Source organism: Bordetella genomosp. 10, from assembly GCF_002261225.1.
Lineage (GTDB): Bacteria > Pseudomonadota > Gammaproteobacteria > Burkholderiales > Burkholderiaceae_B > Bordetella_C.
The window spans coordinates 1659644-1716595 of record NZ_NEVM01000005.1; the positions used below are offsets into that span (position 1 = coordinate 1659644).

General features: G+C 66.3%; 56 protein-coding genes and 1 pseudogene (2 of these 57 only partly in view). 25 read left to right on the plus strand and 32 right to left on the minus strand.

From position 1 onward, the window contains the following. From CAL29_RS23500 to CAL29_RS23520, 5 genes are all read left to right on the plus strand, one after another. A protein-coding gene (locus tag CAL29_RS23500; protein WP_094856866.1) for an ABC transporter permease crosses the window boundary here: on the plus strand, positions 1-161 show its 3' end. Its footprint begins 703 nt before the window's first position; 161 of the gene's 864 nt are visible here — the last part of the coding sequence; its start codon lies beyond the left edge, outside the window; the stop codon is at positions 159-161. A 1-nt stretch (position 162) separates the two neighbouring features. Then, positions 163-1149 (plus strand): ABC transporter ATP-binding protein, encoded by a 987-nt coding sequence (locus tag CAL29_RS23505; protein ID WP_094855369.1) that lies wholly within the window; start codon positions 163-165, stop codon positions 1147-1149. Beyond that, entirely contained in the window at positions 1146-2150 is a 1005-nt protein-coding gene (locus CAL29_RS23510; RefSeq protein ID WP_094855370.1) for an ABC transporter ATP-binding protein, read from the plus strand. The genes CAL29_RS23505 and CAL29_RS23510 overlap by 4 nt, the downstream gene beginning before the upstream one ends. Then, positions 2147-3085, plus strand: a complete 939-nt coding sequence (locus CAL29_RS23515) for an N-carbamoyl-D-amino-acid hydrolase (RefSeq protein WP_256977693.1) — start codon at positions 2147-2149, stop codon at positions 3083-3085. Before CAL29_RS23510 ends, CAL29_RS23515 begins: the two co-directional genes overlap by 4 nt. 97 nt (positions 3086-3182) lie before the next feature. Further along, a complete protein-coding gene (locus CAL29_RS23520; RefSeq protein WP_094855371.1) occupies positions 3183-4658 on the plus strand; it encodes an N-acyl-D-amino-acid deacylase family protein in 1476 nt (491 codons plus the stop codon). A gap of 353 nt (positions 4659-5011) precedes the next feature. Here CAL29_RS23520 and hisI read toward each other — a convergent pair whose 3' ends face one another. The 14 genes and pseudogenes from hisI to zigA all read right to left on the minus strand — a co-directional run bounded on the left by hisI (position 5012) and on the right by zigA (position 17615). Continuing rightward, positions 5012-5551, minus strand: a complete 540-nt coding sequence (gene hisI, locus CAL29_RS23530; protein WP_094855372.1) for a phosphoribosyl-AMP cyclohydrolase — start codon at positions 5549-5551, stop codon at positions 5012-5014. Between the two features lie 103 nt (positions 5552-5654). After that, positions 5655-7049 carry a dihydroorotase gene (locus tag CAL29_RS23535; protein WP_094855373.1) on the minus strand — a complete coding sequence of 465 codons (1395 nt, stop codon included), beginning with the start codon at positions 7047-7049 and terminating at the stop codon, positions 5655-5657. Then, entirely contained in the window at positions 7027-8679 is a 1653-nt protein-coding gene (locus CAL29_RS23540) for a SagB/ThcOx family dehydrogenase (protein WP_094855374.1), read from the minus strand. Before CAL29_RS23540 ends, CAL29_RS23535 begins: the two co-directional genes overlap by 23 nt. Next, positions 8676-10589 (minus strand): threonine--tRNA ligase, encoded by a 1914-nt coding sequence (gene thrS, locus CAL29_RS23545; RefSeq protein WP_094855375.1) that lies wholly within the window; start codon positions 10587-10589, stop codon positions 8676-8678. Before thrS ends, CAL29_RS23540 begins: the two co-directional genes overlap by 4 nt. Then, positions 10586-11317: a PIG-L deacetylase family protein gene (locus CAL29_RS23550; protein WP_094855376.1), complete on the minus strand. Its 732-nt coding sequence runs from the start codon at positions 11315-11317 to the stop codon at positions 10586-10588. Before CAL29_RS23550 ends, thrS begins: the two co-directional genes overlap by 4 nt. A 44-nt stretch (positions 11318-11361) precedes the next feature. After that, a complete protein-coding gene (locus CAL29_RS23555) occupies positions 11362-11922 on the minus strand; it encodes a gamma carbonic anhydrase family protein (protein WP_094855377.1) in 561 nt (186 codons plus the stop codon). After that, positions 11919-12518, minus strand: coding sequence for an arsenic resistance protein (locus CAL29_RS23560; RefSeq protein WP_094855378.1), 600 nt, complete (start codon positions 12516-12518; stop codon positions 11919-11921). Before CAL29_RS23560 ends, CAL29_RS23555 begins: the two co-directional genes overlap by 4 nt. After that, positions 12518-12664: a type B 50S ribosomal protein L36 gene (gene ykgO / locus CAL29_RS23565; protein WP_094855379.1), complete on the minus strand. Its 147-nt coding sequence runs from the start codon at positions 12662-12664 to the stop codon at positions 12518-12520. Before ykgO ends, CAL29_RS23560 begins: the two co-directional genes overlap by 1 nt. A gap of 40 nt (positions 12665-12704) precedes the next feature. After that, on the minus strand, positions 12705-13310 hold the full coding sequence (locus tag CAL29_RS23570) for a 6-pyruvoyl trahydropterin synthase family protein (protein WP_094855380.1): 606 nt from the start codon (positions 13308-13310) through the stop codon (positions 12705-12707). After that, positions 13304-13549, minus strand: a complete 246-nt coding sequence (gene yidD, locus CAL29_RS23575; protein WP_094855381.1) for a membrane protein insertion efficiency factor YidD — start codon at positions 13547-13549, stop codon at positions 13304-13306. Before yidD ends, CAL29_RS23570 begins: the two co-directional genes overlap by 7 nt. Then, complete coding sequence (gene cysS / locus CAL29_RS23580) at positions 13546-14961, minus strand: cysteine--tRNA ligase (RefSeq protein WP_094855382.1); 1416 nt, start codon at positions 14959-14961, stop codon at positions 13546-13548. The genes yidD and cysS overlap by 4 nt, the downstream gene beginning before the upstream one ends. Beyond that, positions 14958-15422, minus strand: a complete 465-nt coding sequence (locus CAL29_RS23585; protein ID WP_094855383.1) for a GTP-binding protein — start codon at positions 15420-15422, stop codon at positions 14958-14960. The genes cysS and CAL29_RS23585 overlap by 4 nt, the downstream gene beginning before the upstream one ends. After that, positions 15419-16333: a GTP cyclohydrolase FolE2 gene (gene folE2, locus CAL29_RS23590; RefSeq protein ID WP_094855384.1), complete on the minus strand. Its 915-nt coding sequence runs from the start codon at positions 16331-16333 to the stop codon at positions 15419-15421. Before folE2 ends, CAL29_RS23585 begins: the two co-directional genes overlap by 4 nt. A gap of 69 nt (positions 16334-16402) precedes the next feature. Continuing rightward, a pseudogene (zigA, locus tag CAL29_RS23595) lies at positions 16403-17615 on the minus strand (zinc metallochaperone GTPase ZigA). Between the two features lie 704 nt (positions 17616-18319). On the opposite strand from zigA, the gene CAL29_RS23605 reads away from it, so the two are divergent. From CAL29_RS23605 to CAL29_RS23615, 3 genes are read left to right on the plus strand one after another with little or no spacing between them, the layout of a single operon-like run. Next, on the plus strand, positions 18320-19072 hold the full coding sequence (locus CAL29_RS23605) for a metal ABC transporter ATP-binding protein (RefSeq protein WP_094855386.1): 753 nt from the start codon (positions 18320-18322) through the stop codon (positions 19070-19072). Further along, positions 19069-19941 carry a metal ABC transporter permease gene (locus CAL29_RS23610; protein WP_094855387.1) on the plus strand — a complete coding sequence of 291 codons (873 nt, stop codon included), beginning with the start codon at positions 19069-19071 and terminating at the stop codon, positions 19939-19941. Before CAL29_RS23605 ends, CAL29_RS23610 begins: the two co-directional genes overlap by 4 nt. Positions 19942-19958: 17 nt before the next feature. Next, positions 19959-20855, plus strand: a complete 897-nt coding sequence (locus CAL29_RS23615) for a metal ABC transporter solute-binding protein, Zn/Mn family (protein ID WP_094856868.1) — start codon at positions 19959-19961, stop codon at positions 20853-20855. Positions 20856-20877: 22 nt separating this feature from the next. On the opposite strand, the gene mntR is transcribed toward CAL29_RS23615, so the two are convergent. After that, complete coding sequence (gene mntR / locus CAL29_RS23620; RefSeq protein WP_179284154.1) at positions 20878-21339, minus strand: manganese-binding transcriptional regulator MntR; 462 nt, start codon at positions 21337-21339, stop codon at positions 20878-20880. A 159-nt stretch (positions 21340-21498) separates the two neighbouring features. On the opposite strand from mntR, the gene CAL29_RS23625 reads away from it, so the two are divergent. The 5 genes from CAL29_RS23625 (at position 21499) to CAL29_RS23645 (ending at position 27774) form a co-directional block, all read left to right on the plus strand. Beyond that, positions 21499-22845, plus strand: coding sequence for an Nramp family divalent metal transporter (locus CAL29_RS23625; RefSeq protein WP_218831890.1), 1347 nt, complete (start codon positions 21499-21501; stop codon positions 22843-22845). Positions 22846-23392: 547 nt separating this feature from the next. Beyond that, a complete protein-coding gene (locus CAL29_RS23630) occupies positions 23393-25492 on the plus strand; it encodes a TonB-dependent receptor (protein WP_179284155.1) in 2100 nt (699 codons plus the stop codon). Positions 25493-25558: 66 nt separating this feature from the next. Continuing rightward, positions 25559-25831: a hypothetical protein gene (locus CAL29_RS23635; protein ID WP_094855391.1), complete on the plus strand. Its 273-nt coding sequence runs from the start codon at positions 25559-25561 to the stop codon at positions 25829-25831. Further along, positions 25812-26123, plus strand: coding sequence for a hypothetical protein (locus CAL29_RS23640; RefSeq protein WP_094855392.1), 312 nt, complete (start codon positions 25812-25814; stop codon positions 26121-26123). Before CAL29_RS23635 ends, CAL29_RS23640 begins: the two co-directional genes overlap by 20 nt. Before the next feature lie 13 nt (positions 26124-26136). Beyond that, positions 26137-27774, plus strand: coding sequence for a PepSY-associated TM helix domain-containing protein (locus tag CAL29_RS23645; RefSeq protein WP_094855393.1), 1638 nt, complete (start codon positions 26137-26139; stop codon positions 27772-27774). A gap of 107 nt (positions 27775-27881) precedes the next feature. On the opposite strand, the gene CAL29_RS32310 is transcribed toward CAL29_RS23645, so the two are convergent. The 15 genes from CAL29_RS32310 to CAL29_RS23705 all read right to left on the minus strand — a co-directional run bounded on the left by CAL29_RS32310 (position 27882) and on the right by CAL29_RS23705 (position 42494). Continuing rightward, on the minus strand, positions 27882-28211 hold the full coding sequence (locus CAL29_RS32310) for a DUF6587 family protein (RefSeq protein ID WP_373559805.1): 330 nt from the start codon (positions 28209-28211) through the stop codon (positions 27882-27884). Continuing rightward, positions 28208-30037 (minus strand): ferrous iron transporter B, encoded by a 1830-nt coding sequence (feoB, locus tag CAL29_RS23650; protein WP_094855394.1) that lies wholly within the window; start codon positions 30035-30037, stop codon positions 28208-28210. Before feoB ends, CAL29_RS32310 begins: the two co-directional genes overlap by 4 nt. Further along, the gene (locus CAL29_RS23655) at positions 30030-30275 is read right to left on the minus strand and encodes a FeoA family protein (protein WP_094855395.1); all 246 of its coding nucleotides are present in this window, start codon (positions 30273-30275) and stop codon (positions 30030-30032) included. The genes feoB and CAL29_RS23655 overlap by 8 nt, the downstream gene beginning before the upstream one ends. Positions 30276-30480: 205 nt before the next feature. Further along, complete coding sequence (locus CAL29_RS23660; RefSeq protein ID WP_094855396.1) at positions 30481-30999, minus strand: copper chaperone PCu(A)C; 519 nt, start codon at positions 30997-30999, stop codon at positions 30481-30483. A gap of 92 nt (positions 31000-31091) precedes the next feature. Beyond that, positions 31092-33173 carry a TonB-dependent copper receptor gene (locus CAL29_RS23665; RefSeq protein ID WP_094855397.1) on the minus strand — a complete coding sequence of 694 codons (2082 nt, stop codon included), beginning with the start codon at positions 33171-33173 and terminating at the stop codon, positions 31092-31094. 122 nt (positions 33174-33295) lie between these two features. Further along, positions 33296-33730, minus strand: a complete 435-nt coding sequence (locus tag CAL29_RS31400; protein ID WP_143277732.1) for a hypothetical protein — start codon at positions 33728-33730, stop codon at positions 33296-33298. Between the two features lie 96 nt (positions 33731-33826). Then, a complete protein-coding gene (locus CAL29_RS31405) occupies positions 33827-33946 on the minus strand; it encodes a DUF2474 family protein (RefSeq protein WP_179284156.1) in 120 nt (39 codons plus the stop codon). Beyond that, positions 33946-34950, minus strand: coding sequence for a cytochrome d ubiquinol oxidase subunit II (cydB, locus tag CAL29_RS23670; RefSeq protein WP_094855398.1), 1005 nt, complete (start codon positions 34948-34950; stop codon positions 33946-33948). The genes CAL29_RS31405 and cydB overlap by 1 nt, the downstream gene beginning before the upstream one ends. Before the next feature lie 24 nt (positions 34951-34974). After that, positions 34975-36381, minus strand: coding sequence for a cytochrome ubiquinol oxidase subunit I (locus CAL29_RS23675; protein ID WP_218831933.1), 1407 nt, complete (start codon positions 36379-36381; stop codon positions 34975-34977). A 239-nt stretch (positions 36382-36620) separates the two neighbouring features. Next, the gene (locus CAL29_RS23680; RefSeq protein ID WP_256977694.1) at positions 36621-37865 is read right to left on the minus strand and encodes an MFS transporter; all 1245 of its coding nucleotides are present in this window, start codon (positions 37863-37865) and stop codon (positions 36621-36623) included. Positions 37866-37961: 96 nt separating this feature from the next. Then, positions 37962-38867, minus strand: coding sequence for a LysR family transcriptional regulator (locus CAL29_RS23685; protein WP_094855400.1), 906 nt, complete (start codon positions 38865-38867; stop codon positions 37962-37964). Between the two features lie 16 nt (positions 38868-38883). Then, positions 38884-39777, minus strand: a complete 894-nt coding sequence (locus CAL29_RS23690; RefSeq protein ID WP_094855401.1) for a LysR family transcriptional regulator — start codon at positions 39775-39777, stop codon at positions 38884-38886. A gap of 77 nt (positions 39778-39854) precedes the next feature. Continuing rightward, positions 39855-40622, minus strand: coding sequence for a glucose 1-dehydrogenase (locus CAL29_RS23695; protein WP_094855402.1), 768 nt, complete (start codon positions 40620-40622; stop codon positions 39855-39857). Positions 40623-40724: 102 nt separating this feature from the next. After that, positions 40725-41405, minus strand: a complete 681-nt coding sequence (locus tag CAL29_RS23700; protein ID WP_373559833.1) for a carboxymuconolactone decarboxylase family protein — start codon at positions 41403-41405, stop codon at positions 40725-40727. 327 nt (positions 41406-41732) lie between these two features. Next, a complete protein-coding gene (locus CAL29_RS23705; protein WP_256977695.1) occupies positions 41733-42494 on the minus strand; it encodes an SDR family NAD(P)-dependent oxidoreductase in 762 nt (253 codons plus the stop codon). A 494-nt stretch (positions 42495-42988) separates the two neighbouring features. Here CAL29_RS23705 and CAL29_RS23710 point away from each other — a divergent pair, with 494 nt between their 5' ends. The 6 genes from CAL29_RS23710 to CAL29_RS23735 all read left to right on the plus strand — a co-directional run bounded on the left by CAL29_RS23710 (position 42989) and on the right by CAL29_RS23735 (position 49605). Beyond that, on the plus strand, positions 42989-43747 hold the full coding sequence (locus CAL29_RS23710; protein ID WP_094855405.1) for a COG4705 family protein: 759 nt from the start codon (positions 42989-42991) through the stop codon (positions 43745-43747). A 15-nt stretch (positions 43748-43762) separates the two neighbouring features. Continuing rightward, on the plus strand, positions 43763-44428 hold the full coding sequence (locus tag CAL29_RS23715; protein ID WP_094855406.1) for a response regulator transcription factor: 666 nt from the start codon (positions 43763-43765) through the stop codon (positions 44426-44428). Beyond that, on the plus strand, positions 44404-45771 hold the full coding sequence (locus CAL29_RS23720) for an ATP-binding protein (RefSeq protein ID WP_094855407.1): 1368 nt from the start codon (positions 44404-44406) through the stop codon (positions 45769-45771). Before CAL29_RS23715 ends, CAL29_RS23720 begins: the two co-directional genes overlap by 25 nt. A 210-nt stretch (positions 45772-45981) precedes the next feature. Next, on the plus strand, positions 45982-46530 hold the full coding sequence (locus CAL29_RS23725; protein ID WP_256977696.1) for a sorbitol dehydrogenase family protein: 549 nt from the start codon (positions 45982-45984) through the stop codon (positions 46528-46530). Between the two features lie 4 nt (positions 46531-46534). Next, the gene (locus tag CAL29_RS23730; protein ID WP_094855409.1) at positions 46535-48190 is read left to right on the plus strand and encodes a GMC family oxidoreductase; all 1656 of its coding nucleotides are present in this window, start codon (positions 46535-46537) and stop codon (positions 48188-48190) included. Beyond that, positions 48187-49605, plus strand: a complete 1419-nt coding sequence (locus tag CAL29_RS23735) for a cytochrome c (protein WP_218831891.1) — start codon at positions 48187-48189, stop codon at positions 49603-49605. Before CAL29_RS23730 ends, CAL29_RS23735 begins: the two co-directional genes overlap by 4 nt. Positions 49606-49629: 24 nt before the next feature. Here the strand turns inward: CAL29_RS23735 and CAL29_RS23740 are convergent, their stop codons facing one another. Continuing rightward, positions 49630-50598, minus strand: coding sequence for a Bug family tripartite tricarboxylate transporter substrate binding protein (locus CAL29_RS23740; protein ID WP_179284157.1), 969 nt, complete (start codon positions 50596-50598; stop codon positions 49630-49632). 26 nt (positions 50599-50624) lie between these two features. Next, positions 50625-51590, minus strand: a complete 966-nt coding sequence (locus CAL29_RS23745; protein WP_256977697.1) for a Bug family tripartite tricarboxylate transporter substrate binding protein — start codon at positions 51588-51590, stop codon at positions 50625-50627. 216 nt (positions 51591-51806) lie between these two features. On the opposite strand from CAL29_RS23745, the gene CAL29_RS23750 reads away from it, so the two are divergent. The 6 genes from CAL29_RS23750 to CAL29_RS23775 form a co-directional block, all read left to right on the plus strand. Then, positions 51807-52571 carry a FadR/GntR family transcriptional regulator gene (locus tag CAL29_RS23750; protein ID WP_094855411.1) on the plus strand — a complete coding sequence of 255 codons (765 nt, stop codon included), beginning with the start codon at positions 51807-51809 and terminating at the stop codon, positions 52569-52571. A gap of 147 nt (positions 52572-52718) precedes the next feature. Next, positions 52719-53642 (plus strand): L-threonate dehydrogenase, encoded by a 924-nt coding sequence (gene ltnD, locus CAL29_RS23755; protein ID WP_094855412.1) that lies wholly within the window; start codon positions 52719-52721, stop codon positions 53640-53642. Continuing rightward, positions 53639-54913: a 3-oxo-tetronate kinase gene (gene otnK, locus CAL29_RS23760; RefSeq protein ID WP_094855413.1), complete on the plus strand. Its 1275-nt coding sequence runs from the start codon at positions 53639-53641 to the stop codon at positions 54911-54913. The genes ltnD and otnK overlap by 4 nt, the downstream gene beginning before the upstream one ends. Positions 54914-54921: 8 nt before the next feature. Beyond that, the gene (locus CAL29_RS23765; protein ID WP_094856872.1) at positions 54922-55602 is read left to right on the plus strand and encodes a class II aldolase/adducin family protein; all 681 of its coding nucleotides are present in this window, start codon (positions 54922-54924) and stop codon (positions 55600-55602) included. Positions 55603-55616: 14 nt separating this feature from the next. Further along, on the plus strand, positions 55617-56414 hold the full coding sequence (gene otnI, locus CAL29_RS23770; protein ID WP_094856873.1) for a 2-oxo-tetronate isomerase: 798 nt from the start codon (positions 55617-55619) through the stop codon (positions 56412-56414). A 143-nt stretch (positions 56415-56557) separates the two neighbouring features. Next, positions 56558-56952: the 5' portion of a zinc-binding metallopeptidase family protein gene (locus CAL29_RS23775; RefSeq protein ID WP_094855414.1), read on the plus strand. It continues 775 nt past the right edge of the window; the window shows 395 of its 1170 coding nt (coding positions 1-395); its start codon is at positions 56558-56560; its stop codon lies off the right edge, out of view.

Here is a 56952-nt window from a genome sequence, read left to right on the forward strand (position 1 = left end):
CCTGGGGCAACATCATGGCCGACGGCCGCATGCTCTGGCAGGCCAAGTTCTACATCATCGCCTTTCCGGCGGCCTTCCTCTCCTTGACCGTGCTGGCCGTGAACCTGCTGGGCGATGGCCTGCGCGACGCGCTGGATCCCCGGCTGAACAAGGAGAAATGACGTGGCCCTGCTGGAAGTCGACGACCTGCAAGTGCATTTCCGCGGCCGCGACGGCGTCAACCGCGCGGTCGACGGCCTGTCGTTCCATGTGGAGCAAGGCGAGACGCTGGCCATCGTCGGCGAATCGGGCTGCGGCAAATCGGTGACGTCGATGTCGATCCTGCGCCTGCTGCCCAGGCGCAGCGGACGCATCGCCGGCAGCATACGCTACGGCGGCAAGGACTTGCTGAGCGCCAGCGACCGCGAGTTGCGGCGCATACGCGGCAACGAGATCTCGATGATCTTCCAGGAGCCCATGACCAGCCTCAATCCGGTGCTGACCATAGGCCGCCAGATCGGCGAGACCTTGCGCCTGCACCAAGGCATGGACCGGCAGGCCGCGCGCGCCCGCGCGGTGGAGATGCTGGCGCGGGTCGGCATCCCGGAGCCGGCGCGGCGCGTGGGCGAATATCCGCACCAGCTTTCAGGCGGAATGCGGCAGCGCGTGATGATCGCCATCGCGCTGGCGTGCAAGCCCATGCTGCTGATCGCCGACGAGCCCACCACGGCGCTGGACGTGACGATACAGGCCCAGATCCTGGGCCTGATGCACGACCTCAAGCAGGACACCGGCACGTCCATCATCCTGATCACCCATGACCTGGGCGTGGTTGCCGAAAGCGCGCAGCGCGTCATGGTCATGTATGCGGGACGCAAGGTCGAGGAGGCGCCCGTGCGCGATCTGTTCGCCCACCCGCTGCATCCGTACACCCGCGGCCTGCTGGGCGCCGTCCCCCGGCTGGGCTCGTCCCTGCGGGGCGAGGCCACGCGGCTGGCCGAAATTCCCGGGCAGGTGCCCAGCTTGCGCCAGCCCATCGTCGGCTGTGCTTTCGCGGGGCGCTGTCCGCAAGCCGTCGACGTGTGCAGGCGGATCGCGCCCGCCATGGAAGCCAAGCGTCCCGGGCACGTCGCCGCCTGCCATATGCAGCCCAGCGAGGTGGCATCGTGAATCGGCCCCTGCTGGAAGTGAACGACCTGGTCAAGCATTACCCCGTCCGCGCCGGCTGGTTCGGGCGCCAGCGGCAGGTCGTGCATGCCGTGGACGGCGTGTCGTTCCAGATCGCGCGCGGCGAAACCCTGGCGCTGGTGGGCGAATCGGGATGCGGCAAGTCCACCGTGGGCCGTTGCGTGCTGCGCCTGACGCCGGTGACGGCGGGCCAGGTGGTGCTGGACGGCTTGCGCATCGACGACATGACCGACGCCACGCTATTGCCGCAACGCCGGCGCCTGCAGGTGGTGTTCCAGGACCCGTTCTCCAGCCTCAATCCGCGCATGCGCGTGCGCGACATCCTGGCCGAACCGATACGGAATTTCGGCCTGGCGGCCGATGCCGGCGCATTACGCGCCATGCTGGAAAGCCTGATGGACCGGGTGGGCCTGCCCGCCGAGGGACTGGACCGCTTCCCGCACGAGTTCTCCGGCGGGCAGCGCCAGCGCATCGGCATCGCCAAGGCGCTGGCGGCTCAACCCGAGCTGATCGTCTGCGACGAAGCGGTGTCGGCGCTGGACGTGTCGGTCAAGGCGCAGATCGTCAACCTTCTGCAGGACCTGCAGAAGGAATTGAAACTGGCGCTGCTGTTCATCAGCCACGACCTGGCCATCGTCGAACACATGACGCATCGGGTCATCGTCATGTACCTGGGCACCATCGTCGAGGTGGCTACCAAGACGCAATTGTTCGGCAATGCCCTGCACCCCTATACGCGCGCCCTGCTGTCGGCGGTGCCCGATCCCGACCCCGAGCGAACCACCCGGCGGATCGTGCTGCACGGGGATATTCCCAGCCCCATCGACCCGCCTTCCGGCTGCCGCTTTCACACGCGCTGTCCGCAGGCGCAGGCGCTTTGCCGCCAGGCGGCGCCCCCATTGAAGCAATACGCCCCCGGCCACCAGGCCGCATGCCACTTCATCGATGCGGCGGCCGATTCCCTCACCGGAGAAACCGCATGACCTCAGCGCGCAAGATGGGCCTGGCAGTGGCCCAGATGGGACCCGTGAATTCCACCGATTCCCGCGCCGGCACCCTCAAGCGCCTGCTGGACATGCTGCGCGAGGCCAAGGGCCGGGGCGCGGAACTGGCGGTCTTTCCGGAACTGGCCTTCACCACTTTCTTCCCGCGCTACTGGATGGACCAGTCCGAGGCGGTCGCCAGGTATTTCGAGGCGGCGATGCCCAATCCCGACGTTCAGCCCTTGTTCGACGAGGCGAGGAAACTGGGCATCGGTTTTCATATCGGTTATGCCGAGGCCACGCCGGACGGGCATTTCTTCAACACGGCCATCCTGGTCGACAAGCACGCCCATATCGTCGGCAAGTACCGCAAGGTGCATCTCCCGGGCCATGCCGATCACCGGCCCAGCTATCCCTTCCAGCATCTGGAAAAGAAATACTTCGAAGTAGGCGACCTGGGTTTCAAGACCTGGGACTTCCTGAATACACGGGTCGGCATGTGCATCTGCAACGACCGCCGCTGGCCCGAGACCTATCGCGTGATGGGGCTGCAAGGCGCCGAGCTGGTCATGCTCGGCTACAACACGCCTTCGCGCAACAACAGTTATCACGAGGCGCCGCATCTGCCGGATTTCCACCATTTGCTGAGCATCCAGGCCGGTGCCTACCAGAACGCGATGTGGGTGGCGGCGGCCGGCAAGGTAGGATACGAAGACGGCATACACATGATAGGCGGATCGGCCATCGTGGCGCCCGACGGCGAAATCGTCGCCAAGGCGGCCGGCGACACCGACGACGAGGTGATTTTCTTCAACGTCGATTTCGCCCGCTGCGACGGGCCGCGGGAATACATGTTCAACTTCGCCAAGCATCGCCGCACCGAGCATTACGGACTGATCGTCGAACAAACGGGCATGGCGGAAAGAATCGCCTGACCCCGCAAGCGATCCCGAAAACGACCCCGCAAGCGCGGCCGGCGTTTTCGGCCGGTAGCCGGACAAGGCCCATGGCGAGACACAGCAGGAGCAAGGCATGGAATTCGATATCGTGATCAAGGGCGCCAAGGTGGTCGACGGCCTGGGCGGCCCGCCGGTGGCCGCCGACATTGCCATCCTCGGCGAACGCATCGCGCGGATCGGCGACGGCGCGCAATGGACGGCCCGCGAAACCATCGATGCGGGGGGCAAGGTGGCGGCGCCCGGCTTCATCGACTGCCACACCCACGACGACCGCCTGCTGCTGAGCAGCCCGCTGATGCGCCCCAAGGTGAGCCAGGGGGTTACGACCGTCATCACCGGCAACTGCGGCATCAGCCTGGCGCCGGTCAGCGTGGCGGGCGATGCCATCGTTCCTCCGCTGAACCTGATCGCCAAGCAGCGCGGCGACCTGTTCGGCACCATGCGCGAGTATGCGGCGGCGCTGGCCGACAGTCCCGCCGCCGTCAACAGCGCGGCGCTGGTGGGGCATTCCAGCCTGCGCGTCTCCGCCATGGACCGGCTCGACCGCCCGGCCGACAAGGCCGAAATCGCCGCCATGCGCCGGGCGCTGGATATTGCCCTGGGCCACGGCGCCATCGGGCTGTCCACGGGCTTGTACTACCCGACCGCGGTGCACTCCAGCACCGAGGAAGTCATCGGCGTGGCCGCGCCGCTGGCCCGCTGGAACGGCGTGTACACCACGCACCTGCGCGACGAAGGCGACCACATCTGCGACGCGATGGAGGAGGCCTTCACCATCGGCCGCGCCGCCGACGTGCCGGCCATTCTTTCGCACCACAAGGTCATGGGCAAGCACAACCATGGCCGCTCGACCGAAACGCTGGCGCTATACGACAAGGCTCGCAGGAACCAGCCGCTGGGCATGGATCTCTATCCCTATGCGGCGTCTTCGACCGTGCTGGATACGCGGCGGCTGGCCGACAGCGACAAGGTGCTGATCACCTGGTCGGAGGCGCGCCCCGACGTGCAAGGCCAGGACCTGTTCGAGCTGGCCGGGCGCGAGGGCAAGGATCCGGTCGTATTGGCCGGGGAACTGCAACCGGCGGGCGCGATCTATTTTTCGATGGACGAAGGCGACGTCAAGCGCATCATGGCCTACGACCAGGTGATGATAGGTTCCGACGGGCTGCCGCACGACACCTCGCCGCACCCCCGGCTATGGGGGGCGTTTTCGCGGGTGCTGGGCAAGTATTCGCGCGAGCAGCATGTGCTGGGCATGGAAGAGGCGGTGCGCCGGATGACCAGCCTGACCGCCGCAAAGTTCGGCTTGAAGGACCGCGGCGTGCTGAAGGCCGGCTGCTTCGCCGATATCGTGATGTTCGATCCGGAGACGGTGGCCGATGCCGCAACCTTCCTGAGTCCGTTGCAGCCTTCGGTGGGGATCGCGTGCGTGATGGTCAACGGCGCCGTGGTCGAAAGCGACGGCGTGCCGACCGGGGCGCGGCCGGGACGTTTCCTGGGCAACGAAGACCGCGGCGCGCCCGGCCTGGACGTGCCGGCCTGGGCGTAGCAAGTAACCGGCAGCCCTGCGAACTGATGGGCTTGCGCACGGGTAGGAAATGGACGACGGCGATATGCTGGTCTCCCGATCGATACCGCTCATGGCTTGACCAGCCGGAACGGAAGTCAGTCTGGTACTGGATCGGCAGCGCCCCTTTCAGTTCTTCTGCCCGCTTGATCGACGCCTAGGCAATGTCAACGCCAAGCGCCTTTCGAAAGGGGCGTATTGCATGGAGGTGACGAAGAAATCCACCCTGGTTGCACCCAAAGTCCAACACCGTCTTCGTCGATAGGTCATGCTCAGGCGTCAAGGCAATCATGTGCCGCCAGAGTCCGTGGACGCCAACGCGGGAGGCGGCAAGTTCACAGGATGGTGGGATTCGGCGCGTCGCCGTACACCAGCTTCGGGTCGAAGATTTTTTCCGATTCCGTGAAAAGAAGCGAATCGCCTTGCGTACGCGCCCGCCCGATCGGCACGCTGCGGTAGAAGCAGGAGCGATAGCCGACGTGGCAACTTGCGGCAGAGCCGGCGACCCGTACACGCAGCCAGACGGCATCCTGGTCATCGTCGATGCGAAGTTCTTCGACCGTCTGCACCAGACCGCTGGTGGCGCCTTTGTGCCACACGACCTGACGCGATCGACTCCAGTAATGGGCCTCGCCAGTCTGGATGGTTCTACGCAACGCCTCTTCATTCATATAGCCCAGCATCAGCACCTCGCCAAGCTCGGCATCGGTCGTCACGCAAGGAATCAGGCCGTCGCGGTCGAATTTTGGCGCCAGTTCGTCGCCTTCCTCGATCTGCTCGATCGATGTTCTCGGCGAAAATCGGGGAAGCGGCAATACGGTGCCTATGCGCGTCGCATCAACACCGGGTTGAACGGTTTCGTCTTGGGTGTTCATCCTGCTGTCCTTGTTGTCATTTCCACATGCTGCCGGCGATCGCGGTCAGACTTCGTATAGTGTCCGTACATCGCCGGCCGGTAGGCGGCGCTGCTCGGTGGTTTCAAAAATCTACAGGATTCGCCGTCGCCTCCAGGAACTCAATAGGTTGCCCCACGGGCTCGCCGATGAGCGCGGCATCTTTCGCCACCACATGGCCCCGGACCACGGTGGCCATGGGCCACCCCGTGACGCTCTTTCCGTGATAGGGCGTCCAGGCCGCGACACTCGCCATCCAACGGTTGGTAATCTCCCGCCGGGCACGGAGGTCCACCAGCGTCAGGTCCGCGTCATAGCCGACGGCAATGCGGCCCTTGCCGGCGAGGCCGAAGAGACGGGCCGGTCCGGCACTCGTCAGGTCCACCAACCGTTCCAGGGTCAGGCGGCCCGCGTGGACGTGGTCCAACATGATGGGCAACAGCGTCTGTACGCCCGTCATGCCGCTGGGCGAGGTCGGATAGGGTTGCTGCTTTTCGTCGAGCGTATGCGGCGCATGGTCACTGCCCAGGACATCCACGATGCCGTCACGGATCGCCCGCCACAGCGCATCCTGATGATGCTGCTCGCGCACGGGCGGGTTCATCTGTGCCAACGTGCCCAGCCGTTCATAGCATTCCGGCGCCGCAAGGGTCAGGTGGTGAGGCGTGACCTCGACGCTGACACGGCGCTTGTGGTGGGCCAGGAAAGCCATTTCCTCTGCGGTGGACACGTGCAAGACGTGCAGCCTGCGGCCGGCCTCGGCAGCCAGGCCGACGATCCGCTGTGTCGCCGTCAGCGCGCTGGTGACATCGCGCCAGACAGGATGGTCGCGCACGTCGCCGCTAGCCTGGGCCAGCGCCTTGCGCTCGCGCAAGCGCGCCTCGTCCTCGGCATGCACCGCCATGCGCCGCGTGCCATGGCGCACGATACGCCGCAGCACGTCCTCGTCGTCGGCCAACAGGTCGCCGAAAGAACTGCCCATGAACACCTTGACGCCGGCGCAGCCCGGCAGGCGCTCCAACTCGGCCAACTGCTCCGCGTTCACCGCCGATCCGCCCATGTAGAAGGCATAGTCGCACCAGGCGCGCCCGTGCGCGCGGTCCAGCTTGGCTTGCAGGTCCGCCGCGGTCAAGGTCAGCGGATTGGTGTTGGGCATCTCGAAGACGGCCGTCACCCCGCCCAACACCGCGCCGCGGGTGCCGGTTTCCAGGTTTTCCTTGTGTGTCAGCCCCGGCTCGCGGAAATGCACCTGGCTGTCGATCACCCCAGGCAGCACATGCAGGCCCAGGGCATGGAGGGTGGTCCGTGCCGTCCAGCCCGTCGCATCCAGGGCCACGATCTTGCCGCCCAGGCAAACAATGTCGCAGGGGGTATAGCCGCTGGGCGTCACCACGGTACCGCCCGTCACGCACAGGTCTGCGTGCCGGCGTGCCAGCCGGCGCGCAATGTCCCGATCATCATTCACGATGCGCTCCTTCATAGGCGGGCTCGGTCTGGATGCGCGAATCGTGCCTGGCCCCTCCGACCGTGAAGCCATAGAGGCTCTGGAACGTCATTCCCGATAGTCCGAATGCATCGTGAATCACATCATCAAAAAAACAACCTATTCCCGTGCCGCGCAACCCCACTGCCTCCGCCTCCAAATAAAGCACTTGTCCCACCATGCCGGCCTCCCAGAAGAGGCGCCGGTAGCTCCACGGGCCTTCTTGTTGCAGCGTGCGCTCGAAGTCGGCCAACATGGCAACCGAGAACACACCGTTGGCCGCAATGGCCTGGTGGCAGTTGCTGCCGGCGGCGAATCGCCGCGTATCGCCCACGCCGAGCCGGACCAGCCGTGCGTTACCCGGAAGGCCCGCGATCGGCTCCCATTCCGAGAATCCGGTCAACGCCTCGCGCAGCCGCGATTCCTGGCCGGGCTCGCGGACCAGCAGGTAGATGCCGCGCTCCAGGCCGATGACCCGGTGGACCAGAAAAACAGGGTGAATGGCGCTTGCCCACGGCCACGCAGCCCACGGCGTGGCCGTCGCCGGCAGCAGCCGCGCCAGGAGTCGTCCAAAGTCACCTTTGAGCAGACCGGCCTGACCGTCCATCTCGACGGCACTGCGCCGGGTACGGAACAGCCGGCGTGCCGCCAAGCCCGGGCGGCTTCCCACCACGGCGGCGCGCCGCGTCGTCGGCGCCGCGGCGACCAGACTGCCTGCCTGCCGTTCCCGCCGCGTCGCGGCAGCAACCCGGTCGATTTCCGGCCATGGCCGGTGGCTCGGGCTCAGGCGATTGGGCACGCCTTTGAACGGCGGGCGGTCGCGTGCCGTGGTCCACGCGCAGGGGGGCACCCACGCCGCCGCCACGTCGGGGGCCGCGGCCTGCGGCGACGCGGCCAACAAGACGTCCGGATGCTCCCCGTCTTCGCCCACCTGGGCCGAGATACCCGCGAGCAGCGCGATGTCATCGTCGCTGACGGCAGACAGCGGCCGGACGTGCCAGCCCAGCGCCGCGGCGGCATAGGACAGCTGCGCGATCGCATGTCCCACGTCGTGCTGGCAATAGCGGTAGGCGCGCTCACCGTACTTCCAGGCTTCCCGCCAGTGGATGGACGTGAGCGCGACCAGGAAGGTAGACGGGGGCAACGCCGCCATCGCGCCGTCCCACTGGCTCGTCTTCCAGACGGTGCGCCGTTCCAATGCGTGATCGAGCGGTCGATAGTGGTATAGCGCCGGGGCCTGACCGAGGCCGTCGATCGCGGGCAGCAACAGGTGCGCTTCGGTCGGATGCAGGTTGCCACTGGAAGGATTGCAGCGCACGGCCCAGCGATCGCCGCCTGCGACCTTCCAGGCCGAGATGGCCAGAGCGTCGTAGAGAAGTTGCGAGACCAGGTTGAACGACAGCTCGGCGGGGTCAACCGCACCCGCGGCCACTGTGTCGAAATCCGGGCCATCGGCTGCCGGCTCCGGCCGTGCAAGCGCGACCTGTTCCGCGCCCTCATAAGTACGAAAGGGATCGGGCTGCGTGGCCCAATCCAGCCCATCGGGCCCGGGCGCGTAAGCGTCCAGCCGGTGTTTCGTGCGGGCGTGGAAGGCCAGGACGGTTTCGAGGCGATTTTCGGCCTTCATGCGCGGACCTGCTGATCGGGCGGCCGCGCGGCCTCTTGCAGGCGCTGCGCGGCCTCGGCCAGTACCATCGTGCCGAGGTCTTCGCCGGCGCGGCTGCGCAGCGCCACCGTGCTACCCTCGGCTTCCTTGGCCCCGACCACGAGCAGATACGGCACCCGCTGCAGGGTGTGCTCGCGGATCTTGTAGCCGATTTTCTCGTTGCGCACGTCGGCGGCGCTTCGGACGCCGGCCCGGCGCAATGCGTCGGACACACCCCGGGCATAATCGGCGTGGGACTCGGTAATGGACAGCACGGTTGCCTGTATCGGCGCGAGCCAGGCCGGCAGATGGCCGGCATGGTGCTCCAGAAGTATGCCGATGAAACGCTCCAACGAGCCGAACAAGGCGCGATGCAGCATGACGGGACGCCTGCGCTGGCCATCCTCGGCCACGTAGTCGATATCGAACCGCTCGGGCAGGTTCATGTCCACCTGTAGCGTGCCGCACTGCCAATCGCGGCCGATGGCATCGCGCAGCACGAATTCGAGCTTCGGGCCGTAGAATGCCCCTTCCCCCGGATTGACCGCATAGGACAAGCCCAGGCCATCGAGCGCCTGTACCAGCGCATGCTCCAGGCGGTCCCAGGTGGCGTCGTCGCCCATCCGGTGCTCGGGCCGGGTCGAGAGCTTGATCGCCACGTCCTCGAAGCCGAACTGGCGGTAGATGTCCAGCACCAACGCGACCACGTCCCGGCACTCGGCGTCCATCTGCTCAGGCGTGCAGAAGATGTGCGCGTCATCCTGGGTGAAATGGCGCACCCGCATCAGGCCGTGCAGCGCGCCCGAGGGCTCGTAGCGGTGCACCTTGCCGAACTCGGCCATGCGGATAGGCAGGTCGCGGTAGCTGCGCAGCCCGTGCTTGAAGAGCGAGACGCCACCCGGGCAATTCATGGGCTTGAGCGCGAAGACCCGTTCATCCTCGGTGGTCGTGGTGAACATGTGCTCGCGATAGTTGGCCCAGTGCCCCGAGCGCTCCCACAGGCTGCGGTCCATGACGTCGGGCGTATTGACCTCGACGTAGCCGGCCGCTTCCTGGCGGCGGCGCATGTAGTCGACCAGCACCCGAAAGACCGTCCAGCCCTTGGGGTGCCAGAAGACGGCGCCGGGGGCATCTTCCTGGAAATGGAACAGGTCCAGTTCCCGGCCCAGGCGGCGATGGTCGCGTCTTTCCGCCTCCTCCAGGCGGGTCAGGTAGGCGTCCAACGCCTCGCGGCTCGCCCAGGCCGTGCCGTAGATGCGCTGCAACTGCTCGTTCCTGGCGTCGCCTCGCCAATAGGCGCCGGCCAGCTTGGTCAGCTTGAAGTGCTTCAGAAAGCGCGTATTGGGCACGTGCGGGCCGCGGCACATGTCCACGTATTCCTCGTGGAAATACAGGCCCAGCGTCGCCTCGTCGGGCATGTCCTCGATCAGCCGCAGCTTGTAGGCCTCGCCGCGCGCCTGGAAGACGTGGATGGCTTCCTCACGCGGCACCAGCCGCTTGATGACCGGATAGTGCTTGGCAATCAGCACGCGCATACGCGCCTCTATCGCCGCCAGATCTTCTTGCGTAAACGGCCGCTCGAACGCGATGTCGTAGTAAAAGCCATCCTCGATCACCGGGCCGATGACCATCTCGGCCGTCGGATAAAGCTGCTTGACGGCATGTCCCACCAGATGCGCGCACGAGTGCCGAATGACGGCCAGGCCATCCGGGCTGTCGGCCGCCACGGGCTGGACGTCGGCGTGTGGATCAACCGGGTCGGACAGATCCCGCAAGATGCCATCGACACGCGCCGCCACGGCAGTCCTCAACTGTTCGGGCGCCGCAGCCTTGAGAACCTGGAGGGCCGTGGCCACAGGCACCGCCGCAGGACTTTCCGTCATTGCGCTCATAGCGTCTCCACGACCTCGGGGGTCAGGCGCATATACCCCTCGGCGTACTCGATGTTGCGCGAGGCGGTGATGCCGATGTTGCGCTTGGCCTGCACCCCGCGCTGCAAGGCCATGCGCGTGTAGTATTCCCACAGGTGTTCCTGGCCGGCCATGCATTCGATGGCACGGCGCTTGACCTCCCACACGTCGGTGATGTCGAGGAAGGTGTTGGGCATCCACTCGCACTGTTCGGTCTGGTGCGGCTCGAAGGCATAGACGGGTGGTGCGCCGAGGATCTTCTGGCCGGGATTGTGCCCTTCGGCCTGGGCCGTGACCCGTGCCTCCTGGGTCAGGTGCATGGCCAGGGGATGGTCGAAGTTGTAGGGATCTTTCACCGAATGGCTCAACACGAAGGCCGGCTGCAGTTCGCGGTAGAGGTCGACCAGCCGGAACAGCGTGTCGTCGGTGACCCGCATCGGGTAATCGCCGATGTCCCAGAATTCGACCTCCGCACCGAGAATGTCGGCCGCACGCTGGGCTTCGTCGCGGCGGGCGATCTTGACCTGCTCCAGCGTCATACCGGGGCGGCGCCAGAGCTTGGCGGATTCGCCACGCTCGCCAAACGACAGACAGACGATCTTGACCTGCCAGCCCTGGCGGGCGTGATAGGCGATGGCACCGCCCGCACGCCACACGAAATCGGCCGAATGGGCGCTCACGACGAGCGCCGTCTTGTTCTTGGAGGTCATGCTGCGGGTTCCCCTTGCGGAATCGGATGTTGCATAGCGGTTATTCAAAGCTCGTTCTGGATGGCCTTGTAGCCCTGCACGAGGCCATTGTTCGTGCGCGCCACGTCCTCGGAGAATTCACTGGCGTCGGCCGTGATCCGCGGCAGCGTAGCGAGGTCCGTGGCCGCACCGATGCGTTCGGTCGAAGGTACGTAGAAGCCGGAGGGCAGATGGCAGCCATCGACCACGGCGTTGTAGCGGACCACGCAGCCGTCTTCGACCGTACAGTTGAAGAGCACGCTGTTAAAACCAATGAAAACGCCGTCGCCGACCTGGCAGGGCCCGTGGACAATGGCGCGGTGCGCGATCGACGTGCGCTGGCCGATCGTCACGGGCGAACCAGACTTGGCGTGGATGACTACGCCGTCCTGGATGTTGGAATGCGCGCCGATGACGATGGGCGAGAGTTCGCCATCGCCATCGGTTTCATCGGCCCGAATGACGGCATACGGCCCGATGAAGACGTTTTCCTCGACCACGACCTTGCCGCACAGGATCGCGGTCGGGTCCACGAAGGCACTGGGATGAATGCGCGGCAGGTCGCCGCGGGGGTTCTTGCGGATCATGAATGTTCAACAGAGGGTTGTAGGGACAAGGTGGCGCGCTGCCGTTGGCTGAGCAATACCCGTTGCAGCACCGTCAGGTGCGGAAACTCCACCAACATGCCGATGACCAGCGCAGCATAGACCAGCGGCTGGCCGGGCAGCGCGGCCATCGTCACCGCCAGCATCAATGGTGCATTCCGGGCCGCGATGTTCATGGTGAGCAGCGCGTGCTCGGGATAGCCCAGCAGCAGCTGCGCCACCATGTTGATGGGAATCAGCGCCGTGCCCAGGGCAGCGTTGCCGCGCGCCAGCCGCGTAAAGCCCAGAAACCAGTCCGTGCATGGCGACATGAAATAGATCATGAGGCCGATCATGAAGAGGGGCTGCGTCGCCAACAACGCCGAGGCGATGCCATAGCCGATGGCGGGCACGAACAGGTAATTGGCGAGCAGAATCAGCCCGATCACGCGCACACCGCCGCGCAACTGCGCGACGGCCTCGAAGCGGACACCGAAGAACAGCACGCCGAACCGCAGCCCGGGCACCTTCTGCAGCGCCAGCGCCATGCCGATCCCGGCGGCGCCCGCGCCCACGACAGCCACATCCAGTCGATGCATTACGACTTCCTGCTCTTGGCGCCACCCTGTCGGGCCTTGAAGCGCGGATTCGACTTGCAGATCACGTAGATACGGCCACGCCGGCGCACGACCTGGCAGTCACGGTGGCGCGTCTTGGCGTCTTTGAGCGAGGAGAGAACTTTCATGGGGGCTCCTTTCGAGCAAGAAATAGTCAACAGGAGGCGTTCATGTGATTGCGGCGTCCGATATCGATTCATGGGATGCAGGCGCCCGCAATTTTCCCAACTTGAGCCGCTCGAACAGGTCAGGGTCGCCCCACTCCCGGCTGATGGCGGCCGAGAATGTGATATCCCGCAAGTCGATGGTGCCCATGTACGGATTCTCGACGTCTTCGCGGAAACACTGCGCGTAGCCGGTCTCGGTCTCGTGCACGATGACCGAATGCAGCCCCACGTCTGCTTCCCCATTGGCCATGTCCGTCTGCGCCAGCACGGCGTCCACCAGCCGGAAGATCACCCGCGAAAACTGTTCGGCGCTGGGCGATACCGGAAGGACGATCCATCGTTCGGAATGCTGCTGCATGGCGGCTACATAGGCGGGATCGTCCTCGGACCAGAGGGTGACGGCGTGATCGAAAGCGTCGATCAGGTCGCGCGCGCCACGCTTGAGCAGGCCAAAGTCATAGACCATCTGGCCACGATCCAGTGCGTGCGCTTCGAGCAGAAGCTCGACCTTGTAGGAATGTCCGTGGACCGAATGGGAACAACGCCGCGTGCTGCAACCCCGCACGATATGGGCGTTCTCGAACTTGAACAGCTTGCGAATCAGCATGTGCGCCTCCTCGCATCGGAAGCAGGCGGAACGGGGTCATAACCGCCGGGATGCCAGGGATGGCAGCGACCGATCCGGCGCAAACCTAACCACACCCCGCAAAGGACACCATGCTGCTGCACGGCCTCGATGGCGTACTGGGAGCACGATGGCGAGAATCGGCAATTCCTGCCCAGCCAGGGGCTGAGCCCGAGCTGGTATGCGCGAATCAGCAAGATGACCATGCGAGCAAGGCTCATAACGTCGCCTCCGCGCCCACACGCCAGGCCGTCCCTTGCGCCGTGTCCTCCAGGACGATGCCCGCGTCCTCCAGGGTGCGCCGCAAGGCGTCGGCGCGCGCATAGTCCCGTTGGGTACGCGCTTGCGCACGTTCCGCGATCAAGCGCTCTACCCATACCGCGTCGATGATGTCGGAAGCTGGACTGGCATGAAATCCCTGCAGCGCCGCCACCATCTGCGCGGCATCCTGCTGCACCAGGCCCAGCAATGCGCCGGAAGCCAGAAATTGAGCCTTCGCGTACATGCGTGCGCCGTTGGACTGCGCGCGATCCAGCTCCGCGGCTAACTGGTGAAGACGGGCCAGCGCCGCGGGCGTATTCAGGTCATTGGCCAAGGCCGCCACCACGCCCTCGTCAGGCCCGATGCCCTGGGCTACCTCCGATTGGGCGACTCGGTCCAGGGCACGGTAGAAGCGGTGCAGCGTGCGGCAAGCCTGTGCCAGCCGGTCGTCGGTCCAGTCCAGGGGGTGGCGGTAGTGCGTGGAGAGCAGCGCCAGGCGTATCGCTTCCCCGGGCGCGAGCTTCAATAGATCGCGCACCAGCAGCACGTTGCCCAGCGACTTGGACATCTTCTGCCCGTCGACCGTCACGAAGCTGTTGTGGACCCAGGTTCTGCAATACACCGTGCCGTGCGCGCAGGAGCCCTGGGCGATCTCGTTTTCGTGATGCGGAAAGATCAGATCCTGGCCTCCCCCGTGAATATCCACCGTCTGGCCCAGGTGCTGGCCGATCATGGCCGAACACTCAATGTGCCAGCCGGGCCGCCCGCGCCCCCACGGGCTATCCCAGCCGGGCAGCTCGGGCGTCGACGGCTTCCAGAGGACGAAGTCCAGCGGGTTACGCTTATAGGGCGCCACCTCGACACGCGCCCCGGCCAGCATGTCCTGCGGCCGGCGCCCGGACAGGCGGCCATATTCGGGGAAGGACGACACATCGAACAGGACGTGCCCCTGGGCTTCGTAGGCGTGCCCGCGGGCGATCAGGGTCCGGATCAGGGCAATGATGGCCGGGACGTGTTCCGTCACCCGGGGTTCAAGGTCCGGCGGCAGGACGCCCAGGGCCTGCATGTCCTCGTGATAGGCGTCGATGTAGCGCGCCGTGATCGTGCCGATCGGCACACCAGATGCCGCCGCTGCCGCATTGATCTTGTCGTCGACGTCGGTGAAGTTGCGCGCGTACACCACGCGGGGGTAGACATGGCGCAGCAAGCGCGCCAACACGTCGAAGACCACGGCGGGACGGGCGTTGCCGAGGTGAGCGTAGTTATAGACCGTCGGGCCGCAGACATACATCGTGACCCGGTCTGGCTGTTCCGGCTGCAACGCTTCCTTTGCGTGGGCCAGGGTGTTGTAAAGGCGGATTTCCGTGTTCATCCCACCGCCTCCCACGCCTTGGGTAGCGCATGGCTGAACGCCCGGAACGAATCCTCGATCACGTCTCGCCCCACATCCCGAGTGATGAATACCAAGCGGGAACGTTTGTCATCGCTGGGCCAGGCGGGCAGCGTGACCGGCGGATGGAAAATATGCTGGACGCCGTGAATGACGACGGGCCGGTCACTGCCCTCGATATTCAAAATACCTTTGACGCGCAGGATGTCGGCGCCCACGAAGCTCATCGACACCTCCAACCACGCCGCAAACACCTCCTCCGGGATGGGAACATCCACGGAAAAGCAGAATGCGCGGATGTGGTCATCATGGCGATTGACGTCATGGTGATGGGGCAGTTCCGGCTGCTGCACCAGATGGTTCAGCACCGTGGTCTTGCCGCTGCCCAGAAATCCCGTCAGCAGCGTGACCGGAATCAGTTCGACAGGGGTGCTCATACTCATAGGGCCTCGCTTGCCGGGTTTTCGGCCCAGGCGGCAGCGTCATGCGGATGCAGGCTCTCCAGATGCCGCACGTGCACGCGCGGCTGATCGAAGCGGCCGCGCAGCGCTGCCTGAATGCGGCGCGCGGCATCCTCGACGAACATCAGGTTGCCGCCATTGAGCGCGGCGAAGGCCTGCTCGTCGGCACGCTTGACCGCGGTCTGCACGGGGGTACTCAGCGCTTGCTCGATGCAGTCGATCAGGGGAAGCAACCCCAGGTTTGGCGCAACAGGTGCCACGCAGACCGTCACGCAGGCCTGGCTGCGCTGGCTGTGGGGCGTGGCGAGCGTGGCATTCTGGCGCAACCAGGCAGCCACCGTGGCTGGCGCCAAGCGGTCCCGACCCGAAAAAGTGTCAAGAAAGGCCTGCTCCACCAATTGCCGCGACAAGGCCGCCGAACATGGGCACGTCGAGGAATATGCCACGGTGACCTGGGCTTCGAGCGCGTAATGCCCCTGCCGCAAGGTCGCGCGGATCTCCACCGGATATGCCTTCCACCCGGCCAGGTCCTCCGATACGAGGGCCGGCCGGCGTACCAGCAGGTCGAAAGACAGGGTCAGCCGTGCGCTGCGGCTCTCGCAATCGTGGTGACTCACCACCATCGCGCGCAGCACCTCGTGAATCGAGACCGGCGTGAGGTCGGTCCGATCGGCCAAACCATCCAGCAGGCGGTATAGGCGGGACATGTGAATGCCCTTGACGTGCGGCGCGGGCAGGTCCACCTGTACGTCGGCGCGTGCGTGCAGCGCGCGCCGGTAGCCGGGCTCGGCCACCGTGACAGGCAGATCGATACCCTGCATCCCGACCCATTCCAGGGCGCTCAGGCTGGGCGAAAGCTCGGTGGTCGAAACGTCGGGTAGAACGGTATCCACATTGATGCTCGGAATCGTGTTGGAGGGGCAGCCCCCAACTCGGTCCGGAGTCCGGGGAATGCCGCGGTATCAAGGCCAGTTCGGGAAGGGGTTGTGCCAGGTCTTCCAGACCAGCGGCCCTTTGGCCATCTCTTCGTCGTTAAGCAGACAGGCATCGAAGCGCGCGCGCAGCGTCGCTTCGTCCATGTCCATGCCGATCAGGACGAGCTCTTGGCGGGCGTCGCCTACACCATCGACCCAATTCTTGCGTATCATCGCCACGTATTCGGGATCTTCCGGCCAGCGCTCGGGAGGCATCGCTGCCCACCAATAACCTGCCGCGCCATGACGGGCCACCGCGCCCGCTTGCGACCAGGATCCCGCCATCTCGGGATGGCTCGCCAGCCAGAAATAGCCCTTGGAACGCACCACGCCTGGCCACTCGCTCTCGACGAACGAAAAAAACCGCTCCGGATGAAAGGGCCGCCGGGCTTTGTAGACAAAACTCCGGATACCGTATTCCTCGGTTTCAGGCGTGTGCTGACCGCGCAGCTCACGCAACCATCCTGGCGCCTTCGACGCGGCGTCGAAATCGAAGAGGCCCGTATCCAGCACACGGTCCAGCGGCACTTTCCCAAACTCGGCCACTTCAACTCGCGCCCGAGGATTGAGCTTGTGTAGAACGGCCATTAACCGTTCACGCTCCTCGTCGTTGATGAGATCGACCTTGTTCAGCACGATGACATCGCAGAACTCGATCTGGTCGATCAGCAAGTCCACCACCGTCCGTTCATCTTCCTCACCCAGCGATTCGCCGCGCTCTTGCAGGCTGTCACGGGAACTGTAGTCACGCAGGAAGTAAGGCGTCGACCACGGTCACCATGGTGTCCAGACGAGCGACTTCGCCCAGGCTCTGGCCATCCTCGCCTTCAAAGGTGAAGGTCTCGGCCACAGGCAGCGGTTCGGAGATACCGGTTGATTCGATGACGAGCTGGTCGAACTTGCCTTCCTTGGCGAGGCGGTTCACTTCGATCAGAAGATCCTCGCGCAATGTGCAACAGATGCAGCCGTTGCTCATCTCCACGAGCTTCTCGTCCGTGCGGGACAACTCGGCCCCACCCTCGCGGACAAGCGCCGCGTCGATGTTGACCTCCGACATGTCATTCACGATGACAGCAACGCGACGGCCCTCACGGTTGTTGAGAATGTGATTGAGCAGTGTCGTTTTCCCGGCACCCAGAAAACCCGACAAGACAGTGACGGGCAACTGTTGGCCAGCCAAGTGAGATGAGCCTGCGTCCATGGTCGTTTAAGCCTTCAATAAGACAGATGAGAGTGTTAAGTTCCAGAAATGGTTGAGCACGCCGCACACAGCCCCAGAACTTCAATAGCGGCCTTGTCGGCCGAGAAGTTCACGCGACCAAGCCAATCCCCCACACAAGTTCCCAGCGTGTCATCTACGAGGACGTCGACATGACCGCATGAACGACAGATAGCGAGGGCGCAACAACCCAGGCCGAGTGAAGTGTTTTCGCACCAAACGTAGGCCTTGAGGGTCTCCACCCGGCGTACAAGCCCCCGCGACATCAGCTTATCGAGCGCACGGTAGATTTGAGGAGGTCCGCCCACAGGGACGCACTCAAGCAGCGCATAAGCGGTGAGCGGGCGGCGCGCCTGTCGCAACGCATCCAGGATGCTTTCTTGGGTTACCGTCAGCGGCTTGACGCGATCCGTAGGTGACTGAGTTCGCATTTCACTATGTTATGTTATAACATAACGATTAGTTTAACCACCTCAGCCGCAAGATTCAAACTACGCAATCCGCAATCTCGCAGATCAGGATATGTTTCGGTACTCTCGCACATCAGCGCGCGCGCAGCCCGCGGCAAGCGGGCATCGTGTTTTCCAACGCGTCGCTATCGCCAGGGGAGCGCTGTATCGCCTGTCCTGGGTGGCCCTTATCCTCCTGGCGCTGTGGCTCGCCATTGCCTGGGCGATAGACGTGCCATGAATGAATACGCCATTCGCTTCTCCGACGTGACGTTGAGCTATGACCGGCATCCCGCCGTGCATCACTTGTCGGGCACTTTCGCGCGCGGCAGCCTGACCGCCATCGTGGGACCCAATGGGGCCGGCAAAACCACCCTGCTGAAATCCCTGATCGGGGAAGGCGGGCAAGTAGAAGGAGAAATCGACTACGGGTCGCTGACGCCGGAAGATTTTGGGTATTTACCCCAGGTGACAAGCATCGAACGGCAATTTCCCTTGAGCGTCGCCGATGTCGTCATCATGGGTGCATGGCGCCGCATCGGGCCATTTCGCGGCGTCACGGCCGAAACGGCCAGGCAGGCCGAGCGGGCGCTGGCCGCTGTCGGGCTGGCGGGATTCGAGCGCCGCCGTGTCGGGTCGCTTTCCGGCGGACAGATGCAGCGCGTTCTTTTTGCCAGACTGTTGCTTCAGGACGCGCGGGTTGTGCTGCTGGACGAACCCTTCACGGCCATCGATGACGCGACAACGCGCGATCTGCTGGACATTGTGCGGCAGTGGCATCGCGACGGCCGGACGGTCATCGCCGTGCTGCATGACTTCGACCAGGTGCGCGCGTACTTTCCCGAGACCTTGCTGATTTCGCGCCGCGTCATCGCATGGGGAAAAACCATGGACGTAATGACCGAGGACAATTTGCAGCGGGCCCGCGGCTTGTCCGAGGCCTGGCAGAACGGCGCGCGCGTCTGCGAGGAATCGGAGGCGCAAGCGTGAGCCTCTATGCCATTGCGATTCAGCCCTTCCTGGAATATGGGTTCATGCGCCGGGCGCTGGTGGCGTCTCTCTCGCTCGGCCTGAGCGCGGGCCCCGTCGGTGTGGTGCTCATGTTGCGCAGGATGAGCCTTGTCGGCGATGCGATGAGCCATGCCGTATTGCCCGGCGCGGCGATAGGCTTCCTTGTTTCCGGAGGATTATCGCTGTTCTCCATGGGGGTGGGCGGCGTAATCGCGGGGCTGAGCGTCGCAATGCTATCCGGCGCGGTGAGCCGTACGACGGTATTGAAAGAGGATGCCAGCTTCGCGACCTTCTATCTCGCCTCATTGGCGCTGGGCGTATTGATCGTGTCGTTACGCGGCTCGAACATCGACCTGCTGCACGTCTTGTTCGGCACGATCCTGTCCGTGGACAGGGATGCCATCCTCATGGTGGGAGGCATCACATCCTTCACGCTGATCGCGTTGGCGCTGATCTATCGGCCGCTGGCCGCCGAGTGCTTCGACCCGGCATTCCTGCGTTCGGTAAAGGGACACGGCGCACTGTATCACCTGACGTTCCTGTTTCTCCTGGTCATCAATCTTGTCGCGGGATTCCAGACGCTGGGAACGCTCATGGCCGTTGGGATGATGATGCTCCCCGCGGCGGTCGCCCAACTTTGGGGAAGAACGCTGTTCACCATGGCGGCGATTGCGGCGTTCGTCGCGATTCTGTCCGGTTATCTGGGATTGTTGTTGTCTTACCGCCTGGAGTTCGCGTCTGGACCCACGATTATTCTCGTGGCCAGCGCGATCTATGTCTTGTCGCTGCTGGCGGCGCCTTCGGGCCTGCTGATGCGACGGTTCAATCGCCCGCACTTGTCGGGCTGATGAAAAGCGAGGTCTGCATGCGTTCCAAGCCATTCTTTCGTGTCGCGCTCGGCTGCGCCGTTCTCCTGCTGGCCGGCATGCAAGCGGCCGCGGCCAGAACCATCGATGTCGTAGCCAGTTTCACGGTACTGGCCGATGTGGTGAAGAATGTCGGCGGCGACCACGTCGCCGTCAAGAGCCTGGTGCCGCCCAATGGCGATCCGCACGAGTTCGAGCCATCTCCCACCGACGCCAAGGCCATCCGCGAAGCGGCGGTAACCTTTGTCAGCGGAGAAGGCCTGGAGACATGGTTCCAGCGGCTCGCCAAGGCGTCAGGCGCCAAAACACAACCCGTCGTCGTCTCCGAGGGCATCAAGACGCATACCATGGAAGAGGACGGCAAGGTAGTCACGGACCCTCATGTCTGGAACAGCATTCCCAACGTGCTGATCTGGGTGAGCAACATCGAAGCCGCATTGGCCAAGGCCGATCCGGACGATGCGGCGGCATTCAGGAAAAACGCCGCGGCGTATCGTGAGCGGCTTGGCGCGCTGGATCAGACGATCCGCGCAAAATTCGCCAGCATTCCCGCCGGGCAGCGCAAGGTGCTGACCAGTCACGACGCGTTCGGTTATTACGGCAAGGAATACGGCGTGCAATTCCTGGCGCCTCAAGGACTCTCCACCGAAACGGAAGCGTCCGCGGCGGATGTCGCAAAACTTATCGACCAGATCAAGGCAGAACAGGTACGCGTCTATTTCATCGAGAATTCGAATGATCCTCGCCTGGTCAAACAGATCGCCCAAGCCACTGGAGCGCAGCCTGGCGGGGAGCTCTATCCGGAGGCATTGTCGGCTGCCGCCGGCCCGGCGCCGACTTATGAGCGCTTGATGCAATTCAATACGGAACAGATCGTCAAAGCCATCACGAAATGATCGCCGGGCCTCCCGCCTCCATTCAACAGGACTCGCTCGCGCGCAAGAACCGGCGGAACGCGGCCAGGGTCTCGTCGCTCACATGGTGTTCGATCCCTTCGGCATCCCGATGGGCGACATCCGGGGCGACGCCGACGGCAACCAGGAATGCCTCGCATACCTGATGCCGCTCCTTGCTCGCCTTGGCCATGGCAACACCCGCCTCCGTCAGGGAAACACCCCGGTAGAGCCTCTGCTCGACCAGGCCCAGGGTGCGCAGGCGCTTCAGCATCTTGGCGACGGTGGGCTGCGCCACATCCAGGCGCGCCGCGATGTCGACCTGGCGCGCCTCGCCGGCATCCTCGATGAGATCGTGAATCAGCTCCACGTAGTCCTCGGCGAGCTCCAGCCGATGGGCCTGCCGGACCTGCCGGAATCCCTGCGCATGCAGGGAAGCATCGACAAGCGGGGAGGCGGTCCCGGGGGGTTTGGGGGCTGTTGCCATAAGCAATCTTTGCATCCGTCGTTACCGCCTTGGAGGAGAGGCGGGTCCGCGGGATTGTAGCGTGTAGCCGTCGATTTATAGATATTGCTATATGACATAGCACTGGCTATATTATTCAATGCCCTCCGGCGTTCACGCGATCCAATTGACGAGGTATTCATGAGCACCCCTCCCGCCGACTGCAACGGGCCGGCACAAGCGGCAGACATGGCCATCCGCCCCAGTCTCGGGGCGATGAACGCCAGCGTGCGTCTCCCGGTCGGCGGCGCATGGTGGCGGCGGCTGCTCGCCTTTCTGGGGCCGGGCTACATGGTGTCGGTGGGCTATATGGATCCCGGCAACTGGGCCACCGACCTGGCCGGCGGATCGCGCTTCGGCTATCTCCTGCTGTCGGTGATTCTCCTGTCCAATCTCATGGCCATCCTGCTGCAGGCGCTTGCCGCGCGCCTGGGCATCGCCACCGGCATGGACCTGGCCCAGGCCTGCCGCGCACGCTATCCCAGAGCGATCAACCTGACGCTCTGGGCCTTGTGCGAGGTCGCCATCATTGCCTGCGACCTGGCCGAGGTCATCGGCACCGCCATTGCGCTGAACCTGCTGTTCGGCATTCCCCTGACGCTGGGCGCCATCCTGACGGCGCTGGACGTCTTCGTGGTGCTGCTGCTCATGCAGCGCGGATTCCGCTGGCTGGAGGCCTTCGTCATCGCGCTCCTGCTGATCATTTTCATCTGCTTCGGCGTCCAGATCGTACTGGCGCAGCCTGACATGAAGGAGCTATTGAGCGGGTTCATCCCCCAAGCCCGCATCGTGACCGACCCCGTAGCGCTGTACATCGCTATCGGCATCATCGGGGCCACGGTCATGCCGCACAATCTCTATCTCCACTCCTCCATCGTGCAGACGCGGGACTATCCGCGCACGGAAGCGGGACGGCGCGAGGGATTGCGGTGGGCCGTCACGGACAGCACGCTAGCGCTCATGCTGGCGCTGTTCGTCAACGCCGCCATCCTGATCACGGCGGCGGCCGTCTTCCATAAGGGGGGCCATACCGAAGTCGAGGAAATCGAGCAGGCCTATCATCTGCTGTCGCCCATGCTCGGCGTGGGCATCGCGTCGCTGCTGTTCGCGATCGCGTTGCTGGCGTCCGGCGTGAACTCCACCGTGACGGCCACCTTGGCGGGCCAGATCGTCATGGAGGGATTTCTCAACCTGCGCATCCCGGACTGGGCGCGGCGGCTGCTCACGCGCGGCGTGGCCATCGTCCCCGTCATCGTCGTGACCAGCCTGTATGGCGAAAGCGGCACCGCCAAACTGCTTGTCTTCAGCCAGGTCGTGCTATCCATGCAACTGCCTTTCGCGGTGATTCCGCTGGTGCGCTTCGTCTCGGACCGGAAGTTGATGGGGCCGTTCGCCACCGGGCGGAAAGTAACGATAGCCGCCTGGACGATTGCGGCGGTGATCGTCGTGCTCAACGCCAAACTGCTGATCGACGTCATCGCGGGATAAGCGCCGCGGCTCTTTCCCCAATCGGCGGCACATCCCGTCGGGCGCAGTGGCAAGCGCGCCCTGACGCTCGGCCCTGTCCGCGTTGCAAGAATGCAAGGTTCCACAATTCATTAATTGAAATGCAAATCATTTTTATTTATCATTCTCAGGCTGGTGTCAGTTAGCTGACCTCGCGCCGGACAAAGATCGGGCCGAGGCCATGCGGCCGGCAGCCGTCGACACCGTGCGACCGGGCATCACAAGACCCGGCGCCGCGCTCGTCGTCATGGCTCATTGCCATTCCGACCGAAGAGTTGCCTTTCCCCTCGCGAGAAGCGGGAAAGGCGCCGGGAAGTCCGATCGGCACATGGGCCAGTGAAAAATCACTCCGGGAAAGAGGAAACCTGTCATGTCCATATCCGGCATGCGCCGCGCTCGCGCGGCGCGCCCGTCCACGCGCCGCCGCTCCCCCGCGGGCGCCCCTTCTACGCGTGCATCCGGGAAAATACCTCCGCTGCCAGCGGCGTTGCGTCTGGCCTGCCATGCCGTGGTCGCCGGCGGCGTATCGATGACGGCCGCCCAGGCCCAGACAACCGAAGAGCAGTTCGACCGGCGCAATACCGTCGTCATGCCCGCCGTGAGCGTCACCGGCGAAGCCGCGCTCAACGAGCTTCCAGGCACCTATGCGGGCGGCCAGGTCGCGCGAGGCGCGCGGCTGGGCATCCTGGGGAATCTGGACGTGATGGATACCCCTTTCAACGTGACCAGCTACACCAGCGAACTGATCGAGAACCAGCAGGCCCGGACATTGGCCGACGTGCTCGCCAACGACCCTTCCGTGCGCTTCACCACGTCGAGCGGGCATGCCTATGAAAACTTCCGGATACGGGGTTTCGACGTCAACCAGAATGACCTGGCGCTCAACGGCATGTATGGCCTGCTGCCGGTCGGCCACACGCCGCTGGAGATGTTCGAGCGCGTGGAAGTGTTGAAGGGACCCAACGCCTTGTTTTCCGGCATGGCGCCCAGCGGCGCCGTGGGCGGCACCATCAACCTCGTACCCAAACGCGCCGGTGAAGACCCGCTGAGCCGCGTGTCGGTTGGTTATCAATCCGATAGCCAGTTCGGCACCCGCTTCGATCTGGCGCGCCGCTTCGGCGCGGGCAAGTCGCTGGGACTCCGCATCAACGGCGCGTTCAGCGACGGCGACACGGACCTCGATGGCCAATCGAAGAAACGCGAGTTTCTATCGGCGGCGTTCGATTACCGCGCTGGCGGCCTGACAGCGTCCATCGACACCTATTACAGCAAGGAATCGTACAGGGGCGGCACCCCGGCCATGTTCTGGATGGCCACCACCGACATCCCGCACGCCCCCGACCCTTCGGTGAACCAGTTTCCCGCCGCGCGTGGCGAACTGGAGAGCAAGGCCATCGTCGGACGCGCCGGATATGTCTTCAATTCCCATGTATCCGCCTTCGCGGGTATCGGCGTGCGCGACCACGATTACAAGGGATTCGTGAACGGCTCGCATGTGCGCAGCATCAACGCCAATGGCGACAGCTCCAACTCGGTGACCACCGCGCAACGCGGCTATGAGGACAACGTTTCGGCCGAGGCCGGCCTGCGCTTCAATTTCGATACGGCCGGCGTGCGCCACGACGTCGTGCTGCAGGCGTCACGCCTGGATAGCGACTCCGGCTCGGCGAGCGCGACGTCGTCCTTCAGGACCAATATCTACGACCCGGTCTACCATGCAATGCCGGCTGTTCCGGGGCATGCCCCCAAGACCGCCGAGAATACCCTTTCCAGCCTGGCGCTGGTGGATACGATGTCCTTCCTGGACGACAAACTGAGATTGACGCTGGGCGCGCGGCACCAGCGGGTGGAAACCAGGAACTACGGCGCGACCGGCGCCGTCACCAGTTCCTACGACAAGAGCGCGTTGACGCCGGCCGTGGGCATCGTGATCAAGCCCTGGGGACCGGACATCTCGCTCTATGCCAACTATGTGCAGGGATTGAGCAAGGGAGACAGCGTTTCCATGCCGACCTACGCCTTCAACCGCACCTTTTCGCCCTACAAGACCGAGCAGAAGGAAATCGGCGTGAAATGGGATGCCGGCGTCGTCACCAACACGCTTAGTCTCTTCGAGATAACCAAGCCCACGTTGATCATGACCAACGGCAACGAGCCGTCGGACGGCGGGGAAAAACGCATGCGCGGAATCGAATGGAACTCGTTCGGCGAACTCTCGCGCGGCATACGCGTTCTGGGCGGCGCGACGTACACGCAAGGCGTACAAACCAAGACCGCCAATGGCGCCTATGATGGCAACCGGGCAGTGGGCGCGCCGCGCTGGCAAGCCAATCTGGGCGTGGAATGGGATCCGATATGGGTGCCCGGCGTTACGTTGAGCAGCCGGATTACGGCGAACTCCAGCCAGTATCTCGATGTGGCGAATACGCAGAAGATCCCCGGGTGGGCGACGCTTGACCTGGGCGCCCGTTACGCGGCCAAGCTGTTCGGCCGCAATACCGTTCTGCGCCTGAACGTCGACAACGTATTCGACCGGCACTATTACTCCGGGTCGTTCAGCGACACCACGCCGATCGCCACGCTCGGGCTCGGCCGCACGGTAATGGCCTCGGTCACCGTTGATTTCTGATGCCGTCGGCGCCGGGGAACGCCGCCGCGCCCGGCGGCGGCGCCCCGGCGGGAGAATTTACGCCAAATGGGACTTTTCACACTTGCCGGCCTGGCCGCGACCGTCGCGGGCTGTTCATGCATTTACCTGGCGTCGGAGAACCAGCGCTGGCGTGCCCAGCCGCTTCCGCGCACGCCGGGACGTGTTGCGGGCGTCCTGTTGCTGGCGATCGCCTGGCAGGCGCTCGCGCGAGACGCCCAGGGGATAACCGCGACCTTCGTGCTCGTCACAGCCGCGATGCTGGCATTCGCCGTTCTGCCATACCTGGGAGCGATCCGCCATGCGCGAAGAAAGCCCTGAACCCGTGCGCCGCAAGCCCGCGCCGATCCGGCGCGACTGGGTCTCCAAGACGCTGGCGGGAACGTTGCTGGGCTTGACTCTCGCGATGGCCGCGAGCGGCATTTATTCGCAATTTGCCGCGAACACGCCCTTGCCCATCCGGGGGCAACTGATGATGTGGATGGTGCCGCCGATCTGGCTGGGCACGCTCTCGGGGGTGTATTTCTTCACCAGCGGCGCGCGTGCCTGGCTATGGCTGGGCAGCGCCAATGCCGCCGCCTTCTGCGCGTGGCTATTGCTGCGCATGACATAGCTTCGTCCGAGACATGAGAACGGATTACGTACGCATCTACAAATCGGTTCATACCTGGACCGGAATCGTCAGCGGCATGGCGCTATTCATTGCCTTCTATGCCGGCGCGCTTACCGTGTTCAAGGAACCGCTTACGCGCTGGGCAACGCCGCCGGCCGCGGCGGACGTCGCCCCCCTGGAGACCGCCCACGACCTGATCGTCAAGACCCTGGCCATTGCGCCCGAGGCGGCCAAGGGCTTCGCCATCCACTTGCAGGATGAAGAGCACGTGCTCGCGCGCATGGCATGGGACGTGCGGGCCCCGGACGCCGACGACCACGACGACTCGGGGACCCGCCACTTCGGAGCCGCGCTGGACGCAACCGGCGCGCCACGCGTGCGGGAAATAGAACCCTCGCCGCTGGCCGGCTTCATCGATGTCCTGCACCGGGTCGTGGGCCTGCCGGCCGACTCCGACCCGAATCGCTGGCTGATGGGCGTGATCGCCGCGCTCTACACCGTCGCGCTGGTATCGGGCGTCGTTGTGCTTCTACCCTCCCTGGTCAAGGACTTCTTCGCCTTGAGAATCGGCAAGAACCTGAAGCGCATGTGGCTGGACGCGCACAATGTCGTGGGTATCGTAAGCCTGCCTTTCCATATCGTCATGGCGCTGACGGCGGTGGTGTTCGCTTATCACGACCAGATCTATGCCATACAGGACAAGCTCGTCCACCAGGGGAAGTGGAGCCAGGCGTTCCAGCGGCAGCCGGCCGGCGCCTCGGACGCGCCGCGGCGCGATCCCGCGGCCATGCTGACGCCGGCGCAGTTGCTGCAGGCGGCCCATGCGGTGGCGCCGGATCTGGAACCGACGATGTTGCAGTACCAGGGGGTCACCGGGCCGCGCGCGGTGGTCCGTGTATGGGGCAAGGATACGGCGGCGGTGTCACCCCGCGCCATGGGCGGCTTCGCGGCCTTCGATCCCTATAGCGGCAAGCTCCTGAACACGGATTATCTGCCGGGACGCCAAAACACCCCTAACCTCTTCATCAGCAGCTTCTTCGCCTTGCATATGGCCTCTTTCGGCGGCGTTGAGGTGGCGTGGCTGTATTTTCTTCTTGGCATGGCGGGCGCCTGGCTGTTCTACAGCGGCAATCTGCTATGGATAGAAAGCCGCCGCCGCAGGGCCGCCCGCAATCAGGTCGAGGCCCCGGCGCAACGCCTGGACACCCGCCTGATGGCCGCGGCCACCGTGGGAGTCTGCCTGGGCAGCGTCTGCGGCATTTCCCTGACCATCGCCGCCGGCAAATGGCTATACGGTTCCGTGCAGGACCTGGCGTTCTGGCATCAACTGATTTACTACGCCATCTTCTTCGGATGCGTGGCGTGGGCCTTCGGACGCGGCGCGGCCGCCGCCTCGGTGCATCTGCTGTGGCTGGCCTGCGCGCTGACGCTGTGCATTCCGCTGACGACGTTGCTCGGCTGGTGGATGCCTGGCGCGGGACCCTGGACGGATACGTCGACGGCGGCCTTGGGCGTCGATGCCACGGCGCTCGCGGGCGCGCTGTGCTTCGCCTGGATGGCGCGCATTGCGCAACGCCGGATCGAGCGAGCGCCGGGCGACACCGTCTGGTCCCTCCATCCACGGGCAGCCGGAGGACAACGGCGCCCATAACGGAATCGATGCTTGTTTCGCTGTCCTCGGCACCGGTTAAGCGTGCCTGCATGGGCCCGCCTGCGCTGATACGGAATATGCGATTCCAGGCTAGACCGACACAGACCTTATCGTTGCGCGGCGCCGCGCCTTTTCCGCTCATGGAAGACGACCGGCCTGGCATCGTCCGGCGCTGGCGTGGCCGCGGAGCCGCAACTGCCGCAAGTCCCGCAACCGTCGCCGCAATTGCCCGTCGCTTGCCGGGGCCTCAGCCAGATCCCGAAACGGCGCACGGCCCCGGGGCGCCCGGGCCGGCTCAATGCCGTTGCGACGCGAGCCTGCATGCGCGTGCTCAGATGGGGCGCCAGCTTGCGCAAGACCTTTATTGCGCTGGCCAGCACGATAAGGGCCAGCACGACGTACTGCCAGGACGCGGAGGCATGACCGGCAAGGCTCATGTCAGCCACCTCGCCACATGGTAGGTGACGAAAGCCGCGACGTAAGCCACCACGAACATGTAGCCAAAGGAAATCCAGACATTGCGCCACGAGCCCGTTTCGCGGCGGATCACGGCCAGGGTGGACATGCACTGGGGCGCGAAGGCGAACCACGCCATCAGGGACAACGCGCTGGCCACCGAGAAATTCGCCGCCAGCGTCGTGGCCAGGCCGGCGGTCTGATCGCCGGCCACGCTGTAGACGGTGGCCAGGGCGGCGACCGCCGTTTCGCGCGCGGCGAAAGCAGGAATGAGCGACAGGCTGATCTGCCAGTTGAAGCCGAGCGGGGCGAAGATGGGTTGCAGGAAGCGTCCCAGGTAGCCGGCGAAGCTGTACTCGATCGCCGGCCCCGTGGCGCCCGCGGGCGGCCCGGGAAAAGCCGAGATGAACCACATGAGCACCGTCAGCGCGAGGATGACGCCGGTCAGGCGTTTCAGGAAGATCCAGCCGCGCTCCCACAGCCCGATCGCCAGGTTGCTCGGCTTGGGCAGCCGGTAGGAAGGCAGCTCCATCAGCAACGCATGCTCGCGCCGGTCGCGCCGCAGGCGCTTGGCCGCATACGCCACCGCCGCCGCGCCGGCAATGCCCGCCGCATAGAGCGCGAACAGCACCAGCCCCTGCAGGTTGAAGCCGCCCAGGATCCGGCGCTCCGGCACGAAAGCGCCGATGAGCAAGGCGTAGACCGGCAACCGCGCCGAGCAGGTCATCAGCGGCGCGACCAGGATGGTGACCAGCCGGTCGCGCGGATCCGGAATGCTGCGCGAGCCGATGATGCTGGGGATGGCGCAGGCGAAGCTGGACAACAGCGGGATGAAGGCGCGGCCCGTCAAGCCCACCGACACCATCACCCGGTCCAGCAGGAAGGCCGCGCGCGGCAGGTAGCCGGACTCCTCCAGCACCAGGATGAAAAAGAACAGCACCAGGATTTCCGGGAGAAAACCCAAGACGGTGCCGAGGCCGCTGAAAATGCCGTCGACCAGCAACTCCTTCAACGGCCCGTCCGGCAAGGAAGCCGTGGCGGTCTGGCCCAGCCAATCGAAGCCGTCGCCGATCATGTCGGTAACCGGCTTGCCGCCCGCGTACACGGCCTGGAAGACGAGGAACATGACGGCAGCCAGGATCAACAGGCCGAACACCGGGTGCAGGGCCCATCGGTCCAGGGTATCGTCCAGCGTCGAGGTCGCCCGGGGCATGCGGACCGTAGCCGCGAGCAGCGCGCGGACTTCGGCGTGCGGGTCCGTTAGCCCGCCTTCGCCACGCGGGGACGCCGCGGGCGGCGGCGCATCGAGGCGCTCGATCAAGGCGCGCGCGCCGTTGCGCCGCACCGCGACCGTCTCCACCACGGGCACGCCCAGGCGGGCCTGCAGCGCCGGGACGTCGATGGCAATGCCGCGGGCGCGCGCGGCGTCCATCATGTTCAGCGTCAGTACCATCGGCAGGCCCAGCCGCCGGACTTCCAGGAACAGGCGCAAATGCAGGCGCAGGTTGGTCGCGTCGGCCACGAAGACGATGAGATCCGGCCGCGCCTCGCCGGGGTAGCGCCCGGCCAGCACGTTGTGGGTGATCTGCTCGTCGGGACTGGCGGCATCGAAGCTGTAGGTGCCCGGCAGGTCCAGCACCCGCGTCAACCGCCCGGCGGGCGTGGTGAAGCGCCCTTCCTTGCGCTCTACCGTCACGCCGGCGTAATTGGCCACCTTCTGCCGTCCGCCTGTCAGCAAGTTGAACAGGGCCGTCTTGCCGCAATTGGGATTGCCGACCAGGGCGATGCGCAGGGCGGTGTCAGCCATGGACCACCTCACGCACGGCCACGCGGGCGGCCTCCGTGCGCCGCAATGCGAAGCGCGTGGAACCGATGACGATCAAAAGGGGATCGGCGCCCACCGGCCCGAATGCCGCCACGCGCACGGCCTCGCCTTCAACGAAGCCCAGGTCGGCCAGGCGCTGGCCGATGGCGTCTTGCTTACCTTGGTGAACGATGTGATCCACGATGGCGGAGGCGCCCTTGGGCAGATCGGACAGAAACATGGGTTGAGAATGCGGCATGGCGAAAGGAATAGGAATCTTTCTGATTCGATAGTGCGACGGAATTTCGGTTCCGTACAGAATTGTTACCGTGAACGCGGAACCGAAGGCGCGTAGGCGCCGACGCAGCCCTGACCAACGGCGGCATCGGCCCAGGGTTCGATCGGGCGCCACGGGAACTCCCGCAGCCACCCGCGCCTTGTCGACGTCAGGGCTTGGTAGCGTTCGCCGGCCTCACGCTGCATTGCACATTCAGGCTTTGCCCGCCCTTGAACAGCAGCGATATGGGCAGGACGTCCCCCACTTTGACTGTCTTCGCTGGTTTTTCAAGCATGATGTGATAGCCGCCCGGCGAAAACCGGCGCTGCTGGCCCGGCGCGATGTCGAGGCCCTGCACCATGGCCATCGTCGAGCGATTCTGCTTATCGGTCGTGGTCTGGTGCAGCATTGCCATGCCATAGGCGTCGGCGTGTATGCCGGTCAAGGTCACCGTCCGCGCACCGCCATTCCTGATCGTCAGGTACCCGCCGGCGGGCAGGCCAGCGGGCAGCAAGCGGATCCAGCAATCGCTGGCCGTGACGCCGGCCGGCGGCGTGGCTTCCGCTGCCGGCTGCATCGCGATACCGTGGCCGGAACCCTGCTGCATTCCCGCCATATCGGCGGCATGCGCAAGGGGCAGCACGGCGATGGAGAGCAGCGCGGCGGATACGAGTGTCTTCATCTTCATGGTGGAACTCCTCTATCGAAAGTGCCGCCGCCAGCGCCAGGCGCGGACCTCGCGGCGGCGGCGGCTTCATGCGCTTGCGCGCGGTGGGGAAATCAATACCTCACACTGATCCGGGCCCAGACGGTGCGCCCCGGCTCGTTGACAGCGGTCGTGCCGGAATACCCGAAACCCGCATCCCCCGCGAGATTCAAATGCTCGCTGTAGGCCTTGTTCAGCACATTGTCGACGCCCAGGGTCAGCTTGACCTTCTTGTTGAAGGCATAGCCGCCATTGAGCGACAAGACGCCGAATCCGGCGCTCGGGCCGAAGTCCTTGCCCACGACGTTGCCCTCGTTCAACGCATACCGCTTCTGCGGCGCGACCAGGCGCCAGAGCACGCCGGCCGACCAGGTGCCGTCGTCGTAGGCGGCCGACAGGCGCGCCTCCAGCGGCGGGATCTGCGGCAGTGGCCTGCCGTCGCTGCTGTTCCTGGCCCAGGCGTAGGCCAACGTGGCGCCCGTGGTCCATCCCGGCGCCAGCTTGTAGCTGGTCCCGAACTCGCCGCCGAAGGTATAGGCGTCCACGTTCACGGCCTGGGAGGTGTCGCCCATCATCCCGCCCGACGAGTACTTGAACAGGATGAAGTCCTTCACGTAGCCGGCGTAACCCGAGAACCAGGCATCCAGCTTCCCGGTCTTGTATTGCGCGCCGAAATCCAACTGAGTCGTCTTCTCGGGCTTGACGCCCCTGAATGCGTTGACGGATCCGTCAGGACCGCTACCCGGCGAGAACAACTCCCAATAATCCGGGAAGCGCTCCACATGCCCCAGCCCGACATACCAGGTCGCGGGCAACGCGGCGAGATCCTGTTCGTAGCGGAGGAAACCGCTGGGCAGCGTATCCGTGCGGCGGTCCCCCTGCGTCGGATTGGGCATGGCCATCATCGATCCGTCGTCGGCACGGAAATCCTTCGCGCGCGCCCAATCGACGCGCGCGCCGCCGATGACGCGCTGACGCTCCGCCGCGTGCCAGGTGAGCTCGCCAAACAGGCCCGTGTCGTCCATGGTCGCATCCTTGATCCAGGGATAGTTGCGATACGAGTCCGTATCGGTGCCGTCCCGGGAGCGATGGCGGCTGGACTGGAAATCCAGGCCCGAGACCAGGCTGACCTGCTCTCCCAGATTCCACGTCGTCGCGAAGCGGCCGCCCCATGTCGCGCGATCGACGTCCGCGGCCATGGCCATCGGCATGCTGCTCATGGGGTCGGGCGCACGCAGCGTGAAGTTGTCCATCACGTGGTCGACGTGGTTGTAGTAGATCTGGGCTTCGATCTTGTCCAGCGCGGTACCTATATTCTTCTTCTCGAATCGCAAGCCGACGCTTTCCCGCTTGAATTGCGAGCCGTCCATGCTGCGCCCGGCGTAGCGCGCCTCGCCGTCGCCCGCGCCCGCGGTCAGCTCGAGCAGCGTATTCGCGTCGGGGGTAAAGCCGACGGCCACGTCGGTATTCCATTTGTCCCAGCGCGACGGCACTCGATCGCCATTGCCGTCCTTGTAGTCCTGGGAATGCGAGTGGTTGGCGGTCACGCGGACATAGAACTTCTCATTGCCCGCCGTGAGGTCGGCGGCCTGATCATTCCGGCCGAAGGATCCCGCGGTCAGGCTTCCGTCGAAACGAACACCGGGTTCGGTAAAACGAGGCGTATCGCGGTCGAACTTGATCGTGCCCGCGGACGAGCCTGGGCCCCAGATCACAGTTTCCGGCCCCTTGATGACGGTCAACCTGTCGAAGTTCTCCGGGGAGATGTACGAAGACGGCGCATCCATGCGGTACGGGCAGGCGCCAGGCATGGACGTGCCATTGGTCAATACATTTAGCCGCGAGCCGAACATGCCGCGGAGCACGGGATCGCCATTGGTCCCGCCGTTGCGGATGGCCGAAAACCCGGGAATGGTCTTCAAGTAATCGGTGCCATCGCTTGCCGGTAAGGGCTGGCGCGGCAGCTTCGGGTCCGTGACGAACGTAAGCGGCGAACTCGGCTCCACCGCGGTCACGACGACGGGATCCATCGTCCGCACACTGTCGTCCGGGCTTTGGGCGGAGGGTGCCGATTGGGACTGGGCGAGGCAGGGATATACGCTGGCCAGCGCGAGATAGACGCAGGCCAACGGCAATGTCGTTTGGTTTTTTTTCATGGGAGTTCAGGGCGCGCGTGCATACGCCGCAAAGCTTGCGGCAACGCACGGACGCGATCGCAATGCAGGACGCCCGTCCTGCCGGCGTGCCGGATGGACGGATTCGATAAGGAGCGGGAATATCAGGCCGCGGGGGGCCCGCGCGGCCGTCCTGGCGATCGCGCAAGCAGATCGCTGGGCAGTGTCTCGGCGATAGGCTGCGCCCGGAATGGCGGGACAGGAAGAGGCGGCAGGGCCCAGGCGAGCAGATACAAGCCCGGCAATACCGGGGCGCCGAGCATCGCGCATCCTGGCGCGCAGCAATGCGGCAACATGCCGGCGTGGGGGTTGGCGGAGCTGGCCCTACTACTCGGCGACGACTCCGCATCCAGCGTCACCACACGGGGACCGCTGGCAGTGCAGACGATGATGGTCGAGCCGGAGCCGGACGATGCGATCGTCACGGATCCCAGCGCCGATGCGGCGGCCCAGGCATGAAAGGCGAGCAGGAACGCCGCGACGAACGCGAAGCGTGATCCATATCGGCTTTCGATAAGCGCCATCGTCCGTTCTTCCATGAAGAATGCGCGGATAGTAGCATGGCCATTTCATGATGTATTGGCCCTTCCTGCCGCTCGTCCGGCGCAACACTCGGGAAATCGAGGTCTGACAGATCAGAGCCTGACGGCCCCCAGCATCAGCAGCTTGAACGCCAGCGCCAGGATGCCGGCGGCGGCCACGCCGCCCATCCAGAGCACGATCATCCATGCAAGGCCACGGACACGCGACGGCATCAGTGATAGCCTCCGCCGGCGGCGACCTTGCCGCGGAAGACCCAATAGGACAACGCGGTATAGGCCAGGATGACGGGCAGGACGATGGCAACGCCCACCAGCGCGAAGGCCTGGCTGGAGCGCGGCGACGATGCCTGCCATATGTCCATGGCGCCCGGCAGGATATAGGGAAAGATGCTCAGCATCAGGCCGCTGAAGCCGAGGAAGACGATGGCCACCGCATACGCGAAGGGCTGGCGATCGCGCCGCTGCCGAACCGCGCGGAAGATGCCCCAGACCGCCAGCGCCAGCAATACCGGGACGGGAAGGAAGTACGGCAGGTTCGCGCCGTCGAACCAGCGCGCGGCCACGTGCGGTTGCGTGGCCATCGTCCACAGGCTGACGATGCCGATGGCAAGGAGCAACAGCAGCGCCAGCGGACGCATGACGGCGTAGAGCTTGCGCTGCAACTCGCCTTCGGTCTTGCCCAGCAGCCAGCCGCATCCCAGGCAGGCATAGGTTATGCACAGGCCGAGGCCGCAGAACAGGCTGAAGGGCGAAAGCCATTCCATGCCGTTGCCCGCGTACCGGCCTCCGTTCATCGGAATGCCTTGCAGCAAGGTTCCCAGCACCATCCCCTGGCAGAAAGTGGCCACCGCGGAGCCGCCCATGAAAGCGATGTCCCACGCATGGCGCGTGCGATGCGCCTTGGCGCGCAGCTCGAAGGCGGCGCCGCGGAAAATCAGTCCGCACAGCATCACGATGAGCGGCACGTAGGTCGCGGAAAGCAGTCCGCCATAGACGGCCGGAAAGGCGGCGTACAGCCCTGCCCCGCCCAGCACCATCCAGGTCTCGTTGCCGTCCCACACGGGCGCGACGCTGTTCATCATGAGCTGCCTGTCCTGCTCGGCGGGCAGCAGCGGATACAGCAGGCCGATGCCGAGGTCGAAGCCATCGAGGACGACGTAGATGAATACGCCGAGCGCGATGATGACGGCCCAGGTCGTGGACAAATCGATATTCATGGCTTCCATTTCCAGATAACGCGATCAACCTTCGGCGACGGGCCGAATGGCGGCGGCCAGCGTATCGTGCGCCAGGGCGGGGGGATACGCGGATCCCTGCCCGGTCTGGGGCGCAACCGGCTGCGGGCCCTTGGCGAGCAGCTTCAACAGGTAGTAGATGCCGCCGCCGAACACGACGAAATACACGACGACGAACAGGAGCAGGGAGGCGCCGAGCTGCTGGACGCCGACGGGACCGATGCCCTGGGCGGTGCGCATCAGCCCGTACACCACCCACGGTTGGCGGCCGACCTCGGTGGTCACCCACCCCGCCAGCAAGGCGATGAGCCCGGACGGTCCCATGGCCACGGCGAAGCGCAGGAACCAGCGCGACTCATACAGGCGCTGCCGGCGGCGCAGCAGCGCGCCGCCCACGCCGAGCAGCAGCATCAGCGTGCCCAGGCCGGCCATGATGCGGAAACTCCAGAAGACGATGGTGGAATCGGGCCTGTCCTCCGGCGCGAACGACTTGAGCCCCGCGATCTTGCCGTCCCAGCTATGGGTCAGGATCAGGCTGCCCAGGTGGGGGACTTCCAGCGCATATTTGGTGCGTTCCTGCGCCATGTCCGGAATGCCGAAGACGTTCAAGGGCGTGCCGTTCTCATGGGTTTCCCACAGTCCCTCGATGGCCGCGATCTTGGCGGGCTGGTGTTGGAGCGTATTCAGGCCATGGGCGTCGCCGACGACGATCTGCAGCGGCGCCAGCACCAGGATCAGCCAGAGCGACATCGAGAATGCCCGGCGCACCGCCTCGCGACTACCCTTGCGCAGCAGATGCCAGGCCGAGCCGGCGCAGACGATCAGCGCCGCGACCAGGAAAGCGGCGAGCCCCATGTGCGCCAGCCGGTAAGGGAAGGAAGGGTTGAAGACGATCTGCCACCAATCTTCCGGCACGATGCGTCCCGCCTCGATGCGCACGCCTTGCGGGGTCTGCATCCAGCTATTGGACGACAGTATCCAGAACATCGAAATGAGGGTGCCGACCGCGACCATCAGCGTGGCGCCAAAGTGCGCCTTGGGGCCCACACGTTGCCAGCCGAAGAGCATGATGCCCAGGAACCCGGCCTCCAGGAAAAACGCCGTGAGGACTTCATAGGTCAACAGCGGTCCCGTCACCGCGCCGGCGAAATCGGCGAAGCCGGACCAGTTCGTGCCGAACTGATAGCTCATCACCACGCCGGACACCACGCCCAGGCCGAACGACAAGGCGAAGACCTTGGACCAGAAGAAGTACATCTCCTTGTAGACCTCGCGCCGGGTCTTCAGCCATGCGGCTTCCAGCACGGCGAGGAAGCTCGCGAGGCCGATGCTGATGGCGGGGAAAACGATATGGAACGAGACGGTGAACGCGAACTGGAAACGCGCCAGGTCGAGGGCGGAAGGCGAGAACATCATGACATCCGAAAGGAATGAAGGCACTCGCGCGGCCTGACTACAACGATCGAAAACCGCTTCGAGGCATGTCGAAATTCTATGCTGCCTTGCACAAGACCAGCCATTGGACAAATTGTCCCAAACACATTTCAGCGTGGTCGACATTGACGATGCGCAAGCTTCGTCGCGCCGATCGGGTGTCGAAGCGGCGTGCATGACGCCCTGCGATGATCGGCGATATCGCGGCGCCCGTCACTTCATGCCGTGGCCGGGCTCGCGTCCTGGCCGAGGACGTCGATAGACCGCAGCCGCGATGGCGCGGAGAAGGCGATGATTCCCAACTGGATCGCAAAGCCGATGGCCACGCCGATCAGGCAGCTCGCGACGCCAAACCTGGCGCTCAGCCAGGCTCCCAGTACCGCGCCCAACGGCCGCGCGCCGAAGGTGGCGGTCATGATGACGGACGACACCCGGGCAACGAGCCCGCCGGGCGTGACGATCTGCCGCAGCGAGGTGGTGGAGATGGTCCAGACGATGGGCCCGAAGCCGAAGAGGAAGAAGGACGCGAAGACGATGGCGCGTTGCGGCGAGAATAGCGTGCCGGCCATCATAAGCGCCGCCATGGCCGCGCACGCCGGCCCCAGCAGGATCTGCCGGCCGAAGCCCAGGCGACGGGAGACAACGGGATACAGGAATGCGCCCGCGACCATGCCGAATCCGTACGTGCCGAGCGCCGCCCCGACTTCGGCCGCGCTGAACTGCAAGCGGTTGATCGCGTAGTACGCGAAGATGGCCAGCAGCAGGTACCAGGAGGTGTTGAACACGAAGGCCGTGGCGACGATGGGGCGCAGGTAGCGGTTGCGCGCGATGAAGCGAATGCCCTCGGACAACTCTTGCAGAAGATGCCGGTTGGAAGGCGGCTGTCGCGTTTCGTCCGGCAGCTTCGCCAGGCACCAGACACTGGCGATGGAAAGCACGAACGCGGCCAGGAAGGCGAATATCCCCGAGGCCCAGCCGGCCAGGATGCCGCCGACCGACGGGCCGGCGGTGAACGCAATGCTCCGGGCGATTTCCAGCCTGCGGTTGGCTGTCAGCAGCTTGTCCGTCTCGACCATCGTAGCGACCAGCGCGGGCGCCGCGACGCTGTAGACGACGGTTCCCGTGGCGATCGCGAAGCCCAGGCCGGCCAGGCCATACAGCCCCAGGACATGGGCGTGGAACGAAGCGAATAGCAGGAAGAGCGCCGCCGCGCGGATCAGTTCGGTCGCGATCATGAGCTGCTTGCACCGGCACCGGTCGGCCAGCAGCCCCGCCGGAATCGACAGCAGCAGGAAAGGAAGCGTATTGATGGCCTGCAGCGCGGCCGACTGCTCCGCGGAAACGCCCATGGCGACGACGGCGAGAATGGGGATGGCCGCGATCGCCATCTGCTCGCTGAACTGGGCCGCCAGGTTGGAGTTGGAGAGATGGCGGATGGTGATGTCCGGATTATTGCCAGGCACTTTTGCTTCCCGATTCGATCTGAACTGCTGGCGCGAGTCTAGGCCTGGCTCGGCCGCTGATATATCCGGATCTTGCTCTCCAATCTTCGCGGCCCCTCAGCCGCCGCGCGTTCGCCGATAGCGCAGCGCTTCCACGATCAGCGACAGCGCCGGCGAGGATAGGCGGCGGCTGGCGTAGAAGATGTGCAGGCCGGGAAAGGTGGGACACCAGTCCTTGAGGACGGAACGCAGGCGTCCGGCTTCGATGTGAGGTTGCGCCAGCTCCTCCGGCATGTACGCCAGGCCGAAACCGGCCAGGGCCGCGTCGAGCACGGGGTAGATGCAGTTGAAGGTCCATGGCCCGTCGACCCGCACCTGCAGGTTGCGCTTGCCCTTCCTCAGCTCCCACGCATACACCCCGCCCCGGATCGAGAAACGCATGTTGATGCAGTCATGCCGGGTCAGGTCCGCCGGCGTCTTCGGCACAGGACGCTTTTCCAGGTAGGACGGCGCGCCGACGATGGCCATGCGTATGTCCGGGGATATCCGGATGGCGGTCATGTCCCGGGCGATCTGGTCGCCGAAGCGCACGCCCGCGTCATAGCGCTCGGCCACGATGTCGGCCAGGCCGGGATCGATCGCGATCTCGATCTTCACGTCCGGGTATTCGGGCTGGAGCTTCGACAGCTTGGGCCACAGCACCGTCCTGGCGGCGAAGTCCGAGGTCGTGATGCGGACCGTGCCGGCGGGCTTGTCGCGCAGTTCGCCGAACGCGGCCAATTCTTCCTGGATCGCGTCGAAGCGGGAGGCGACGCTCTGGATCAGCCGCTCGCCGGCCTCCGTCGGCGCGACGCTGCGCGTCGTGCGCGTCAGCAGGCGCAACCCCAGCCGCGATTCCAGGCCGCGTATGGCATGGCTCAGGGCCGATTGCGAAACGCCGAGCTGGGCCGCGGCGCGGGTGAAGCTGCGCTCGCGCGCCACGGCGAGAAACGCGTGGATGTCCCGGAGGTTTTCGCCTGACATGGGTGTGCTCGGATCCCTAGGAGGTGTGGCGCAGCGCATCGACCAGCAAGGTCATGGCCCGGGAGGGTTGCCGGCGATTCGGGTAGTAGAGGTGGAAGCCGGACCACGTCGGGCACCAGTCTTCCAGGACCGATACCAGATGCCCCTTCGCGATGAGAGGACGAACCAGGTCTTCCGGCAGGTAGGCCAGTCCGAAGCCCGCCTTGGCCGCCTCGAAAATGTCGTATGCGTTGTTGAAGGCGAGCGGACCGTCCACGCGCGCGTTCAACGATCTCTTGCCCCTGGCGAACTCCCACTCGTAAAGGCTGCCATGGGTCGTCGTGCGCAGGTTGATGCAGGCATGCGCCATCAGGTCGCGCGGCGTCCTGGGGACGTCTCGTCCCGCGAAATAGGACCTGGCGCCCACCACCATGATGCGGATGTCGGGACCGATCCGCACCGAGATCATGTCCTGCGCCAGCTCCTGGCCGAAACGCACGCCCGCGTCGTAGCCGAGCGCCACGATGTCCACGCTCGCATATTCGTTGATCAGTTCGATCTTGATGTCCGGGTACCTGGGCAGGAACTTCGCCAGCTTCGGCCAGAGCGTGCTCCGGATGGCGTAGTCGATGGCCGTGATCCGTATGGTGCCCATCGGCTCGTCGCGCAACTCGCCCAGCGCCTGGACGCCCTCCTCGATGCCATCGAACTCGGGCGCGAGGCGATCCAGCAGGCGCTGCCCCGCTTCGGTAGGCGACACGCCGCGCGTGCTGCGCATGAGCAGGCGCACGCCGAGCCTTTCCTCCAGCTCGCGGATGGTGTAGCTCAGCGCCGGCTGGGATACGCGCAACCGCGCCGCCGCCCGCGTGAAGCTGCGGGCTCGCGCAACGGCGATGAAGGCGTAGAGGTCGCTGAAGTTGTCTCGCGGCATCGATGAGCGGTTTTTATGTGGCTGCGCGAATTTTAGCGACCCTGGGACGGGCAACTGTCCGCCCACCGTTCCGGAAATCAGTGCGCCGTGAAGCCGCCGTCGACCGGCAGGCCGACGCCGACCACGAAGCTCGCGCCGGGGCTGCACAGCCACAGCACGGCGGCGGCCACTTCATCGGCGTGTCCCAGGCGGCCGATGGACTGCTCCTTCAGGATCGCCTGCATCGCGTCCGCCTGGCCCTTGAGCATGTCCTGCACCATGGGGGTGTCGATGGTGCCGGGGCAGACGGCGTTGACGCGGATGCCGCGGGGCGCATACTCCACGCCTGCGCTCTTGGTCATGCCCAGCACGGCGTGCTTCGTGCCGTGATAGGCCGCGCGCTGGGGAAGCCCGACCAGGCCGCCCAGCGATGAGTTGTTGACGATGGCGCCCGCGCCCTGGGCTCGCATCACGCGCAGCTCGTGCTTCATGCAGGCCCACACGCCGAACTGGTTGACCGCGACCACGCGCTGGAAGTTCTCGACCGGCTCCTCGGCCGCGTCGCTCGGCGGCACCTGGATGCCGGCGTTGTTGAAGGCCATGTCGAGCCGGCCGTATTCGGCAACAGCCCGATCGACCGCGGCCGCGACCTGCGCTTCGTCGGTGACGTCGCAGGCCACGCCGATGGCGATGCCGCCTTCATCGACGATCTTCCGCGCCTCCCTGGCCGCAAGCTCGCCGTCGAGATCGGCCAGCATCACGGAGGCGCCGCTTTGCGCGAAGGCCCGGGCAGCGGCCAGGCCCATCCCCATCGCGGCGCCGGTGACGAAGGCGACCTGGCCCTTGAAGTCATAAATCGGATTCATGTTTTATCTTTCCTGATCGTTGGGGAACGATGTCCACGGCTTTAGTCGGAATAGGCGCCAGGCATCAGGACCGTCGGGGGCGGCGTCCCTTGCCGTGAATTCCTACTTCTTGCCGGACAGGCTTGCCACCTGCTGCGCCAGCGCCTCGCGCGCACGGGCAGCCATGTCCGCGTCCACGCGGTCGGCCAATACCTGGGTGAGCTGGCGCAACTGGCCTTCGGTGAGGCCCACGTTCATGCTGATGCGCATGTGCGCGAGCAACTGCGGCTCCGCGCCGGGCAGCGCCGAGATCATGCTCACGGTGGCCAGCTCGCGGCTTTGCCAATCCAGGTTGTCGCGCTCGAAGATATCGCCGAACAGGTGCGCCCGCAGGTACTCGTTGGCGGTCGGCGCGAAGTCGAACAAGGGACCGGCCACCGGGCCGCCCGACAGCTTGGTCTGGTTGGCAGTTCCGGCCGCCATCAGCGCGTCACCCTTCGGGATCGGCCGGCTGGGCGCGTTGCCGGGAGCGTCCTGAATGCCGCGCTGCTTGCGCGCTTCCACCACCTTCATCAGCTCGCCGAGGGCATTGAGGCTGCGCGGAAAACCCGCGTAGGCATAGAGCTGGATCAGGACTTCCTTGGCGTCGCTCACCGTCAGCCCGGCATCCAGCCCCTGGTTCAGCGCGGCGTTCAGCCTGGCGATGTCGCCCGCGGCGGCAAAAGCCGCGACAGGCACGATGGCCTGCTGGCGGGCGTCGAGGGCTTCGGAAGCGCTGGACGCCGTCGTTTGGGATTGGGTCATGGGCTCGGTTTCCTTTTCGTTGGCCGCGTCCCCGGGTGCGGGGGCCAGGCTCAGCGCCACGGCCAGCGCGCCGGTGCGAAGCGGGGTGTAGCGGGTCTTGGCGGGCGTTGTATTGCTCATCGGTAAATGCCGGGCGCGGCCCTCAGGCGAAACCTGAATGTTCGTCAAAGAACAGCCGATTGAGTAGATGGCGAATCGTTAAAGCCGATATAAGGCGCGCTCATGAATCCGATGCGGCGCACGGCGATGCCGCCCGGCACGGCAACGCCGGGGGCTTTGAAGAAGCGGGGCCGGAATTCTTTTATGCAGGCGAGGCCATGGAAGCCGTCACGCCAGCTTCGTCCCGGTGGCGCGCGCGAGTTCGGCCAGGAGCCGGTCCTGGAACCGGATATCGTTGACCGCCGGATGCGGATCCTGGCGCCGCTGGTGATGCCAATATCCGCCGCTGGTCAGCGCTTCGGGATCGTTGCTGGTGGCCAGCCATTCCTGCGTCAGGTGGCCCAGCCGCAGGTCATCGGGGGCGCTCGGGCCGCCCATCCTGGTCGGCACCCAGCCCGGATCGACGGCGTTGCTGTACACGTCGGGCCACAGCCGCGCGACGGCCACGGCCAGCGTGGTGACGAAGAGCTTGCTGTCCGAATAGCTGCCGGTGGACGTATGGCCCGTCCAATCCATGCCGGAAAGACTGGCCTTGCCGCTCTTGTGCATGCTGCTGCTCAGGTAGATCAGGCGTTGGGGACGCTGGATCAGCGCGGTGAGCAGGTAGGGGGCGACGACGTTGACCACCAGCAGCGATGGCCCCGAAATCACGCCCGCGTTGTGGATGACGGCATCCATCCGGCCCAGGGCATTAACCTGGCTGGCAAGGTCACGGATCTGCGCGACGTCCCCGAGGTCGCCGATGGTGGCCGTGGCGCCCCGGTCCACCAATTCCTGCACGGCCGGCATGCGGGCCCGGGAACGAACGTGCACCACGACGTCATGGCCCTGGGACAGCAACGTTTCGGCCGCGGCGTGGCCCAGTCCCTCGGCCGAACCGGTGATGAATACGCGAGCCTTGCGGCCCGCGCCGGGTTGCGCGTTGGACATGGGAGACTCCTTTCCGGGACGATCCGGTGGGGTTTGCGCCAGGACGGACGCGGCGGGCAGGAGCGACCCTGCGATCAGTGCCGGCCCCAGTTCGGCGCCGGTAGCGAGGAATTTTCGACGGTCCATGGACATGTCCTCCGATCAGGCAGCCCGGCCGCGCGCGGCCGGGCCCGGATATCGTGTCGTACACGTTACCACCGTCGTCCAGGGGCGGGATATCGCCGTTACGGATCGCCGGGCCGGCTCGCGTTCGCCGGCAGCGCCCTGCGCAACTCGCCGTGCCGCGCCTCCGGTGGGAGGGTTGGCCGCGGCACGGTATCCACGCCCCCTGTCGCCGCCGCAAGCGCCTATGCCTGGGCTAAGTCGGATCCGCCAGACTGATGGCCACTCCCACTTCCCGACGGGCATGCCATGGTTTCTTTTTTCTCCATCGGGCCGGCAGGCCGGCCCCCTTCGACCGGCGCCGGGACAAGACCCACGCAAGGAGGCCGCCTGTGAATACGTCCACCGCAAACGCATACGCCAAGGTGCCCGAGGTCACGCTGGGCTTCTGGCTGATCAAGATCGCCGCGACCACGCTGGGCGAGACCGGCGGGGACGCCGTCTCGATGTCGATGAACCTCGGCTACCTGGTGGGCACGGGCATTTTCGCGGTGATCTTCGTGGCCGCCGTCACCGCGCAGATCCGGGCCAAGACGTTCCATCCCCTGCTGTACTGGACCACCATCGTCGCCACCACCACCGTGGGAACGACGATGGCGGACTTCGCCGACCGCTCGCTGGGCATCGGCTACGCGGGCGGCTCCAGCCTGCTGCTGGCCTTGCTGCTCGGCGCGCTGTTCACCTGGCACCGGGCGCTGGGCTCCGTGTCGGTGAACACCGTGGACTCGCCCAAGGCCGAAGCCTTCTACTGGGTGACCATCATGTTCTCGCAGACCCTGGGCACGGCGCTGGGCGACTGGACGGCCGACACGGCGGGCCTGGGCTACGGCGGCGCGGCCATCGTGTTCGGCGCGCTGCTGGCCTTGATCGTGGTGGCCTATTATGGAAGCCGCATCTCGCGCACGGCGCTGTTCTGGGCCGCGTTCATCCTGACGCGTCCGCTGGGCGCGGTGGTCGGCGATTTCCTGGACAAGCCCCGGGACGCGGGCGGGCTGGCGCTGAGCCGCTATGGGGCGTCGGCCGCGCTGCTGGCCTTCATGCTGGCGGCCATCCTGCTGTTCAGGCAGCGGCCAGCCAGGGCGGCGCATTGAACGACAGGAGACGGAATGCGGGTACTGCTGGTCGAGGACGACCCCATGATCGGCGACGCCATCCAGGCCGCGCTGAAGGACGTGTCCTACGCGGTGGACTGGGTAGGCGACGGGCAGACCGCGCTCGCCACGCTGGACGGCCAGCGCTATGACCTGGTGCTGCTCGACCTCGGCCTGCCCGGCCGGGACGGACTGGAAGTGCTGGCCCGCATCCGCGCGCGGGACAACCCGGTGCCGCTGCTCATCATCACCGCCCGCGACAGCCTGGACGACCGCCTGCGCGGGCTGGACGGCGGCGCCGACGACTACGTGCTCAAGCCCTTCGAAATGGCGGAACTGATGGCGCGGATGCGGGCCGTGCTGCGCCGCAAGGCCGGCGCCGCGGCGCCCGTGCTCGGCAACGGCGTGGTGTCGCTCGACCCGGCCACGAAGGAGGCCAGCGTCCACGGCGGCGCGCCGGTGCGGCTGTCCGGACGCGAGTTCGCGCTGCTGCAGGCCCTGCTGGTGCGGCCCGGCGCCATCCTCTCGCGCACCGAGCTGGAGGACCGCATCTACGGCTGGGGCGAAGAGGTCGAAAGCAACGCGGTCGAATACCTGATCCACGCGCTGCGGCGCAAGCTGGGCAGCGCGGCCATCAAGAACGTCCGAGGTGTGGGATGGATGGTTTCCAAAAACGCTTGAACGCGTCGGTGCAGCGCAAGCTGTCCGTGACCCTGTCGCTGGCCATCCTCGCGGTGGCCGTGGTGGCGGGCATCGTCTCCTTCCTGTCGGCCTTCGAGGAGGCGCACGAGTTGCAGGACGACGTGTTGCGCCTGGTGGCCCGCATCATGGACCGCCAGCGTCTGTCGCCCGACCGTCCCCCCGCCGAGGCGCGCGGCCAGGCGGGCGACGAGGAAGCGCGCGTGATCGTGCAGCGGCTGGGCCAGCCGGCCTCCGCGCTGGGCGTGGACGACGGCGGCCCGCTGCCGCTGCCCGCCACGCTGGCCGACGGCCTGTACACACTGGAGCTGAGCGGCGAAATGTTCCGCGTGCTGGTGCGCACGACCGCGGGCGGCGAACGCGTCGCGGTCGCCCAGGAATCGGGTTTTCGCGACGAAATCGCCCGCGGCAGCGCCTTGCGCACCGCGATGCCCTTCCTGCTGCTCGTGCCGGTGCTGCTGTGGCTGGTGGCCGATCTGGTGCGCAAGATGTTCCGGCCCATCGCCGCGCTGGCGCGGGACGTCGACCAGCGCTCCGAGCATGACCTGCACCCTGTCGAGGACGCTCCCGTGCCCACTGAAATACGTCCCTTCGTGGTGGCCATCAACCGCCTCCTGGCCCGCGTGGCCCGTTCCATGGACGCGCAGCGCCGCTTCGTCGCGGACGCCGCGCACGAACTGCGCTCGCCGATGACGGCCTTGTCGTTGCAGGCCGAGCGGCTGGCCCAGGCGGGCATGCCCGACCCGGCGCGCGAGCGGCTGGCGACGCTGCGGCTGGGCATCGAACGCAGCCGCAGGCTGCTGGACCAGATGCTGGCGCTGGCGCGGGCCCAGTCGTCCAACGACCGGCCGGCCGTGCCGGTGTCGGCGCTGGGCATCTACCGCCGCGTGCTGGAAGACCTGATGCCCCTGGCCGAGGCCAAGCGCATCGATATCGGCGTCGAGGGCACGCAAGACGCCCGGCTGCGGGTGTCCGAACTGGATCTGGTCGCCATGGTCAGGAACCTGGTGGACAACGCCATCCGCCACACGCCGCCGGACGGCCGCATCGATCTCTCGGTGGACCGCGAGCAGGGACGCGCGGTGCTGCGCGTGCAGGACAGCGGACCCGGCATCGCGTCGGCCGAGCGCGAGCGCGTGTTCGACGCGTTCTACCGCCCGCCCGGCAGCGAGCAGATCGGCTCGGGCCTGGGCCTGGCGATCGTGCGGGCCATCGCCAGCCGCATCGGCGCGAACATCCGTCTCGGCTACGCGGATGAAACGGCGCGGCGCGGCCTGCGCGTCGAGATCCTTATTCCCGTTCCGGAGGAGGGAGACGGAGACTGAGGCGCATGGCATCCCTGGCGCGGCGCCCAGGGCGGCCAGGGGCCACGGCCAGCGCATCGGAAGCCCGGCACGAAAGGAAGTGAAACCCATTTGCAATACGCTGCTCAGCTATACCTATAATGCACTGCATCATCAAGGAGCCGCGCATTGGAAACCCCCGCATCTGGCGCTTACGTATCCGAACATGCCGCAACGCAGGATGACCCGTCCTTGCCGCAGCGGCGCACCGTTATCCTGGGCCTGGTCGGCGCAACGCTGGAAACCGCGTTGCTGGGCTTGCCCACCCTGCTTCCCACCGCCGCGTCGGCCCAGCCGGCGCCCGCGGCAGCCGCCAGCGAGGGCTTCCTGGCCCTGTCGCGCGCGCTGACCGACCGCCACAATCTCAACCCCGTCACCGCGCGCCGCATCGAAGCGGCGCTGGCCGGCTCCGGCGTGCGCCAGGCCGGCGAACTGCCCAGGCTGGTCGCCCTGGCGGCCGGCCAGGCCGACGGCAAGTCCCTGCTGGCGGCCGCCGCGAACGCCGGCCTCCGCGACCTGGCCGAGGACATCCTCGCGGCCTGGTACACGGGCACCGTGGGCACGGGCGCCAAGGCCATGGTCGTGGCCTACCAGGAGGCCTTGATGTACCAGCCGGTGCGCGACGCCCTGCCCGTTCCCACGTATTGCAACTTCGGGCCGCTGTGGTGGAAGGGCGTTCCGCCCGACCCGGCCGCCGTCCTGCCCGAACCGCCCGCCCTTCCTTCCAGCAAGGCGCTCTGATTCCATGAAGAAACAAGCAGAATTCAACGCCGACGGCGACGCCAAGGCGGATATCGTCATTGTCGGCTCCGGCGTCGTGGGCGCCATGATCGCCGACCAGCTCAGCGCGCGCGGCCATGCCGTGCTGGTGCTCGAGGCGGGGTTGCGCATCGAACGCGCGCAGGCCGTGGAAAACTGGCGCAACATGCCGTTCGCCAACCGCGCCGGCTCCGACTTCCAGGGCCTCTATCCCCAGTCGCCGCTGGCGCCCGCGCCGCTGTACTGGCCGGAGAACAACTACGTGGCCCTGTCCGGCCCCGACGGCAACGGCTTCAAGCAGGGCTACCTGCGCACCGTGGGCGGCACCACCTGGCACTGGGCGGCGTCGTGCTGGCGCCACCTGCCGGTGGACCTGCGCATGAAGTCGACCTACGGCGTGGGCCGCGACTGGCCCATCTCGTACGAAGAACTCGAACCCTACTACCTGTGGGCCGAGAACGAAATGGGCGTGGCCGGTCCCAACGATCCGGCCATGCAGTCGCCGGTCGAGCGCAGCGGCCCCTATCCGATGGACATGGTGCCGTGGGCCTACGGCGACCAGCGCTTCGCGGACGTGGTCAACCCCCACGGCTATCGCTCCGTGCCGATTCCGCAGGGCCGCAGCACCCGGCCCTGGAACGGCCGGCCCACCTGTTGCGGCAACAACAACTGCCAGCCCATCTGTCCCATCGGCGCCATGTACAACGGCATCCACCACGTGCAGGCCGCCGAAGCGAAAGGCGCCATCGTGCTGGCCGAGGCCGTGGTCTACAAGATCGATACGGACGAGAACAACCGCATCACGGCCGTGCACTGGTACGACGCCGCGCGCAAGTCCCACAAGGCCACGGGCAAGCATTTCGTGCTGGCCTGTAATGCCATGGAGACCCCGCGCCTCCTGCTCATGGCCGCCGACGCGCGCAACCCGAACGGCATCGCCAACTCGTCGGATCAGGTGGGCCGCAACATCATGGATCACTCGGGCTTCCACTGTTTCTTCCAGTCCGCCGAGCCCCTGTGGCCGGGCCGCGGTCCGGCGCAAAGCAGTTGCCTGGTCGGTCCGCGCGACGGCGCGTTCCGCTCGGAATACTCGGCCAACAAGATGATCCTGAACAACATCAACCAGGTCACGTCGGCGACGCGCATCGCGCTGGGCAAGGGCCTGGCCGGCAAGGACCTCGACGCCGAGATCCGCCGCCGCGCCGCGCATGGCGTGGACCTGTCCATCAGCCTGGAGCCGCTGCCCGACCCGAACAACCGCGTCACGCTGAGCAAGACCCGGATGGATCCGCTGGGCCTGCCCTGTCCGGACGTTCACTACGACGTCGGCGACTACGTGCGCAAGGGCGCCGAGGCGGCCCACGCGCAACTGCGCCACATCGGCACGCTTTTCAACGCCACGGAGTTCCAGATCACCACGGCGCTGAACGCCAACAACCACATGATGGGCAGCGTGATCATGGGCGCCGATCCCAAGGACTCCGTGGTGGACGGCGACTGCCGCGCCCACGATCACGACAACCTCTGGCTGCCGGGCGGCGGCGCGATGCCCTCGGCCAGCGTGGTCAACAGCACGCTGTCGATGGCGGCGCTGGGCCTGAAGGCGGCCACGGCCATCGCCAAGCGGATGGAGGCGGCATGATGGCCCGGACCTGGATTTCCCGTTGCGGCATGGCCCTGTGGCTGGGGCTGACGGCAAGCGCGCCCGCATGGGCGGCGGACGACGACGCCACGCTGGTCGCGCGCGGCCGCGACCTGGCCATCGCCGCCGACTGCATGGCCTGTCACACCGCCAAGGGCGGCAAGCCCTACGCGGGCGGCTACGCCATCGAAAGCCCGCTCGGCACGATCTACAGCAGCAACATCACGCCGTCGACGAAGACGGGCATCGGCAACTATTCCGAGCAGGACTTCGCCCGGGCGCTGCGCGAAGGCGTGCGCAAGGACGGCGCGCATCTCTACCCGGCCATGCCCTATACCTCGTACACGCAGCTCAGCGACGAGGACGTCAAGGCGCTTTACACCTACTTCATGAAGGGCGTGCAGCCGGTGGAGCAGCCCACGCCGGTCACCCAACTGCCGTTCCCGTTCAACATCCGCCTTTCCATGATGGGCTGGAACATGCTGTTCCTGGACAACAAGCGCTTCGTCCCCGACGCGTCCAAGAGCCAGGAGATCAACCGCGGCGCCTATCTAGCCAACGCCCTGGCGCACTGCGGCAGTTGCCACACGCCGCGCAACGTGCTCATGGCCGAGGACGTCGGCCGCGCGCTGGGCGGCGGCCGCGTGGGCCCCTGGTACGCGCCCAACATCAGTTCCGATCCGGTCGCCGGCATCGGCGGCTGGACCGACGCCGAACTGGTGCAGTACCTGCGCACCGGCCACACGGCGGGCAAGGGCCAGGCCGGCGGTCCCATGGCCGAAGCCGTCGAGAACAGCTTCCAGCACATGTCCGAGAGCGATCTGCACGCCATCGTGGCCTACCTGAGAAGCACCCCCGCGGTGCCCGCGGCCGCCTCGGGCGCGGGGGCGGCCTCCTACGCGCAGGGCCAGGCCGCCAGCAGCGAAGCCGAGCGGCGCGGCGTCGACAGGCAGACGGCGAACCAGACCCTGAAGTCGGGCGCGGCGCTCTACAGCGGCTATTGTGCCAGTTGCCACCAGGCCAGCGGCGCGGGCAGCGGCAACCAGGCCTATCCCTCGCTATTCCACAACAGCGCCACGGGCGGCGAGACGGCGATCAACCTGCTGGCCACCATCGTCTTCGGCATCGACCGCGAGGCCGGCGGCGAGCACGTGCTGATGCCCAGCTTCGGCCAGGGATCCTACGTCAACCCGCTGACCGACGAGGAAATCGCCTCGATCGCCAACTACGTGCTGGCGAACTACGGCAACGCCAAGCTGACGGTGACGCCCGCCGACGTGCGGGAAGTGCGCACGGGCGGCCCGACGCCTCCACTGGCCAAGGCGCGCCCCTTCCTGGTGCCGGGCGGCGCGGTCGCCGTCCTGGCGATCCTGCTGCTGGTCATTCTGGCCGTGCGCCGCTACCGGCGCCGCTGAAACGGAGCCGGCGCGGTCGCCGGCTTATTCGGCCCGCGCGCCCGACTCGCGGGCCACCTTGCTCCACTTGGCGACCTCGGCGATGACGAAGGCCTTGAGTTCGGCGACCGTCATGGGGGTGGGTTCGGCGCCGGTGGGCGAGATCTTGTCGCGGAAGGCGGGGTCGGCGAGGATTTCTCCCACCTCCCGGTTCAGGCGCGCCACGATGTCCTGCGGCGTGTGGGCCGGGGCGAACAAGGCGAACCATACCGTCTGCTCCAGGTCGACGCCGGACTCGATCATGGTGGGAACGTCCGGCAGGATCCTGGAGCGATTGCGCGTGGTGACGGCCAGCGGCCGCAGCTTGCCCGCGCGCACCAGCGACATGGCGGGCGGCAGGTTGCTGATCATCATGCTCACGCGCTGCGCGGCCACGTCGCCCAGCGCCTGCGGCACGTCCTTGTAGGGCACGTGGCGCATCTTCAGCCCGGTCAGCAGGTTCAGGTACTCGCCCGCGAGATGCGAGGAACTGCCGTTGCCGCCGGAGGCGAAGGTGACCTGCTCGCCATGCTGGCGGGCGTAGTCGAGGAATTCCTTGAGGCTGTGCACCGGCAACGCCGCCGAGACCGTCATCAGGCTCGGCGTCACCGCCACCATGGCCACGGGCTCGAAATCCTTGACCGGGTCGTAGGGCAGCTTGGGATAGACGCTCACGTTCATCGCGTGCGAACCGATATTGCCCATGACCAGCGTGTAGCCGTCCGGCGCGGACTTGGCCACCCAGTCCGAACCGAGCGAACCGCCCGCCCCCGGCTTGTTCTCCACGATCACCGACTGGCCCAGGCGCTTGTTGAGTTCGGACGCCACCAGGCGGCTCAGGATGTCGGGCGCGGATCCCGCGGCCGACGGCACGATGAGACGTATCGGCTTGCTCGGCCAGGCCTGGGCAAAGGCCGTGGAGACAGTGAGCGCGGCGATCGCCAACGCGCCCGCCAGGAATTTGATCGGCTTCATGACATGTCTTCCCATCGATCGGTGTATCAGTCCAGGACGATGCCGGCCGCGCTCGCCAGCTCGCGCCAGCGCGCCGCGTCCGCGGTCCAGAATTCGCGCAGGGGGTCCTGCTGGAGCAGATAGGGCTCCGCGCCCTGGTCGCGCATGGCCGTCACGATTTCCGGCGCCGCGGCCAGTTCGGCCAGCGCCGGGCGCAGCTTTTCGAGCACGGCGGCCGGCAGGTGCGCGGGCGCGGCGATGCCAAACCAGGCCGTCACGTCGAACCCCGGCACGCCGGCCTCGATCATCGTCGGCACGTCGGGCAACACGGCGGAGCGTTCGCGCGCCGTCACGGCCAGCGCGCGTATCGTGCCGGCGCGGATATGGCTCAGCGCCGACGGCAGGTTGTCGAACATCACGTCCACTTCGCCCGCCAGCAGGGCCGTCATCGCCCCCGCCGCGCCGCGGTAGGGCACGTGGGTGATCTGTACCCCGCTGATGCGCTTGTAGAGCTCCATGCACAAATGCAGCGACGTGCCGTTGCCGTTCGACCCGTAGTTCATCCGGCCGGGCTCGGCGCGCGCGGCCTGGCTGAGCTCGGCCACCGTATGGATAGGGCTGCGCGCGTTGACCAGCATCACGTTCTGCACCCGGCCCAGCATGGACACGGGCTCGATCTGCGCCAGTTGGTAAGGCAGCGATTTGTAGATGGCGGGGCTGATGGTCAGCGGCGGCGAGGCCATCAGCAGGGTGTAGCCGTCGGCCGCCGCGCGTGCCGCCTCCCCGGCGCCGAGATTGCCGCCCGCGCCCGGCCGGTTGTCGATGATGATGGGCTGCCCCAGGCTCTGCGCCAGCTTGGGGCCCAGCAGCCGCGCCATCCGGTCGATCAATCCGCCCGGCGGAAAGGGCACGATCAGCCGGATCGGCCGGGCCGGCCATTCCTGGCCGCCGGCCCGCGCCCGCGCGGCAACGCAAGCCAGCAGGCTCGCCCCGATGAATTCCCGTCTCAACACGTCCTTGTCTCCTCGTCCTGGTTTTAATTTTTCTTCATATGATATTGTCATCATATGAATTTTCCGGGCGGCCATGGGCCAGGGTTTTCCCTTGGGTGAGGGGTGCAGGCGGGATCAGTCGCCCCGGCGGGATGCGCTTCCCCACGAATGCCGCGCCACATTCTGAGACAATGCCGGGTATCCCAGGGCCATGCGCGCCGCCAGAATTCCACCGCGATGATCTCCTTCTCCGCCGTACAACCCGGCCTCAAGCTTGCCGATCGGGTCGCCCAGCAACTCGAGGCGGAAATCCGTGCCGGGCATTTCAAGCCCGGCGCCAAGCTGCCGACGGAAGCCGTGCTGGTGCAGCAACTAGCCGTCAGCCGCACCGTGGTGCGCGAAGCCCTGTCGCGCCTGAAGTCGCGCAACCTCATCGAATCGCGGCAAGGCAGCGGCGTCTATGTAAGGCCGGCGAGCGTGGAGCCGCTGAACTTCGACGACCTGCCCTCGGCCAGCCGGGATGCGGTGATCCAGATCGTGGAGGTGCGCCGCGCGCTGGAATCCGAGGTCGCCGAACTGGCCGCGCTGCGGCGCAGCGACGAAGACCTGCGCCGCATCCGCCAGGCCGTCGACGATCTGGCCCAGGCGGTGCGCGAGGGCCGCGACGGCGTCGAGGAAGACGTCGCCTTCCACCGCGCCATCGGCCAGGCGGCGGGCAATCCCTTTCTCATCAGCACGCTGGACTACCTGGCGCAGTTCCTGCGCAGCGCAACGCGGGTGACGCGGGCCAACGAGGCGCGGCGCGCCGATTTCGCCCAGGCCGTCACCGAGGAACACGACCGCGTCGTCCAGGCGATCGCGGCGGGCGACGCCAAGGCCGCGCGCCAGGCTGCCGCCGACCACATGAACAACGCGATCGTCCGCATCCAGCAGGCGGATGCCGGCTTCTGGCGGCAGGACGGCGAGCGCCTGGCCCAGGCCATCCTCCCGCCGACGCCTTGACGCCCGCCCTTATCAGGGTTTACCCGGTTCCCTTGTCTCGTTAAATTTGTATGATGACAATACAAAATTGACGAATAATAGCGAGACATCCGCCGGGCCGCCCCCGGCGTTCTTCATCGGCTTGAACCTCGGATTGGAACTTCCCTCATGACCAGCAAAAACGTCGGTGTGATCGGCCTGGGCGCCATGGGCCTGGGCATCGCCAAAACCCTGCGCGAGAACGGCTACACCGTGCACGCCTGCGACGCGCGCCCCGGCGCCGCGGACGCATTCGCCCGCGACGGCGGCGTGGCCTGCGCCACGCCGGCCGACGTGGCCGCGGCCGTGGACGTGGTGGTGTCGGTGGTGGTCAACGCCGCCCAGACCGAAGCCGTCCTGTTCGGCGAGCACGGCGCCGCCGCCGCGATGCGTCCCGGCAGCACCTTCGTCATGTGCTCCACCGTCGACCCCAACTGGTCCATCGCGCTCGAGGCGCGTTTGGCGGAACAAGGAGTGCTGTATGTGGACGGCCCGATCTCCGGCGGCGCCGCCAAGGCCGCCAGCGGCCAGATGACGATGATGACCGCGGCCACGCCCGCCGCCTATGCCGCCGCCGGCGCCGTGCTCGACGCCATGGCGGGCAAGGTCTACCGCCTGGGCGACCGCGCGGGCGCGGGCAGCAAGGTCAAGATCATCAACCAGTTGCTGGCCGGCGTGCACATCGCCGCCGCCGCCGAAGCCATGGCCCTGGGCCTGCGCGAAGGCGTGGACGCCGCCGCGCTCTACGAAGTCATCACCCACAGCGCGGGCAATAGCTGGATGTTCGAGAACCGCATGGCCCACGTGCTGGCCGGCGACTACACGCCGCTGTCGGCCGTGGACATTTTCGTGAAGGACCTGGGCCTGGTGCTCGACACCGCGCGCGCCAGCAAATTTCCCTTGCCACTGGCCGCCACCGCGCACCAGATGTTCATGCAGGCCTCCACCGCCGGCCATGCCAAGGAGGACGACAGCGCCGTGATCAAGATCTTCCCCGGCATCACGCTGCCGCGCGCGGCCAATGACGACGATGGGCAGGGAGGCCGGGCATGAACGGAGCGATCAAGCTCGGCTGCATCGCCGACGACTTCACCGGCGCGACGGACCTCGCCAACAACCTTGTGCGCGCCGGCATGCGCGTGGTGCAGACCATCGGCGTGCCCGGTCATCCGCTCGATACCGAGGTAGACGCCGTCGTGGTCGCGCTGAAGTCGCGCACCATCGCCGCCGACGACGCCGTGTCCCAGTCGCTGCAAGCGCTGCGATGGCTGCAATCGCAGGGCGCGCAACAGATCTACTTCAAGTACTGCTCCACCTTCGACAGCACCGCCGCCGGCAATATCGGCCCCGTGACCGAAGCGCTGATGGCCGCGCTGGATTGCGACTTCACCATCGCCACGCCCGCCTTCCCCGACAACAAGCGCACCGTCTTCAAGGGCTACCTGTTCGTCGGCGACGTGCTGCTGAACGAAAGCGGCATGCAGAACCACCCGCTCACGCCTATGACCGATCCCAACCTGGTGCGCGTGCTGCAAGCGCAGACGCGCGGCAAGGTCGGGCTGATCGACCACGCGGCGGTGGCGCTCGGCGAGGCGGCCATCCGCGCGCGCATCGCCGCGCTCAAGGCGGAAGGCGTGAGCATCGCCATCGTCGATGCCGTTTCCAACGACGACCTGCTGCGCCTGGGTCCGGCGCTGGCCGACATGCCGCTGGTCACCGCCGGCTCGGGGGTGGCGATCGCGCTGCCCGCCAATTTCGGCCTGCGGCCCACCAGCCGGGCCGCCGCCCTGCCCGCCCCCGAGGGCCTGCGGGCCGTCGTCTCCGGCAGTTGCTCCAGGGCCACCAATGCGCAGGTCGCGCACTTCATCGCGGCGGGCCGCCCGGCGCTGGCCATCGATCCGCTGCGCATCGCCGCCGGCGAGGACGTGCGCGGACAGGCGCTGGCCTGGGCCAGGGACAAGCTGGCCGGCGGTCCGGTGCTGATCTACTCCACCGCCGATCCGGCCGCCGTCAAGGCCATCCAGGGCCGCCTGGGCGTGGAGCAGGCCGGCGCGATGGTGGAGCAGACCATCGCCGGCATCGCGCGCGGCCTGGTCGAACTGGGCGTGCGCCAACTGGTGGTGGCCGGCGGCGAGACCTCGGGCGCCTGCGTGCAGGCGCTGCAGATCGAACAGTTGCGCATCGGCGGCCAGATCGACCCCGGCGTGCCGTGGTGCCATGCGGCCTCGCCCGCGGCCCCGCAAGGCTTGCACATTACGCTGAAGTCCGGCAACTTCGGCACCGAGGACTTCTTCACCAAGGCATTTTCCGCCCTCCAGCCATGAGCGACTTCCTGACCGAAACCGAGGCCCGCGCCGAAATCTGCCGCGTAGGCCGCTCGCTGTTCGAACGCGGCTACGTGCATGCCACGGCGGGCAACGTCAGCGTGCGCCTGGCCGACGGCTACCTGATCACGCCCACCGACGCCTGCCTGGGCGCGCTGGCGCCCGAACGCCTCGCCAGGCTGGACGCGCAGGGCCAGCAGGTGAGCGGCGAACGCGCCAGCAAGACGATCGCGCTGCACCGCCGCATCTACGAGGCCAGCGCCGCCACCGGCGCGCCGGCGCGCTGCGTGATCCACACGCACAGCACGCATCTGGTCGCCTGCTCGCTGCGGGCCGATCCGGCGCGCGAAGAATTGCTGCCGCCGCTCACGCCCTATTTCGTGATGAAGGTCGGCCGCGTGCCCCACATCGCCTACCATCGCCCCGGCGCGCCCGAGGCGGCCGAGGCCGTGGCCGAGGCCATCGCCCGCCATGCCGCGGCCGGCCATCCCATCCGCGCCGTGATGCTGGCGCGCCTGGGGCCCAACGTCTGGCACGAATCGCCGGCCGCGGCCATGGCCACGCTGGAGGAACTGGAAGAAACCGCCCGCCTCTGGATGCTGTGCGGCCAGGGCCTCCAGGCGCCGGCCGCCCCGCTCACCGAAGCGCAGATCGACGAACTGCGCCGCGCCTTCAACGCTTCCTGGTAAGGATGGATCCCCCCATGCCCCGCTTTGCCGCCAACCTGTCCATGCTCTACAACGACGTGGACTTCCTCGACCGCTTCGCCGCCGCCTCGCGCGACGGCTTCCAGGCCGTCGAGTTTCTTTTCCCCTATGCCTACGAGCCGCGCGAACTGGCCGCGCGGCTCCGCGACCACAAGCTGCGGCAGGTGCTGTTCAATGCCCCGCCGGGCGACTGGGAGGGAGGCGAGCGCGGTCTCGCCTGCCTGCCCGGGCGCGAGGCCGAATTCCGCGCCGGCATCGAGCGCGCCATCGCCTATGCCCAGGCGCTGGACTGCCCCCGCATCCACGTCATGGCCGGGCTGATGCCCCACGAGGCGGAGCCGGCGGCCCTGCGCGCCACCTACGTCGACAACGTACGCCACGCCGCGCGCGAGGCCGCGCCGCACGGCATACAGATCCTGCTGGAGCCCATCAACGGGCGCGACATGCCCGGCTTCTTCCTGAGCCGCCAGGACCAGGCCCATGCGCTGATCGCCGAGATCGGCGCGCCCAACGTCAAGGTGCAGATGGATCTCTATCACTGCCAGATCGTCGAAGGCGACCTGGCGATGAAGATCCGCCAGCACCTGCCCACCGGCAACGTCGGCCACTTCCAGATCGCCGGCGTGCCGGAACGCCACGAACCCGACGTGGGTGAAATCAACTATCCCTACCTGTTCCGCCTGCTCGACGAGTTGGGCTATGACGGCTGGATAGGCTGCGAATACCGGCCCGCGCGCGGCGCCGCGCCGCACGCCACGCGGGACGGGCTGGGCTGGCTGCAACCCTGGCTGTAGGCGACGGGGCGGGTCCCGTCCTGCTATGCTGAGCGCCGGACGCAAAGCGCGCTGAGCGAAGAGCGCCCAAGCGAAGAAAGGAATGCCGGGCATCGCCCTTGCGAGCGTGACCCGCATCACCGGCACCGAGGGACAGGGACAATATGGCATTTGCGCCGAAACAGGCATCCGACCATGCCGGCGTGGCACCCGCCACGCCGCGCGCCTACCTTTGCATCTGCGGCCGGCGAGTATTCTTCGGCAATACGCAATGCCTTTATTGCAAGGCGCCCTTGGGCTACGTGCCGTCGCGCTGCGGCCTGTATGCCCTGGCGCCCGGCGCCGAACCGGATACCTGGCGGATCGCCGAGGACATGGAGGCGACCGGCACGCTCTATCGCCGTTGCGGCAATTTCGATTCGCCGGCGGCGTGCGACTGGCTGATCGAGCCGCAAGACCACCCTCGCCACCAGTTGTGCAGGGCTTGCCGGCTCAATCGGGTGATTCCCAATCTCTCCAGCGCCGAGAACCGCGAATTGTGGCTCAAGATAGAGAGCGC

Bases quoted from the DNA above. Each gene is read 5' to 3' on its own strand.
- CAL29_RS23515 (WP_256977693.1), top strand. From the start codon at position 2,147: ATGACCTCAGCGCGCAAGATGGGCCTGGCAGTGGCCCAGATGGGACCC.
- CAL29_RS23520 (WP_094855371.1), top strand. From the start codon at position 3,183: ATGGAATTCGATATCGTGATCAAGGGCGCCAAGGTGGTCGACGGCCTG.
- hisI (WP_094855372.1), bottom strand. From the start codon at position 5,551: ATGAACACCCAAGACGAAACCGTTCAACCCGGTGTTGATGCGACGCGC.
- CAL29_RS23535 (WP_094855373.1), bottom strand. From the start codon at position 7,049: ATGAAGGAGCGCATCGTGAATGATGATCGGGACATTGCGCGCCGGCTG.
- CAL29_RS23540 (WP_094855374.1), bottom strand. From the start codon at position 8,679: ATGAAGGCCGAAAATCGCCTCGAAACCGTCCTGGCCTTCCACGCCCGC.
- thrS (WP_094855375.1), bottom strand. From the start codon at position 10,589: ATGAGCGCAATGACGGAAAGTCCTGCGGCGGTGCCTGTGGCCACGGCC.
- CAL29_RS23550 (WP_094855376.1), bottom strand. From the start codon at position 11,317: ATGACCTCCAAGAACAAGACGGCGCTCGTCGTGAGCGCCCATTCGGCC.
- CAL29_RS23555 (WP_094855377.1), bottom strand. From the start codon at position 11,922: ATGATCCGCAAGAACCCCCGCGGCGACCTGCCGCGCATTCATCCCAGT.
- CAL29_RS23560 (WP_094855378.1), bottom strand. From the start codon at position 12,518: ATGCATCGACTGGATGTGGCTGTCGTGGGCGCGGGCGCCGCCGGGATC.
- ykgO (WP_094855379.1), bottom strand. From the start codon at position 12,664: ATGAAAGTTCTCTCCTCGCTCAAAGACGCCAAGACGCGCCACCGTGAC.
- CAL29_RS23570 (WP_094855380.1), bottom strand. From the start codon at position 13,310: ATGCTGATTCGCAAGCTGTTCAAGTTCGAGAACGCCCATATCGTGCGG.
- yidD (WP_094855381.1), bottom strand. From the start codon at position 13,549: ATGAGCCTTGCTCGCATGGTCATCTTGCTGATTCGCGCATACCAGCTC.
- cysS (WP_094855382.1), bottom strand. From the start codon at position 14,961: ATGAACACGGAAATCCGCCTTTACAACACCCTGGCCCACGCAAAGGAA.
- CAL29_RS23585 (WP_094855383.1), bottom strand. From the start codon at position 15,422: ATGAGTATGAGCACCCCTGTCGAACTGATTCCGGTCACGCTGCTGACG.
- CAL29_RS23605 (WP_094855386.1), top strand. From the start codon at position 18,320: ATGAATGAATACGCCATTCGCTTCTCCGACGTGACGTTGAGCTATGAC.
- CAL29_RS23615 (WP_094856868.1), top strand. From the start codon at position 19,959: ATGCGTTCCAAGCCATTCTTTCGTGTCGCGCTCGGCTGCGCCGTTCTC.
- mntR (WP_179284154.1), bottom strand. From the start codon at position 21,339: ATGGCAACAGCCCCCAAACCCCCCGGGACCGCCTCCCCGCTTGTCGAT.
- CAL29_RS23625 (WP_218831890.1), top strand. From the start codon at position 21,499: ATGAGCACCCCTCCCGCCGACTGCAACGGGCCGGCACAAGCGGCAGAC.
- CAL29_RS23630 (WP_179284155.1), top strand. From the start codon at position 23,393: ATGACGGCCGCCCAGGCCCAGACAACCGAAGAGCAGTTCGACCGGCGC.
- CAL29_RS23635 (WP_094855391.1), top strand. From the start codon at position 25,559: ATGGGACTTTTCACACTTGCCGGCCTGGCCGCGACCGTCGCGGGCTGT.
- CAL29_RS23640 (WP_094855392.1), top strand. From the start codon at position 25,812: ATGCGCGAAGAAAGCCCTGAACCCGTGCGCCGCAAGCCCGCGCCGATC.
- CAL29_RS23645 (WP_094855393.1), top strand. From the start codon at position 26,137: ATGAGAACGGATTACGTACGCATCTACAAATCGGTTCATACCTGGACC.
- CAL29_RS32310 (WP_373559805.1), bottom strand. From the start codon at position 28,211: ATGAGCCTTGCCGGTCATGCCTCCGCGTCCTGGCAGTACGTCGTGCTG.
- feoB (WP_094855394.1), bottom strand. From the start codon at position 30,037: ATGGCTGACACCGCCCTGCGCATCGCCCTGGTCGGCAATCCCAATTGC.
- CAL29_RS23655 (WP_094855395.1), bottom strand. From the start codon at position 30,275: ATGTTTCTGTCCGATCTGCCCAAGGGCGCCTCCGCCATCGTGGATCAC.
- CAL29_RS23660 (WP_094855396.1), bottom strand. From the start codon at position 30,999: ATGAAGATGAAGACACTCGTATCCGCCGCGCTGCTCTCCATCGCCGTG.
- CAL29_RS23665 (WP_094855397.1), bottom strand. From the start codon at position 33,173: ATGAAAAAAAACCAAACGACATTGCCGTTGGCCTGCGTCTATCTCGCG.
- CAL29_RS31400 (WP_143277732.1), bottom strand. From the start codon at position 33,730: ATGGAAGAACGGACGATGGCGCTTATCGAAAGCCGATATGGATCACGC.
- CAL29_RS31405 (WP_179284156.1), bottom strand. From the start codon at position 33,946: ATGCCGTCGCGTGTCCGTGGCCTTGCATGGATGATCGTGCTCTGGATG.
- cydB (WP_094855398.1), bottom strand. From the start codon at position 34,950: ATGAATATCGATTTGTCCACGACCTGGGCCGTCATCATCGCGCTCGGC.
- CAL29_RS23675 (WP_218831933.1), bottom strand. From the start codon at position 36,381: ATGTTCTCGCCTTCCGCCCTCGACCTGGCGCGTTTCCAGTTCGCGTTC.
- CAL29_RS23685 (WP_094855400.1), bottom strand. From the start codon at position 38,867: ATGTCAGGCGAAAACCTCCGGGACATCCACGCGTTTCTCGCCGTGGCG.
- CAL29_RS23690 (WP_094855401.1), bottom strand. From the start codon at position 39,777: ATGCCGCGAGACAACTTCAGCGACCTCTACGCCTTCATCGCCGTTGCG.
- CAL29_RS23695 (WP_094855402.1), bottom strand. From the start codon at position 40,622: ATGAATCCGATTTATGACTTCAAGGGCCAGGTCGCCTTCGTCACCGGC.
- CAL29_RS23700 (WP_373559833.1), bottom strand. From the start codon at position 41,405: ATGACCCAATCCCAAACGACGGCGTCCAGCGCTTCCGAAGCCCTCGAC.
- CAL29_RS23705 (WP_256977695.1), bottom strand. From the start codon at position 42,494: ATGTCCAACGCGCAACCCGGCGCGGGCCGCAAGGCTCGCGTATTCATC.
- CAL29_RS23715 (WP_094855406.1), top strand. From the start codon at position 43,763: ATGCGGGTACTGCTGGTCGAGGACGACCCCATGATCGGCGACGCCATC.
- CAL29_RS23720 (WP_094855407.1), top strand. From the start codon at position 44,404: ATGGATGGTTTCCAAAAACGCTTGAACGCGTCGGTGCAGCGCAAGCTG.
- CAL29_RS23730 (WP_094855409.1), top strand. From the start codon at position 46,535: ATGAAGAAACAAGCAGAATTCAACGCCGACGGCGACGCCAAGGCGGAT.
- CAL29_RS23735 (WP_218831891.1), top strand. From the start codon at position 48,187: ATGATGGCCCGGACCTGGATTTCCCGTTGCGGCATGGCCCTGTGGCTG.
- CAL29_RS23740 (WP_179284157.1), bottom strand. From the start codon at position 50,598: ATGAAGCCGATCAAATTCCTGGCGGGCGCGTTGGCGATCGCCGCGCTC.
- CAL29_RS23750 (WP_094855411.1), top strand. From the start codon at position 51,807: ATGATCTCCTTCTCCGCCGTACAACCCGGCCTCAAGCTTGCCGATCGG.
- ltnD (WP_094855412.1), top strand. From the start codon at position 52,719: ATGACCAGCAAAAACGTCGGTGTGATCGGCCTGGGCGCCATGGGCCTG.
- otnK (WP_094855413.1), top strand. From the start codon at position 53,639: ATGAACGGAGCGATCAAGCTCGGCTGCATCGCCGACGACTTCACCGGC.
- otnI (WP_094856873.1), top strand. From the start codon at position 55,617: ATGCCCCGCTTTGCCGCCAACCTGTCCATGCTCTACAACGACGTGGAC.